This is a genomic window from Rhizobacter sp. (genome assembly GCF_046595475.1).
Classification (GTDB): domain Bacteria; phylum Pseudomonadota; class Gammaproteobacteria; order Burkholderiales; family Burkholderiaceae_C; genus Rhizobacter.
Map to the genome: position 1 here is coordinate 1 of NZ_JBKJOQ010000006.1, position 57,355 is coordinate 57,355.

The following is a 57,355-nucleotide window of genomic DNA, read 5'->3' on the forward strand; positions in this document are numbered from 1 at the left end:
TCACTGCAAACGCAGCCGCCCCGGCGGGCAGCAGCATCGCGAGGGTGGAGTTCTACCAGGGTGCCACGCTCATCGGCACGGCCACCGCGCCGCCCTACAGCGTGACCTTCAGCAGCCTGAGCGACGGCGCTTTCATCTTCAGGGCCAGGGGCTACACCGCCACCGCAGCGGCAGTGGTGTCTGCCCCCATCCAGGTGCTGGTGCAAACACCGGCCAGCCCGGGCGTGCCCAACGACAGCGTGATCTACCTGCACACCGACATGGCCGGTAGCCCCATCGCCGCCACGGACCAGAGTGGCGCGGTCGTTTGGCGAGAGAGCTACAAGCCGTTTGGGGAGCGCCATGTGAGCCCCGCGGCCGACGTGGGCACGCGGCAGTATTTCCATGGCAAACCGGCGGATGCGGAGTCAGGGCTGTCGTACTTCGGGGCGCGGTACTTTGATCCGGTGGCGGGGCGGTTCATGGGGGCCGATGCGGTTGGATTCAACGAGAAAAACATTCACTCGTTCAATCGGTATGCGTATGGCAACAACAATCCGTTTCGGTACATTGACCCTGACGGCAATAGCCCACTGCCACTCGATGAATCAGCAGTCAGAGACTTGTATGGAACGAAGGACGGAGGGGGCCATCATGATGTTCTTCCTCGGGCGGTAGCGATAAGAAATAGAACGATGCTGTCTCCTGACGCAATCGCTCAAGCCAGCAAAGACAAGATCGGCGCTGGTTTTACTAACAGAGGATTGGAGAGCGATCCTCACAAAGGTTGGTCTACCCCGCATCGATTGGCCGATGCCGCAACGGAGAAAAGTTTAAAGAATGAATTCAAACTAAATGGAAATACACCGGAGAAACCAATGAGTGTGAAAGAGTATTTCAAGTGGCGAGAAAAGGTTTTGAAAATCCCTGCTGTTGCTGAATATAGAAAATCCGTAATTGATTGGCAACAGGAGCAGCTAAAAAACGGTGTCAAGCCGAATTTCAATAAAATAGTGAGGGAAGGCGGAAAAGGAGGAGGACGAAGTGAAGAATAGCGAACCGGCTTGGAAAAAGGAAATTGTTAAACTCGAAGAGCGTGGGGAGCACGAGAGGGTTGTTGCCGTCCTTACGAGCGCAGCTCTTGAAGGAAATGTTCTTGCCAAGATCGCCTTGGCAAAAAAGCTTTGGGAGCTTCAAGAATATTCAGAAGCGCATCTGGAAATAGAAGCCGCTGAAAATTCAGTAGATGATAACGACTTTGAATCGAATTGGCAGCTTCACCTTGCATATACCTATGGGGTTGGTGAACTAGACACCATTGAGAGATGGCGTAGAGCGTTTGCTCATCTTAAGAAGGCAGCAGAAATGAGCGATGACTCGCGCGTTCTTCTCGCAGTTGCTTTTCATTATCGAGATGGCTTGAACGGAGTTGGGGTCGACATTCTAAAGGCGGCGATGTGGTTTGAAAAAGCCGCGGCAACAGGAGATCCGCATGCCACATCTCTGCATCGGGCTTTTGTGAAGAAAAATAATTAAAACCAAAGCTGGCAGGCACGAATATTTAGTTTTGTAAGTGGTCGATGGACTATGAATTGCATTTAATATTAGCATTAGAAGTGATTGTGCATATTGTTAGGGTGAGTATATGAATTTTTCTATATGGCAAAGTCTTGCCGCGCAGGTAATTGTCGAAATCACGTTATCTCGTGTACTCAGGCAAACAATTGCAGCGTCCTCGCTGCTTTTCTGCGTCAGTGCAATCGCCCAAACCCCCAACCTCGACCCCATCCCCAGCTACTACCAAGACCCAGGGATTTCCAAGAACCGCAGCTACATCAACCAAGGCTCCGGCGAGCACATAGACCCGTTCACCGGCAAGCTCCAGTTCCACACGGTTGACCTCTTTCTGCCCGGAAACGGTGGCCTGGACATCAAGGTTCAGCGCTCCTACTCCAGCGGCGATGGCTTCTTGCGCGATCAAACACCCGCCGGTGTGGGCTGGACGGTGGGCTTTGGCCGCGTGATCCGCAAGGCCACGCTGGGCATCTGCGACGACAACGCCAACCCGGGCCTGAACCCGGTGCTGGAGCTGCCCGACGGCTCGCGCCAGCTGTTCTTCCGGGGCGACGACGTTTTGTTCGACAACCAGACGCTTTCCAGCGGCACGGTGTGGGTGACCAAGGGCCTGTGGAAAGCCCGCTGCGACACCAGCTCACCCACACTCGGCTTGGTCGTGTATTCGCCAGACGGCACCCAGTACCAAATGAACACCATGGGGCCGGTTGTCGGGCCTGCGGCGGGCAACCAGCAGAAGTCTTGGTACGTCTCTCGCATCACCGACCTCAACGGCAACCGCCTCGATTTCACCTACCGCAGCTTTGCCAGATACCTCGCGGTGGCCACCGTCAGCGCGAGCGATGGCCGCGTGGTGAGCTTCAACTACACGAGTGACGGCGCGCTTTTGTCCGTGACCGATGGCACGCGCACCGTGGGCTACGGCGTGCGGCCCGTGCCCACCGCCACCAGCTACTTCTTTCTGGACACGGTCACGCGGCCCGATGGCACGCAGTGGCGCTATGCCTACAACGAGGCTTTTGATGATTCGCCAGGAGCCGGTTCTATCCGACAGGTGAGGTACCCCACGGGAGGCATCTACGACTACGCCTATCGCAAAGTTCAGTTCAACGCGGTGCTGCCCGCCACACACGCCGTGACCAGCAAAACCGGAGACACCAACAGCTGGACGTTCAACTACACCCCCGCCACCGCCACGCTGGAAGACGGTACGCTGAACCGGTGTGGCGTGCCGCAGTTCGACATGACGACGGTCACGTCGGCGGTCGATGGCACGCGGCGCTACTGCCACATTGGCTACAACAGCGTCACAGTGCCAACGGCCACGGGCGCTGTGTTTGTCTACGCCATTGGCACCTTGATCTCCAGCGACGTGGGTGATGGCACAGACAACGGGGCGATTGAAGCGACCTCGGTGTCGGTGGCCTCTCTCAACGTGAGCCACGCGCAATACGACGCTCGTAGCAACGACCCGCTCGCTGCGCTGTATGCGTACGTCTCGATGCCTCTTTTCACCGCTCGCGGCGTGACCCTAGACGGCCTGCAGTACCGCACCACGTACGATTCATTCGACCCCTATGGCAACCCAGGCGAGTCCACCGAGTTGGGGACGCCCAACGCCTCTGCGCCGAACGGGAGCGACACGCGGGTGACGGCGCACTCCTATCTGATCGACACAGCCAAGTGGGTTCTGCATGAAAAGCAGAGCGACTCGGTCACGGTCAACGACCAGCCGGTGGGTGAGATCAGCCGAGTGTTTGACCCCGCCAATTTCAATGTGCTGTCGGAAACACGCTTTGGCGTGACGACGAACTGGACGTACCACCCGAGTGGCGACATCCTCACCAAGACCGATGCACGCCAGAACACGGTGACCTACTCCAACTACAAGCGCGGCATTGCTCAAGGTGAGAGCCACCCCGAATCGGTGAGCATCGCCCGCGTGGTTGACGATGCTGGCAATGTGGCATCGCAAACCGACGGAGAAAGCGCGACCACATCGTACTCATACGATGGGCTGAGCCGGCTCACCGGCATCACGCAGCCTCGCGGCAACCCGGTGACCGTGGTTTGGGGCGCCAACACGCGCAGCGTGACGCGCGGTGGCTTCACCGAGCTGACCACCTACGACGCCTTCGGCCGCGAGAGCCGGGTAGACGCGAGCGCTGATGGCGCCACCATCAACCAGACCTTCCAGCACGACGCTGCGGGTCGGCGCGTCTACGCCACCGACCCGGCCTATGGGGCTTCCACCCTTGGCAGCAAGACCGAGTACGACGTGCTGGGTCGGCCCTTGCGCAACTACATCGCTTGCCCGAACGCCACGGCATCGGGTTCTGCGTGCGCGGCCAGCAAGACAACCGGTTACTACCCGCTCGGAATTCAGGTCAACGACGAACGGGGCTATGCCTACGGATACCGCTACCGCGGGTTCGGCGACCCCGATCACCGGGAACTCATGGGCATCGAAGCGCCGGATCAAAACGCCAACGTCACCATCACGCGCAATGGCGTCGGGCAGATGCTGAGCGTCTCTCAAAGCGGGGTCACACGCAGTTTTCACTACAACGCAAACTACTTCATGGACTCGAGCACCGAGCCTGAAACCGGTACGACGGTGTTCGGCCGAGACGAGGTGGGCAACATGAGCTCGCGGCAAGTGGGCAACTCGGCGGCCACGGGGTTCGGCTACGACGGGCTGAACCGGCTCAAGACGACGACGTACCCCTCGGGCACCTCCAGCGTCACGCGCAACTACTACAAAGACGACAAGCTGCAATGGGTTGACAACACGGTGAGCCGCCGCGCATTCGAGTACGACGGCAACAAGAACCTGACCCAGGAGACGCTAACCATTGCTGGGGTCAACCAGCCATTCGTGACGCATTACGGCTACAGCGCAAACGATGCGCTGGCCAGCATCGGCTACGGCTCTGGCATGACGGTGGGTTACGCGCCGGACGGCTTCAACCGCCCGACCCAGGCCAGCCCTTACGTGAGCGCAGTGACCCATCACGCCAATGGCATGGTCAACGCGATGACCTACGCCAACGGGGTGGTCTCTCAAACCAGCTTGAACGCGCGCCAGTGGCCAGCGGCCGCCCAGGTGAGATCGAGTGGTTTCTCGATTCTGGATTCGCAGTTCCGCTATGACCCGGCGGGCAACTTGACCTCCGTCACCGACACGATTGACGCAACGCAGAACCGCTCGATGCTGTACGACCCCTTGAGCCGCCTCTCGACGGTGCAAGGCCCGTGGGGCTTCGGTTCTCTTGCTTACGACGGCACGGGCAACCTGATGCTGCAACAGATGGGCAGCACGGCCCTCAACTACGCCTATGACTCCGGCAACCGGCGTTTGGCAACGGTCAGCGGCTCGAAGTCATTCGCGTATGGATATGACCCTCGGGGCAATGTCACCAGCAACGGCGCGACCACTTTTGCGTACAACGATGCACAGAACATGACTTGCGCCAACTGCGGGCAAGTGAATGAGGTCTTGTATCAATACGATGGCGAAGGCATGCGCCTGAGTGCCACGCCGAGGAGCGGCGCGCCAACCTATTTCGTCTACGGCCATGCCGGCAGTCTGCTGTGGGAGTCTGCACCCAACAACAGCCTCAAGGAGTATGTCTATCTGGCGGGCAAACAGGTGGCTGTGCGCACGCTCTCGGCCACCCCTGTGGTCGCCAACAGTGCTGCCTTGACGACGAGAATCACGGCCTTGCCCACGGCTGCACCTGGCAGTGCGGTGACGTATGCGGTTTCGGTGACGAACACATCGCCGACGGCAGCGGGCTCGGTTGTGCTGTCGCTTGCTTTGCCAACCGGCACCACGGGTATCGAGGTTCCGGCGGGCTGTACGGTGGCTGGGGTCAACGTGCAGTGCTCCATCGGAACGGTGGCGGCGCTCAGCAGTTTTGCGACCACGATTACGGGCAGATTGAATCAAATCGGCAATGACGTGACAACGGCAAGCGCGGCGGGCTCTACCTTCAACCCCACGCCGCAAAAGAGCGCTGCCAGCGCGGTAACGGTGGTCAGCGCGGAACCAGGAGAGGGGGATGTACCGATCCCGCCTTGGGCTTTGCTGCTGTTGGCCGCCGGGCTGCTTGGCTCGGCTTCGCTCTCGCATCGGCGGTCGCGCCCTTCGGCTGATTTGACCGGCGCCGTGGTTGCGTAGGAAGTCTGCCCTCGACAAGCTTCGACCGGTAGACCCGCAGGCGAAGCGGCGCGCTCAGCCGCCTGAGAGGCTCTTTGCGTCGTGCTGGGTGTGTTCGTCGAGATGGCGGGTGCAGTCGAGCAGGTGGACTGCGTGCGGTGGCAGCGCCGCGATCACGCTCACCGAGGTGTTGCCCACGCGCAGCGGCAGCTCGCCGCCGGCCGGCATCTGCACGTGGTGGGCCAGCAGTGCGCGCATCACCAGGCCATGCGTCACCACCGCCAGGTTGCCTTCGAGCGTGGCGCGCAGCTGCACGATGTGGGCGAAGGCCTGCGCCACGCGCGCCAGAAACGTAGCGGTCGACTCGCCACCGGGCGGCGCGCCGTCCATCGTGAGCGGGTTGTAGCCCAGCGTGTCGTAGGGCTGGCCGCGCAGGTCGCCGAAGTTGCGCTCGTGCAGCAGGGCGGTGGTGGTGAGGGGCAGGCCGGTGGCGGCTGCAATGGCCTGCGCGGTGCTCAAGGCACGCGGCAGGTCGCTGCTCACGATGCCGGCGAGCTGCATGCCGGCCATGCGCCGCGCCACGGCTTGTGCCTGCGCCAGGCCGTTTGCGCTGAGTGGCGTGTCGGCCGGCTGCAGCGTGCGGGCCACGTTGAGCGGTGTCTCGCCGTGGCGAATGAGGATGATCGACATGCGGGTTCCGTTTTTTAGGGCTGTGCCGGGTGCATCTTCGGTGGCTGCCGACGACCCCGCAGCCACCTTGGCGACGCGGGAATGCCAGACTTGCAGCCCTTGCCAGATTCGCCAAAGTGGGCCCTATGAACGCCAACGACACTGCCCCGCTAGACCTCACCGCCGCAGCCCGCCCGCCGCGACCGGCCGCCACGCTGATGGTGGTGCGCGATGCCCCCGGCGGCATGCAGGTGCTGGTGCTGTGCCGCGCCGAGCGCGGTGGCCACAACAGCGGCGCCTGGGTCTTCCCTGGCGGTCTGGTCGACGCCAGCGACCGGCAAGGCCATGCGCTGTGTGTCGGCAGCAGTGACGAAACCGTGAGTGCGGGCATGAGCCTGGCCGAAGGCGGGCTCGACTACTGCGTGGCCGGCATACGCGAATGCTTTGAAGAGTGCGGTTTGCTATTTGCCACGCGTGGTGAGGCGGCGCTGGTCGATCTGCAAGGCGACACCGGTGTGCGGCTTGGTGCCCAGCGCGGCCCCTTGCACCGCGGCGAGCTGAGCCTGGCCTCGCTGTGCGAGGCTGAGGGCCTGAAGCTGGCGGTCGACGAGCTGGTGTACTTCAGCCATTGGCTTACGCCGATGGGCCGCGCCAAGCGCTTTGACACGCGCTTCTTCGTGGCGCTGGCGCCACCTTTGCAAACGGCGCTGCACGATGGCGTCGAGATGGTGGGCATGCAATGGCTGCGGCCGTCAGAGGCCCTGGCACGCAGCGATTCACTCAAGCTGATGGGCCCGACCCGGGCCACGCTGAGTGCCATCGCGCGCTTCGAGAGCGCAGCGGCGCTGATGGCCTGGGCACGCACGCCACGCGAGGTCAGCCTCATTCACCCGCGCATCGGCTCGGGCAGCCAGGGCCTGCGGCCAGTGATGCCCACCGAGTACGCCTGGGCCGAGATGGGCCGCATCGACCCGCTGGGCCATGGCACGGCCTCGTACGAGATCGTGCCCGGCCGGGCGGTGAAGCTGTCGGCCCATGTGATCCGCGTGACGGCGCCCAACCCCAGCGTGATGACCGGCCCCGGCACCAACACCTACCTGGTGGGCGGCGGCGAGCGCAACGAGTGGGCCGTGATTGACCCAGGCCCTGCGCTGCCCGAGCATGTGGAAGCCATCCTGGCTGCGGCACCCGGCGCCATCCGTTGGGTCCTGGCCACCCACACCCACATGGATCACTCACCGGCCAGCGTGATGCTCAAGCAGCACACCCACGCCGAGGTGCTCGGCCGCTTGCCCGACCATCCGCATAAACAAGATGGCAGTTTTGTGCCGGATCGGGTGTTGAGCGATGGTGAGCGCATTGCGGTGTGCCCGCAGGCCAGGCTGCGCGTGGTGCACACGCCGGGCCATGCGTCTAACCACCTGTGCTACTTGCTGGAAGAAGAGAAAACACTCTTCACCGGCGACCACCTGATGCAAGCGTCCACGGTGGTGATCAACCCGCCCGATGGCGACATGGCGGCTTACATCACGTCACTGCGGGCGCTGCTGCATGAAGACATCGAGTGGCTTGCACCCGGTCATGGCTTCTTGATGGCGCAGCCGCGCAAGGCCATGCAGGCGGTGATTGACCACCGCTTGAAACGAGAGGCCAAGGTGATGGGCGTCTTGCGCGAGCACGGGCCCGCCACCTTGGAGCAGCTGCTCCCTTTCGTCTACGACGACGTCGACCCGCGCATGCTGCCCGTGGCGGTGCGCTCGCTGCTGGCGCACTTGGGCAAGCTGGCGAGCGACGGTGTGGCGGGCGAAGTGGCGGGGCGGTGGGCTGTTTCGCTCAGCGCTTGCGCGCCAGCGTGAGCCCGTCGCTGAAAGGCAGCAGCGACAGGTCGACCCGCTCGTCGCCATGCAGCTTGTTGTTGAGCGCCTGCAGCGCCAGCGTGTCGGCGTCTTGCGATGGGCTGGCCACGGCGCCGCTCCACAGCGTGTTGTCGATGGCGATCAGGCCACCGGTGCGCACCAGCTTCAGGCAGCGCTCGTAGTAGGCGTCGTAGCTGGTCTTGTCGGCGTCGATGAAGGCGAAGTCGTACTGGCCGGCTTCGCCCGCGGCCACGCGCGCGTCTAGCGTTTGAAGTGCAGGCGCAAGCTTCAGGTCAATCTTGTGTGCCACCTGCGCTTGCTCCCAGAAGGGCTTGCCGATGCGGGTGTACTCATCGCTGATGTCGCAGGCGAGCAGCTTGCCGTCGGCCGGCAGGGCCAGCGCCACGCTGAGCGCGCTGTAGCCGGTAAAAACACCGATCTCGATCGTGCGGCGCGCGCCCAACAGTTTCACCAGCAGCGCCATGAACTGGCCCTGCTCGGGCGCGATCTGCATGCCGGCGTAGGGGTGCTTGCGCGTGGCGTCGCGCAGGGCCGTTTGCGCCGGGTGCTCACGCAGCGAGTGATCGAGCACGTACTGGTACAGCGTGTCGGTGAGGTTCAGCGTGCGGTGGCTCATGGCGTCGGGTTCTCGGGGAAGGCTTGTCGCTCAGGCGATGTAGAGGTCTACGCGCGGTTGGCGGCGGCGCTCGGCGTTGGCCGCGGGCATCACGCTTGACGGCTGCATGCCCTTCAGCAAATCGGCGGCCACCGCTTCGCCACTGGCGAAGTGCAGGCCCCGCAACGGTCGCGCGGCTGGCTCGGCGGAGGCTTTGAACGGTGCGGCGGGGGCGAACAGTTCGCGGGGTAGAAACAGGGCGTTGCTCATGGCGGCTCCAGGCTGGCTTGCGTTGCTTTGCACTGTGGTCGCGCCGTGTTTCCCCTGGGTTTCACCGCGTGCCCCGCTTTGTTTCATTGGTTGCGCCGCCGGGCCAAACTTCCGCCGAGCAGGGCTGCGGGCACGATGGTCAGGTAGCCCACGGCGTCGTACCAGCCTGGTGTGTCGCTGGCCAGCACCAGGCCCAGCGCCATGCCCAGCAGCGCGATGGCCAGGGCGTTGAAGTAGGGGTAGGCGCGGGCCAGGCGGGCGGCGATGTAGCCACCGAGCGCGGTGGTCGCCGTGCCGTAGAGCAGCGAGGCCAACAGAAAACCGTTGTCTTGCAGCACGACCTGGGTGGCGGCGCTCACTTGCTCGGGCGACATGCCTTCGGTGAGGCCGGTGGCAAACAAGGTCATCAGCACCGCCCCGCCGACCACGTCGAGCAGCAGTGACAGCAGCATGGCGATGATGATCGCCTTGGGGTCGAATCTCGTCATGACGCGGCGCGCTCGAAGGGGGCCGCAAGCATAGCCGCACGGAGTGCGCGGCTCAGACGCCAGGCTATGCCGCTGCGCGCGCGTTCTCTTTTTCCTGCAGCTCGCGCCACATCACCTTGCCGCTGCCCGACTTGGGCAGGGCCTCGACGAACTCGACGATGCGCGGGATCTTGTAGGCCGCCATGTTGGCGTGCGACCAGTCGATGATCTCTTGCTCGCTGACGGGCTGTGCGAGGCCTTTTCTCAGCACGACGAAAGCCTTGACCGTCTCGCCGCGGCGCGCGTCTTTGGCCGCGATGATGCAGGCCTCTTGAACGGCGGGGTGTTGGTACAGCAGCGCTTCCACCTCGGCTGGCCAGACCTTGAAGCCAGCGGCATTGATCATGCGTTTCAGCCGGTCGACGAAGAAGAAGTAGCCCTCGTCGTCGGTCTGCCCCAGGTCACCGGTGCGCAGGAAGCGCTTGCCGTCGATCTCGACGAAGTTGTCGCGCGTGGCCTCGGCGTTTTTCCAGTAACCCGTCATCACCTGCGGGCCGCTGACGATGATCTCGCCCGTCTGCCCCGGCGGCAGCTCTTGCAGTGTGATGGGGTCGACCACGCGCGCGTCAACGTCGAACGCCGGCACGCCCAGGCACTGCTTTTTCGAGCGGTCGGGCGGGTTCATGTGGGTGGCGGCATTGGTCTCAGACATGCCATAGCCTTCGCCGTACTTCAAGCCCAGCTTGTTTTCCAGAATGTCGGACACGGCCTTGGGCATGGCCGCGCCGCCGCCGCCGATGCGGCGCAGGCTGGTGAGGTCGTAGCTGTCGAGCTCGGGGTTGGACACGAAGTCGACCACCATCGCGGTGATGAGCCCGAGGCCGGTGATGCGGTAGCGCTGTATGCATTCGGCTGCGGCGTCGCGGTCCCAGCGCGGCAGCAACACGACCGTAGAGCCGCCGAAGATCACGGCGTTCATGCTGCCCTGCATGCCGGTCACGTGGAACATGGGCAGCACCGCCAGGCTCACGGTGCCCTGGTTGCCGTGGCCCCACACGCCGCCTGACACCGCGTTGTACATGGTGGTGCGGTGGGTGTGCATGCAACCCTTGGGGTGGCCGGTGGTGCCCGAGGTGTAGGGCATCACGCACAAATCATCGGGGCCGGCGGTGAGCGGGCCGGGTGTGAGATTGCGCGCGAGTGCGTCTGACCAGAGCGAGACGCCCTTGTCGTTGAGGGGCACGCGCGGTGCCGCGATGAAGTCGGGCACCTTGAGCGTGGTGGGGGCAACGAGGCAGTCGCTGTAGGCCGCGACCACGAGGTGCTTCAGGCCCGCTCCCTGGCCATTTTCCAAGAGCGGTTTCATGCGCGGGTAAAGCTCTTGCGACACCAGCGCCACGGTGGCGTCGCTGTCGCTCACGTAGTGCTTGAGCTCTCCGGTGAGGTTCATCGGGTTGACTGGCACCACCACGGCATTGGCCCGCAAGATGGCGTAGTAGCCGATCATGAATTGCGGGCTGTTCTGCATGTAGAGCAGCACGCGGTCACCCTTCTTCACGCCACACACCTGCTCCAGGTAGCCGGCCAGCTTCTCGGTTTCTTGCTTGAACTGCAGAAAGGTGATGACCGTGTCGTAGAAGATCACGAACGGCTTGTGGGGGAAGCGCGCGGCCGAGACTTCGACGTTGAAGTACAGGTTGGTCTCGGGAACGTGCAGGTGGCGCGGGGCGTGCTCGGGCCAGAAGGCCAGGTGTCTGTCGGACATGGTATGGGCGCCTTGTGTGGGATGTGCCGTTCGGGCTGAGCGTGTCGAAGCCTTGCCGAGATGCTCGCCAGCCCTTCGACAGGCTCAGGGCGAACGCAGAGTAGATCAAGCTTTTACTTTGGGTGCCATGTACTTGGCAAGCTCGGTCTTGCCGATGGCGTTAAGGTGAACCTCATCGGGCCCGTCGGCAAAGCGGATGGTGCGCGCGCTGGTGTAGGCGGCGGCCAGCGGTGTGTCTTGTGACACGCCGGCGCCACCGTGAATCTGGATCGCCCAGTCGATCACCTGGCAGGCCATTTGCGGTGCGGCCACCTTGATCATGGCGATCTCGTTGCGTGCGCCCTTGTTGCCCTTGGTGTCCATGGCGTAGGCGGCGTTCATGGTGAGCAAACGAGACTGGTCGATCAGGATGCGTGAGTGCGCAATGCGCTCGCGCCACACGCCTTGGTCAGACAGCAGCTTGCCAAAGGGCTTGCGCACCAGGGCGCGTTTGCACATCAGCTCGAGCGCGCGCTCGGCGCCACCGATCAAACGCATGCAGTGGTGGATGCGGCCCGGGCCGAGGCGGCCTTGCGCGATCTCGAAGCCACGGCCTTCGCCCAGCAACAGGTGGTCGGCCGGCACGCGCACGTCGGTGAAGCTGATTTCGGCGTGGCCGTGTGGTGCGTGGTCGTAGCCGTACACCGACAGCCAGCGCTCCACCTTCACGCCCGGGGTGTCCATGGGCACGATGATCATCGACTGCTGCTTGTGTGGGCTGGGGTCGTCGACCGTGCCGGTCTTGCCCATGAAGATCAGCACCTTGCAGCGCGGGTCGGGCGCACCCGACGTCCACCACTTGCGGCCGTTGATCACGTAGTGGTCGCCGTCACGCACGATGCGCGACTGGATGTTGGTGGCGTCGCTCGACGCCACATCGGGCTCGGTCATTGCAAAGCCCGAGCGGATCTCGCCAGACAACAGAGGCTTGAGCCACCGCGCCTTGTGCGCTTCGGTGCCGTAGCGCTCCAGCAGCTCCATGTTGCCGGTGTCCGGCGCCGAGCAGTTCATCGACTCGCTGGTCAGTGGGTAGCGGCCCATGATCTCGCACAAAGGGGCGTATTCGACGTTGCTCAAGCCCGCGCCAAGCTGTGACTCGGGCAGGAACATGTTCCACAAACCCGCGGCCTTCGCCTTCGCCTTCAGGCCGTCCATCACCTCGTGCGTTGGGTTCCATTGCTTGCCCTGGGCGCGGTTGACTTCCATCTCCTTGCGAAACAGCGGCTCGGCCGGTACCACGTGTTGCGTGACGAACTCCATCAGACGCGCCTGCCACTCAAGCATCTTGGGTGTGAAACCGAAATTCATGTTTGTCGTCTCCTGCTTGGGGTTGTTCAGCAGCCCTGAAACTGGGGCGTGCGTTTCTCCATGAAGGCTCGGCGGCCTTCTTTGGCGTCTTCACTGTTGGCACAGCGTGCGGCAATGGCGCGTATGGCGCCCATGTCGCGGTCGACCGGGTCTTTGAGGATCTGGTCGACGGTGATCTTGGTGGCGTAGACCGAGAGCGGCGCGTTGGCCGCAATGCTGTGCGCCAGGGCCAGTGTGTGCGGCCACAGCTGGTCGTCGCTCACTTGGCGGGTGATGAGGCCGATGCGCTCGGCCTCGGCGGCGTCTATGCGCATGGCGCTGTACAGCAGCAGCCGCGCCCACGACGGGCCCACGAGCGCGTTGAGTACCTGCAGGCCGCTGAAGGGGTAGGCGATGCTGAGCTTGGCCGCGGGGATGCTGAACTGGCTGCCGCTGCTGGCAATGCGAATGTCGGTGCCCAGCGCGAGCCCCAGGCCGCCGCCTATGCAATAGCCCTGTATGCACGAGATGGTGGGCTTGGGAAAGTTGGTCAGCAGGCTGCGGTAGGCGCCCGCGCGCTGGCCAAATTCGGCGCGCGCTTCGGGCGTGGCCTGGTTGCGTTCGAACTGGCTGATGTCTGCACCCGACACGAAAGACTTGCCGCCTTCACCGGTGAGGATGAGTACGCGCGTTTCGGGGTTGTCACGCGCCGAGGTGAGGGCAAAGGCCAGGCCTTCCCACATCTCCACCGACATGGCGTTGTGCTTCTCGGGGTGGTTGAAGCGGATGACCGCCACACCCTGCTCCACGGACAGCAAAATTTTTCCGTCAGCGTAGGCGGTACGGGTGGATGCGGGGGGCGCGCTGGGCTGGTTCATGGCGGTGTGCGTAGGACGGTTGCGAAGGCGCAAACACCCCGCGGCTCACCTGCCGTATGGCAAGTGAAGACCATCCTACGAACATACCGACTTTTCTGCAAGCTGAGTTTCCCTTGGGATTCCCCTAGCAAAACCGCTTGCGTGATGTCATACCGATTTAGCGACCCAGCGTCACGCCCCCGTCTACCGCCAGGGTCTGGCCGACCACGTAGTCGCCCGCCCGCGACGCCAGGAAAATCGCCGTGCCAGCCATGTCTTCATCGACGCCGATGCGCCCGGCGGGAATGCGTGCCGACACCTCTTCGGCATGGTCGCGCGCCGCGCGGTTCATCTCCGAGGCGAAGGCGCCCGGCGCGATGGCTGTGGCCACGATGTTGTGCTTGATGAGGTGGGTGGCCATGCGCTTGGTCAGGTGAATCAGCCCGGCCTTGCTGGCGGCGTACGAATACGTTTCCATCGGGTTGACGGCGATGCCGTCGATCGAGGCGATGTTGATCACCTTGGCCAGTTGCTTCTGGCCCGCCTTGGCGAGCAGCGGCTTGAGTGCTTGCGTGAGGAAGAATGGCGCCTTCATGTTGAGGTCGACCACTTTGTCCCAGCCGCTTTCGGGGAACTCGTCGAAGTCGGCACCCCAGGCGGCACCGGCGTTGTTGACGAGGATGTCGAGCTGGCTCTCGTGCTTGGCGTAGGCGGCGGCGAGCCCTTGTGCGCCGGTGACGGTAGACACGTCGGCTGGCAGCGAGATGCACGGGCCGATGGCTGACAGCTCTTTCGCCGCCTGGTCACAGGCCTCGGCCTTGCGTGCCGAGATGTAGACCTTGGCGCCTTGCGCCAGGAAGCCCGCCGCGATCATGCGGCCGATGCCGCGCGAGCCGCCGGTCACGAGAGCGGTGCGGCCTTTCAGAGAGAAGAGTTGACTGGTGTCCATGGCGCGGCCTCTTGATGGTGATGAAGCCGGGAGGCTAGCGCGCGGGCGCGGTGACGGCAGTCGCTTGGGCGTCAGTCGCTGGTGGGGGTAGACATCAGATGTGGGGACAGCTCGGCGTCTGACCATGTGAGTGGCAGCGCCTGCGCGCGCCACAGGCCGGATTCGACGGTGTAGTGGATCTCGCGCTGGCCCTCGGCCTGGCCCCACACCACCTCGGTGTGGCCCGTGAGCTGCAGCAGGTCGCCGCTTTGGTAGTCGATGAACAGCAGCCCGGCGCGCGGGTTCGCCGCCAGGTTACCCAGCGTGTTGAAGAAGTTGTTGCCGCGGTAGTCGGGAATGCGCAGCACGGTGGCGCCGTCACGCTCACTCAGCTGCACGAAGCCTGGCCGGCCGCCGCGGTGTGACACGTCGACGCCTTCTGCGTCGGCGTGCCCGCGCGCCTGCGGCGTGGCCGTGGCGATGAAGAGCGTGTCTGCCGTGTTCACCAGCCGGAGTGCCGCATCGCTGAGCTGTGCGCCTTCGGTCACTGCCGGTGGCTGCGGGCCGCGCTTGACCCAACGCGGTATACGTGCCTGGATGTACTTGGGGCAGTTGCCGAAGCTCTGGTCCACCTGCAGCGTGTAGCCGTGTGAGTCGAGCGCGACGATGCTGCCGTTCAGGCGGTTGCGTCGCCGCGTGTGGGGCTCCAGGCCCAGCAGGCCGAGTGGCATGTCGAGCTGCAGCGTCAGGGGGTCAGCAGCCGTTGGCAAGGCTTCGATGCGCAAGTGCCTTGCATCGGGCGCGTGCATGAAGCCTGGCCATCCGGTGAGCACCGTGGCCCAAGGACGGCGCTGCGCATCAAGCCCACCCACCATCAGCGTGGGCAGCTTCTCGAACAGCTCGATGTGCTGCTCGGGCATGGCATTGCGCACCACCTGGCCCATGACCGCGGCCATGCGCTCGTGCACACCGGCGCGCAGCTGCACCTCGCGTTCACCTGCGTGCACGGTGCCCATGGTCAAGCCAGCGCCGGGTGGCGCACCATGCCGACGAAGCGGGGCAGGGCTTCGATGCGTTGCAGCCACTCGCGCAGCTTCGCATAGGGTTGCAGCGACACGCCGCCTTCGGGCGCATGCGCGGTGTAGGTGTAGAGCGCGATGTCGGCAATGGTCGGCTGCGTGCCGGCCAGGAAGGGCTGCGACGCAAGCTGGTCGTCCATGCGCTGGAACAAGGTGCTGGCGATCTCGCCGCAGCGCGGGTCTTGCGGCCGCTGGAACAGCACGTTGACACGCGCGTTGCCCGGCCCGTTGAGCAGCGGCCCGGCCGCCATCGACAGCCAGCGCTGCACGCGTGCCGCACCCACCGGGTCGCGCGGCAGCCACTGGCCGCTCGCGTCGTAGCGCAGCGCCAGGTAGGTGAGGATGGCGTTGCTGTCGGCGAGTATTACCTCGCCGTCTTCGATCACCGGCACCTGGCCGAAGGGGTTGAGCGCAAGGAACTCGGGCTTCTTCTGATCGCCCTTGGTGATGTCGACTTCGATGGCCTCGAAGGGCACGTTCAGCAGCGACAGGAACAGCCGCACGCGGTGCGCGTGGCCGGAAACGGGGTGGTGGTAGACGCGAAGGCTGGGCATGGTGGAATGTCTCGGGTGGGTGTGGTGGTTGCGGGTGGGTGTAGGGCATGACGATAGCCAGCGCGGCTGAAAAGCAGAATGCCCGCCGGGTGCACTTGATAATTCCGCGCAGAGGAATGACGGTCGATGGACAAGCTCGAAGGCATGCGTATTTTTGTGGCGGTGGCCAACGCGGGCGGCTTTGCGCCAGCGGCACGTGAGCTTGGCCTGTCGCCGCCAGCCGTCACACGCGCCATTGCCGCACTGGAGGCACGCGTGGGCGTGCAGCTCTTGCGCCGCAGCACGCGCAGCGTGGCGCTCACCGAGGCGGGCGCGCGTTTCCACGCCGACTGCAAGCGCATCCTGGCCGAGATCGACGACGCCGAAGCCTCGGCCAGCGGTGCGCACGAGGTGCCGCAGGGCGTGCTGTCGATCACCGCGTCGCAGATGTTCGGGCGCCTGCATGTGGCGCCCGTGCTGCTCGATTTCATGGCGCAGCAGCCGCAGCTCAAGGCGCGCACCTTCTTCAGTGACCAGATCGTGCACCTGCTCGACGAAGGCTTCGATGTGGCGGTGCGCATCGCCCATCTGCCCGACTCGGGCCTCACTGCCGTGCGTGCCGGCCACGTGCGCCGTGTGGTGGTGGCGTCGCCCGCGTACCTGGGCGAGCACGGTGTGCCGCGCTCGCCAGCTGATCTGGCGCAGCACCGCGGCATGGGTTTCTCGCAGCATGGCTCCGTGAGCGCGCCCTGGGTGCTCTACCCGCCGCGGGCCAAGACGCGCGCCGAGGGGGAAGCCGCGGGCGAGACCGCTCACCCGCAGATGCAGATGGTCACCAACGCGGGTGAGGTGGCGATTGCCGCAGCGCTGGCCGGCCACGGCCTGGCGCGGGCGCTGTCGTACCAAGTGGCGGCCGACGTGCTGGCCGGTCGCTTGCAGGTGGTGATGGCCGACCACGAGCCACCACCCATTCCGGTTCAGCTCGTGTATGTGGAAGGGCGAAAGGCTGCCGCCAAGGTGCGGGCCTTTGTCGAGTTCGCGCTGGAGCGGCTGCGCGCGCAGCCCGTGCTCAACGGGCGCATCAGCTGGCCCGACCCACTTTGATTGCGCCAAGAAAAAACGCCCCGGGCTTGCACCCGGGCGCTCTGAAGAGACGGTGTTTCGAAGATCAGCTCGTCACGCTGCTTTGACTCACGACCCATAGATACGCACAGTGGGATGGACTAATAAGACAGTCGTTCTAAAAGAACGCACTGACACGCAGACGTTGGCCGATGCATGCTTGCGCTCCTGCGCGTTTCTGGAGCCCTACATGCCCATGACCCAAACTCTGATCGCCACGCTGTGTTGTGCAGCCTTGTCCTGCGCCTCCTATGCCGCCGAGCCTTCTTCCCATTTGGGCGAGGTGTCGGCCGCGGTGAGTGCCGACCAACTTCAAGCCACCGTCACCCAGCTCGTGGGTTTCGGCACGCGGCACACGCTGTCGGACACCAAGTCGGACACCCGCGGCATCGGCGCTGCGAGACGCTGGGTGCAGTCGCGCTTGGTGGCGGTATCGAAAGAGTGCGGCGGCTGCCTGGAGGTGGTGTTGCCCTCGCAGACCGTGACGGGCGCGCGCGTGCCGCAGCCGACCGAAGTGGTCGACGTGGTGGCCATTCAGCGCGGCAGCAGCGACCCGAACCGCGTGATCGTGATCACCGGCCACCTCGACTCCCGCGTGACCGATGTGATGGACGCCACCAGCGACGCCCCCGGCGCCAACGACGACGCCTCGGGCGTGGCCGCGCTGATGGAAGCGGCACGCGTGCTGTCTAAGCACCAGTTCCGCGCGACGCTGGTGTACGCCGCGTTGTCGGGCGAAGAGCAGGGCCTGTACGGCGGCAAGATACTGGCCGAGTACGCGCGCCGGCAAGGCTGGCAAGTGCAGGCCAACCTCAACAACGACATCGTGGGCAACAGCCACGGCCAGAACGGTGTGCATGACAACAGCACGGTGCGGGTGTTTTCCGAAGGCACCAAGGCGCTGGAGACTCCGGCCCAGGCCGACCGCCGCCGCTACAACGGCGGCGAGCTCGACTCGCCCTCGCGCAACATCGCCCGCTATGTCGCAGCCCTGGCCGAGCGCCACCTCACCAACCTGCGCGTGCAAATGGTCTACCGCACCGATCGCTATGGTCGCGGCGGCGACCAGGTGGCGTTTCTCGAAGCCGGCTTCCCCGCAGTTCGCATCACCGAAGCGAACGAGGACTACACGCGCCAGCACCAAGACCTGCGGGTGGAAAACGGCGTGCACTACGGCGACACCATCGACGGCGTCGACTTCGCCTACTTGGCCCAGGTGACGCGGCTCAACGTCATCACCATGGCCGCCATGGCGAACGCGCCCATGCCGCCCAAGGGCGTGTCGGTAGCCGGCGCGGTCACGCCCCACACCACGGTGAAGTGGCAAGCCGTGCGGGGTGCTGCGCGCTACCGCGTGTGGTGGCGTGGCACCACCGAGCCGCAGTGGCGCCACCATCGCGAGGTGGCGGGCGATGTGACCCAACTGGAGCTGAAGAACGTGGTCATCGACGACTGGTTCTTCGGTGTCTCGGCCGTGTCGGCCGAAGGCTATGAGTCGCCGGTGGTCTTCCCGGGAGACGCGGGTTCGTTCTAAGTCGCTGCCTCAAGCGCGCTCGAACTCGGCGGTCGGCGCATCCGTCCACAGCACTCGGTTGCGCCCGCCGCGCTTGGCTTCTAGCAGGCGGTCGTCGGCCGATTTGAGCAGCTGCTCCATCGCCTGCGGCTCGGACAAGGAGTCGGCAATGCCGGCCGAGAAGGTGTTGTGGGCGAGCGAGCCGGTCTCGAAGTGGAAGGCCCGCGCGCGCCAGGCCTGCAGCAGGCCCAGCACCTTGCGCTGTGCGGTGCGCGCGTCGCAGCTCGGCATCAGCAAGCAGAACTCTTCGCCGCCGAAGCGAAAGGCGATGTCGCTCTGGCGGGTGTTGTCGTTGAGCAGCGAGCCGAAGGCGGCCAGCAGAGTGTCGCCTGCCACGTGGCCATGGCGGTCGTTCACGGTCTTGAAGTGGTCGAGGTCGATGATGGCCACTGCCAGCGCCTGCTTCTCGCGCTGCGCTTGTGCCAGCACCTGGGGCAGCACGTCGTTGAGGTGGCGACGGTTGAACAGCCCGGTGAGAAAGTCACGTGTGGCCTGCTGCTCCAGCTCGGTCTGCAAGGCCTGCACCTCGTCGATCTTTTGCGACAACTGCTGGTTGATGGCCTCCAGCTCTGCGCGCGCCAGCTCGGTGGTGCGCCGTCGTGCCTCGATCTCGTCTAGGTTTTGCTGCATGCGGCGCAGCTCGACCTGTAGCGACGCCGCCTGGTAGCGCGCCCGCGACGCTTGGTGGCCGCGCTCGACGTGGCAGCGCTGCCAGGCGCGCAGGGCCGCCAGGGCCTGAGGCGCGTTGCCCAGGCGCTCGTGGGTGTCGGCCAACGCGTGTTGAAACAGGCAGCTCACGCGCAGGCTTAAGCCTTCGTGCTCGGCATTCAGCAGCAGGGGCTCGGCTTGCGTGAGCAGCGTCGCGGCCTCAGGCAGGCGCTGATCGGCGGCCAGGGCTTCGGCCATGGCCACCACCAGGGTGATGCGCTCATCGGGCACCTTCACGCCGTGGTACTCCTGCTGTGCCCGCTGCACCAGCGCGCGGCCGAGGGCGGTGTCGCCGGCGCGCAGGGCGGCCAACCCCATGGTCTCGAAGTTGGCGTTGGTGCGGCCGCGGCCGCTCTCGTCCGGCGGTGATTGCAAAAGCCGCTGAATGTCGACCATGGCTTCTTGCGGGCGGCCCAGGTCGGTCAGGCAGATCACGCGGTTGATCAGCAGCACGCTCATCAGGCGTGCATTGCTGAGGTTCGCCCCGCGGGCGACACCTTCTTCGATGTAGCTCAGCGCCTGCTGGTGCTCGCCCAGTTGAATGAGCTCGTGCGCCAGGTTGCAGTACAGCACGACCTCGAAACCGTTGCCGCGCGTGGGCCGCGCTTCATGCAGTGCCTGGTACATGTAGGCGAAAGCTTGCTCCGACTCACCCAGCGATGAGTAGCATCCCGCGATCACATTGAGCAGCATGCCCAGCTCGTCGCGCTTGAGTACGCTCAGGCCTTCGGCTCGCAGCGGCAGCACACGCTCCAGTGACTCGCGGTACTTGGCTTCGCGCCACAGGCAGCGCGCCATGCCCACTTCGGCCAGCAGGTGGCCGGCGCGGTCTTGGGTGGTGGCGAAGCAGGCCTGCGCAGCGGCCAGTTCGCTGGCTGCTTCTGGCGGCGTGGCGTACCACATCAGATGGAAACCGCGCACCAGTCGAGCCCAGCCAACGGCTGCGGTGTCGCCGCTTTCTTGGGCGCGCAGCAGCGCGAGGTCTGCGGTGGTGATGCAGCGCTTGGAGTCACGGTAAAGCAGCTTCCAGGCACGGCGCGCCAGGCTTAAAGCGGGCGAGGGCGTTGAAGTGTCGGTCAGCGGCTTCATCGCAGGGGATTCTCCGCGCTTTCGGGAAGGTGCCAGGATCATCTGGCGTCAGAGCATTACATGCTGCGCCGGTACTGCCCGCCCACCTCGAACAGCGCCGTGGTGATCTGCCCCAGCGAGCACACGCGCACGGCCTCCATCAGCACGTCGAACACGTTGCGGTTGTCGATGACGGCCTGCTGCAGGCGCTTGAGCATGGCCGGGGCTTCGCTCGCGTGTGCGGCGTGGAAGGTGTTGAGACGTTGAAGCTGCGACTGTTTTTCTTCGTCGGTGGAGCGCGCCAGCTCTATTTGCTCGGGCACGGGGTCGCCATGGGGGTTGCGGAAGGTGTTCACGCCGACGATGGGCAACTCGCCGGTGTGCTTGAGCATCTCGTAGTTCATGCTCTCTTCCTGGATCTGGCCGCGCTGGTAGCCGGTCTCCATGGCACCCAGCACGCCGCCGCGTTCGGCGATGCGCTCGAACTCCTTCAGCACCGCCTCTTCGACCAACTCGGTCAGCTCGTCGATGATGAAGGCGCCCTGGTTGGGGTTCTCGTTTTTCGCCAGCCCCCACTCGCGGTTGATGATGAGCTGGATGGCCATGGCGCGGCGCACGCTGTCTTCGGTGGGCGTGGTGATGGCCTCGTCGAAGGCATTGGTGTGCAGCGAGTTGCAGTTGTCGTAGATCGCGATCAGCGCCTGTAGCGTGGTGCGGATGTCGTTGAACTGAATCTCTTGCGCGTGCAGCGAGCGGCCGCTGGTTTGCACGTGGTATTTGAGCTTTTGTGATCGGTCGTTGGCGCCGTAGCGCTCGCGCAAGGCCACGGCCCAGATGCGGCGTGCCACGCGGCCCAGCACGGTGTACTCGGGGTCCATGCCATTGCTGAAGAAGAAGCTCAGGTTGGGCGCGAAGTCGTCTATGTGCATGCCGCGCGCGAGGTAGGCCTCCACGAAGGTCAAGCCGTTGCTGAGCGTGAAGGCGAGCTGGCTGATCGGGTTGGCACCCGCCTCTGCGATGTGATAACCGCTGATGCTCACCGAGTAGAAGTTGCGCACCTGGTGATGCACGAAGTACTCGGCCACATCGCCCATCACCTTGAGTGAAAACTCGGTGCTGAAGATGCAGGTGTTTTGGCCCTGGTCTTCCTTCAGGATGTCGGCCTGCACCGTGCCGCGCACGTTCTGCTTCACCCAGGCGACGATCTTCTGCGCTTCGTCATCGCTCGGCTTGCGCTGGTTGTCAACGCAGAACTTCTCCATTTGCTGGTCGATGGCGGTGTTCATGAACATCGCGAGGATGGTCGGTGCCGGGCCGTTGATGGTCATGCTGACGCTGGTGCTGGGGCTGCACAGGTCGAAGCCGCCGTAGAGCACCTTCATGTCGTCGAGCGTGGCGATGCTCACGCCGGCGTTGCCCACCTTGCCGTAGATGTCGGGGCGCAGCGCCGGGTCGTTGCCGTAGAGCGTGACGCTGTCGAAGGCGGTGGACAGGCGCTTGGCTGCCATCCCCTCGCTCAAGAGCTTGAAGCGCGTGTTGGTGCGAAAGGCATCGCCCTCGCCGGCAAACATTCGCGTCGGGTCTTCACCTTCTCGTTTGAAGGCGAAGGTGCCGGCGGTGTACGGGAAGCTGCCGGGCACGTTGTCGAGCAGCAGCCACTTGAGGATCTCGCCATGGTCTTCGTAGCCGGGCAACGCCACCTTGCGGATCTTGGTGCCGCTGAGTGAGGTGGTGGTGAGCGCGGTGCGGATTTCTTTGTCGCGAATCTTCACCACGTACTCGTCGCCGGCGTAAGCCTTTTGCATCTCGGGCCACTGCGCCAGCAGCTTCTTGACGTGCTCGTCGAGGGCCGCTTCGCGCTGCGTGGCCAAGGCGGTGACGGCGCCAACGGCATTGCTCTTGTCGGGGTTGTCTTGCCTGAGCATGCGCGCAGATTCACGCAGCTGCTGAATCTCGCGAGCCAGGCGGGCCTGCTGCACGGCGTGACGTTTGTAGCCGCGCACGGTGTCGCTGATCTCGGCCAGGTAGCGCACGCGGGCGCCAGGCACGATGGGCACTTGGTGGGTGCTGTGGCGCGTGCTTGCCGCGGGCAAGATGCCGCGCTGCGTGTTGAGGCCAAGGGCGGTCAGGCGCGGCAACAGCGCTTGGTAGAGCGCCGTCACGCCGTCGTCGTTGAAGCGACTGGCCATGGTGCCGAAGACGGGCATGGTCTCGGGCGATTCGCCCCAGGCTTCTTTGTTGCGCTGCACCTGCTTGGCTACATCGCGCAGCGCATCGGCGGCGCCCTTGCGGTCAAACTTGTTGATGGCCACGAACTCGGCGAAGTCGAGCATGTCGATCTTCTCCAGCTGGCTGGCGGCACCGAACTCGGGTGTCATCACGTACAGGGGCACATTGACCAGGGGCACGATGGCGGCGTCGCCCTGGCCGATGCCTGAGGTTTCGACGATCACCAGGTCGAAGCCGGCCACCTTGCAGGCGGCCAGCACGTCGGGCAGGGCCTGGCTGATCTCGCTGCCGAAATCGCGTGTGGCGAGGCTGCGCATGAACACACGCTGACCCGAATCCGTACCGTCTGAACCGGCAGGCTCAGTGCGAACAGACGTGTTCCAAGGCCCGATGGCATTCATGCGAATGCGGTCACCGAGCAACGCGCCACCGCTCTTGCGGCGCGACGGGTCGATGCTGATGACGGCCAGGCGAAGGTTGTCGCCCTGGTCCAGGCGCAGGCGGCGTATGAGCTCGTCGGTCAGCGAAGATTTGCCCGCGCCGCCGGTGCCGGTGATGCCGAGCACGGGAATGTGGATGTTCGCTGCGGCGCTGGTCAAAGCAGCCTTGAGAGCATCAGGTGTTTTGTTGTTTTCCAGCGCTGTGATCAGCTGCGCAAGCGCACGCCAGTTCGCTTCAGCGTGGCCTTGCACGGCGGCGAGTTCAGCAGGGGCATGCGACGACAGGTCGTGATCGCAGCGCATGACCATCTCGCCGATCATGCCGGCCAGGCCCATGCGCTGGCCATCTTCGGGGCTGTAGATGCGTGTGACGCCATAGGCCTGCAGCTCGGCGATCTCGGCCGGCACGATCACCCCGCCGCCGCCGAACACCTGGATGTGCCCACCCCCGCGCTCGCGCAGCAAGTCAACCATGTACTTGAAGTATTCGACGTGGCCACCCTGGTACGAGCTGATGGCGATGCCCTGCACGTCTTCTTGCAGCGCGGCCGTGACCACTTCATCGACCGAGCGGTTGTGGCCCAGGTGTATCACCTCGGCGCCCATGCTCTGCAAGATGCGCCGCATGATGTTGATGGCGGCGTCGTGACCATCGAAGAGGCTGGCGGCCGTCACGAAACGCACCTTGTTCGTCGGCCGGTAAGCGGCCAGGGCCTTGAATTCGGCTGAGAGGTCGGTCATGCGCTTGTCTCCAGCGTCACGTTATTTCACGTCGCTTCAGGTCAGGTGATCTTCAGCTTGGCCAGCGCGGGGTCGTCGGGTGGGTAGCGCAGCTTGAGTGAGGTGAAAACCTGCTTCATCACCGTGGCGATCATCAGATTGCGATGGGTCTTGGAATCGGCTGGCACGATGGTCCACGGTGCCCAGGGCGTGCCGGTGGCCGAGATGGCGGCGGCATAGGCCTCTTGGTATTCGACCCACTGCTTGCGCGCTTCGACGTCACCGATGCTGAATTTCCAGCGCTTGGCCGGGTCGTCTAGCCGCTCTTGCAGGCGGGCGCGTTGCTCGTCTTTCGAGATGTGCAGCATGAACTTGCAGACGACGGTGCCGGTCTCGGTGAGCATGCGCTCGAAGTCGTTGATGTGGGCGTAGCGCTGCAGTGTTTGCTCCGGCGTGATCCATTTGTTGACCACCGGCACCAGCACGTCTTCGTAGTGGCTGCGGTTGAACACCATCACTTCGCCGTTGCCTGGCACCCGCTGGTGTATGCGCCACAGGTAGTCGTGGGCGCGCTCGGGCTCGGTGGGGGCCTTCCAGCCTATGGTTTGCACGCCCAGCGCACTCATCTGGCCGAACACGCCGCGCAGCGTGCCGTCTTTGCCGCTGGTGTCGGTGCCTTGCAACACCACCAGCAGCTTGAAGCGGTGGTCGGCGTAGAAGAGGTTTTGCAACTCGTCCAACTCGCGGGCCAGCACCTCGACTGCCGCCTTGTCGGCCTGCTTGTCACCGCTGGAGTAAGGCTTGGCTTGCGGCGAGATGCCCGCCAGATCAAAGGCTGCGAGCTTGGCGCCGGTCTCGGCGTGCTGGAAAGCCTTCAGCGTCGGGGTGTTGGTGGGCATTGGGACTCCGTAAAACGTAGTTGACGTATACGTCAACTTGGGAGTGTATCGCCCCTGGCTCCAGCACCCATGTACGGGGCGCGCAAGAGGGTGTTTCTGGCTCTCGAAAACCGGGTTTGGCGGCACAATCACGTTCCATAAGGCGCTTGCTTCTGCGAGCCCGCCCAGAAAGTCAGAGGAGCAAGCTGCGTGGCCACGATCAACGTCCCCGTCAAGACACCTGAAGCGGTGGCTGAGCTGAGCAGCCGCCAGCGCAAGCTGAGCCAGCGCCATCGCACGGTGCTGCTGTTGGTGGACGGCCGGCGGGCCGAAAAAGAGGTACGCCAGCTCGCCATTGCTGCAGGCTCACCCGACACTGCCTTCGACGAGCTGCTCGACCTGGGCATGATCTCGCGCCCCATGCCACTGGAGCTTGAGCCGCGCGCGGCCACCCCATCTGCCACGGCTGCGGTCGACAGCAAGCCCATTCCCTTGGCCGCTGAGCCCGAGTCTTTGACGGTGTCTCCCGCCCCACCCGATTCGGTGGTGAGCCTCTTGCCTGCCTCACTGAGCCTGCAGCCTGAGTCGCATCTAGACTCGTCGCAGAATGATTTGCTGCCCGGTGCAGTCGCCATGGATGCGCTCGACTCCGAGCCTTTCAATGTGCAAGACGCCGCGCTCGAAGAAGCACGCGCCATCTTGCTGCGCGCCGTGCGTGCCGAAGCGCCGGTGGCCGGCTCGTTGACCATGCTGCGCCTGCGGCGTGCGCGCACGCGTGAAGACCTGGAGAGCCTGCTCGAAGAGGTCGAGTCGCGCATCTTCAAGCCCTTCAAGGGCTTGTGGGCCTCGCAAACCATGGCACGCGTGCGCGAGCTGCTGTCAACCCATCCGCCGCTGTCCTTGCCGTCTTCCTGACATACTTCGTCGATGAGTTTTCTGGCCATCGACATAGGCAACACCCGCCTGAAGTGGGCCCTCTACGCCTCACCGCAGCCCGGCGCTGCCGTGATGGCGCATGGTGCGGTCTTCCTCGAAACCATCGACCAGCTCGCTGAAGCCGAGTGGAAAAACATCCCTGCGCCCGCGAGCATGCTGGGTTGCGTGGTGGCCGGTGACGGCATCAAACGCCGCGTCGAAGAGCAGCTGGAGCTGTGGGACATCGACCCGCGCTGGGTTGTGTCTTCAACCCATGCCGCCGGAGTAACGAATGGCTATGAGCACCCTGCGCGTTTGGGTGCCGACCGCTGGGTGGCGCTGATCGGTGCGTGGCACCACGTGTGCTCGCGTGGCGCACCTCGGCCTGCGCTGGTGGTAATGGTCGGCACGGCCGTGACGGTCGATGCGCTCGATGAAACGGGCCTCTTCCTGGGCGGGCTCATCCTGCCGGGTTTCGGCGTGATGCAGCGTGCACTTGAGATGGGCACGGCGGGCCTCAAGGTGCCTACCGGCGAAGTCGTCGAATTCCCCACCAACACCAGTGACGCGCTGATGAGCGGCGGCGTCAACGCCATGGCCGGTGCGGTCGAGCGCATGTACCGCAAGCTGCGTGCGCGCACGGGTCAGGAGCCGGTGCTGCTCATGTCGGGCGGCGCATCGCCGAAGCTCGCGCCGATCACCGATCTCAAGTTTGAGACCGTGGATCGTTTGATTTTTGACGGGTTGCTTGCGATGCAGTCGCATCGCCTGGCGCTCTGATCAATTAAAGAATGTAGCGCGACAGGTCTTCGTTCTTCGCCAGCTCGCCGAGCTTGGCGTCGACTTCACTTGCGCCTATGGCCACGGTCTGCCCGGCGCGGTTCGGCGCATCGAAGCTGACCTCGTCGAGCAGCCTCTCCATCACTGTCGACAAGCGACGCGCGCCTATGTTTTCGGTGCGCTCGTTCACGTCGTAGGCGATCTGCGCCAGGCGGTGTATGCCGTCGGGCGCGATCTGCAGCGTCACGCCTTCTGTGGCCAGCAGCGCCTGGTACTGCTTGAGCAGGCTGGCATGCGTCTGGGTGAGGATGGCCTCGAAGTCGTCAACGCTCAGCGAGCCCAGCTCCACGCGAATCGGGAAGCGCCCTTGCAGTTCGGGTATCAGATCGCTCGGCTTGCTCACGTGGAACGCGCCCGAGGCAATGAAGAGAATGTGGTCGGTCTTCACCATGCCGTACTTGGTGTTCACCGTGGTGCCCTCGACCAAGGGCAACAGGTCGCGCTGCACGCCTTGACGCGACACGTCTGCGCCGTGGCTGTCGGAACGCGTGGCCACCTTGTCGATCTCGTCGAGGAAGACGATGCCGTTTTGCTCGGTGTTGGCAAGGGCCTGAGCCTTGATCTCGTCTTCGTTCACGAGTTTGGCTGCTTCTTCTTCAGTCAACAGCTTGAGCGCCTCGGCGATTTTCACCAAGCGCTGCTTGCGCTTGCCGCCGCCCATGTTGGCAAACATGCCCTTGAGTTGCTCGGCCATGTCGTCCATGCCGGGCGGGCCCATGATTTCGAGCGTGGGCTTGGTGTCGGCCACCTCGATTTCGATTTCCTTGTCGGCCAGAGTGCCTTCGCGCAGGCGTTTGCGCATCACCTGGCGCGCGGTGTTGTCGGGGCTGGGGGTAGGGGTCAGACCGAAGTCGCTTCGCGCCGGTGGCACGAGGATGTCGAGCACCCGGTCTTCGGCGGCGTCTTCGGCGCGCGTGCGGTGGCGGCGCATGGCTTGCTCGCGCTCTTGCTTCACCGCCAAGTCGACCAGGTCGCGAATGATGGAGTCGACATCTTTGCCGACGTAGCCCACCTCGGTGAACTTGGTTGCCTCGACCTTGATGAAGGGTGCATCGGCCAGCTTGGCCAGGCGGCGCGCAATCTCGGTCTTGCCCACGCCTGTCGGGCCAATCATCAAAATGTTTTTGGGCGTGATCTCGCCGCGCATGGCCTCGTCGACTTGTTGGCGGCGCCAGCGGTTGCGCAGTGCGATGGCCACTGCGCGCTTGGCAGCGGCTTGGCCGACGATGTGGCGGTCTAGCTCGGAGACGATCTCTTGCGGTGTCATCGAGCTCATGCAGCATCTCCACCGAGGGACTCGATGATGTGATTCTGGTTGGTGTAGATGCACAGGTCACCGGCGATTTCGAGCGAGCGCTTGACGATGTCTTGTGGCGCCATGTCGGTGTGTTGCAGCAGGGCTCGCGCGGCGGCCTGCGCAAACGCGCCACCAGAGCCGATGGCGACGATGCCCAACTCGGGCTCCAGCACATCGCCGTTGCCGGTGATGATGAGCGAGGCTTCCTTGTCGGCCACCGCGAGCATGGCTTCAAGCCGGCGCAGCACGCGGTCGGTGCGCCAGTCTTTGGTCAGCTCGATGGCTGCGCGAACCAAGTGGCCTTGGTGCTTTTCCAGTTTGGCTTCGAAGCGCTCGAAGAGCGTGAAGGCATCGGCTGTGGCGCCGGCAAAGCCTGCGAGTACCTGGTCGCGGTAGAGCTTGCGCACCTTGCGCGCGGTGGCCTTGACGACCACATTGCCCAGTGTCACCTGGCCGTCGCCACCGATGGCAACGACATTGCCGCGGCGCACGCTCAGGATGGTCGTGCCGTGATAGTTTTCCATGGGGATCAGATTCGGGTGATGCCCGAGGGTTCAAGGCAGTAGCGCAGAAAAGACTTCAGCGCTCAGACGATGCGAACCTTGACCTTGGCGTGCTCGTTGATGCCCATGGCGCCGAAAAACAGCGCCACCAAACGATGCGATTCCGAGAACGTCACGGCGCGGTTTTCGCTGCGTCGCGCGAGCACCCAATTGAGCAGGTCGCCGGCGGCGATGAAGTCGACTCGGATCAGGCGCGCGCACGACACGTTGACGATCGTCGCCGTGCCCAGCTCTTCATTCATCTTGGTCAGGGTGGCGCTGATATCGCCCACCAACTGGCCCGATAACTCCACGCGTGCCACTTGCACCATGCCGGGCTCGTCGACGATTTGCGACTCTTGGAAGGAGGTGGACACATCGCTCACCACCGACATCGGCGGAGACTGCGTGCTCACACTCGCGCCGCTGATGCGGGCCTGGCAGTTGGCCGGCTCCCATGACGGCGGCGAGACCTCGTAGGTCACGCAGTAGTCAATGGCGGCTTCGTCGAACTGGTCGGCCCGGTTCGCCATGCGCAGCACGTCAAGGCGCAGCTGCCAGAACACTGGGTCTGCGTCGCGCACGCCGGTGGGGGCGGCGTCTTGCAGCACCTCAATCAGGCGCTCGCCGCTCAGCCAGCGCATGTCGAGCGTCTGCGGAATCCAGCCGCGAAACAGCTCACTCATGCGGGCGCTGCCTTCGGCGTCGATGCTCTTGAGCGCGCTCCAGTCGAACACCCATGGCAGCGGCATCTGCAGGGTTTGCGAGCGCAGCTTGGCCACGGTTTCGACATCGACGATGGGCGGGCAGACCCAGCCCACTTGGCCGTCGATCCGCGCTCGCGGCTGGCGCTCTTCGCTGGCGGCTTCGGCCACCATCTTGGGCATTGAGAACCACTGAGGCGCCGACCAGCCGAACGCTTGCGCGTAGTCGATTGCAAGGCTTTCGAACTTGTGGTGCTGGCCAATGGCACGGTACAGGTCGAACAGTGCAAGCCAGGTCTCGGCGTGGTGGGCGCGGCCGCCGCCGGCGCCGGTGAGACCGGCCAGCGCCTGCTCGCATAGCTCGAAATCGGCGTTGGCAAAGGCAATCACGGCTTCATCGAGGTCGGGGTCGTGGGCTACTTCGCTCAACTCGGCGAACTGGCTGCTCAGTGCAGCAGGCCCTGTGTCCAGGTCTAGCGGCGCCAGCCCAGCACCTGCCGCAACCCTGGCCGGCGCAGCAGCCGGCGAGCCGGGCGCCACCGAATTCAGCGTGGGAATGGACCGGGGGGCGGTGCTCGTCTTGGGCCCTTCATCGGCTTGGGTGCGTGCGTAGCCCATGGCAGCCGGCTGCGTAGGCGCTTCATAGAAGGCAGGTGTGCGGCGCGGCGAAGGCGAAGCCAGGCCGTCGCCCACCATCTGCTGCTCGATTTCGTCGATCTTGGCCTTGACGCCGCTGTCGGGCTTGGCACCGCTGTCTTGCATGCGGGCCTCGGAATCGTCGAGCCGCGACGATCCACCCAGGGCGGCCAGCTGCTCGCCGGTGAGGCCTTCACGGCGCACCTTGCGCAGCATGTCGAACTCGCGCTTGCGCACGAAGTCGTTGCGCCGCTTGCGCTCGATCATCGCCTTCAGCTCGGACTTGGCGTATTCGCTCTCGCGCGCATCTTCTGTGGGCACGCCAAGTTGCGCCCAGTCGGTGGCCGGGTTGGCCACGAACTTGACAACTTTACGGAAGAAGCTGCTGCTGTCTTTCGGATCCGCCATGTCGGGAGGGTGTGTGCCCAGGCAATCAGTCGCCGAACATCTTTTGTTTCAGCTCGCGCCTTTGTTGGGCTTCGAGGGACAGTGTAGCGGTCGGGCGGGCGATGAGGCGCCCAAGGCCTATGGGTTCGCCGGTTTCGTCGCAAAAGCCGTAGTCACCCGCATCGATGCGGCCCAATGACTGCGAGATCTTTTTCAGCAGCTTGCGCTCACGATCGCGGGTGCGCAGCTCCAGGGCGTGCTCTTCCTCGATGGTGGCGCGGTCGGCCGGGTCGGGCACGATGGAGGTGTCTTCACGCAGGTGCTCGGTGGTTTCGCCAGCATTGCTCAGCAGGTCGTCTTTCAGCGTTTGCAGCTTGATGCGGAAGAATTCGAGCTGCTTCTCGTTCATGTACTCACCATCGGGCATGGCCAGCACTTCGGCTTCGCTCAGTTCGCGGCCGGTCTTTGTTTTCCAGGCGTTGGCCAGCTTCGGGTCCGCCTTGTGCGCCGTCTTGGTGATGTCGATCAACATCGAGTTCATCTGGCGGGTGGGTGGCCGCGGCGGGGCGAAGCGATCGGCGAAGCGCGAGGTGGCGGGTGGATTGGGCGCAGGTGAAGAGGCCGCAGCCGATGCACGGGCGGCTGCAGAAAGCTTGGGTTGCGGCACTTTCACGGGCTTTGTGGCCACAGGTGCGGGGGCAGGTACGACAGGTTTGGTCACGGCAGGATGCTGGGCTTGAACGAGTACTGGCGCCGCTTTGGCCACGGGCTTGGCGGGGGCAGATTTGACAGGAGCTGCCTTGGCTGCCGTTTTGGTGACAGGCTTCGGGGCGGGTTTGGGAGCGGGTTTTGCGGTCTTGGCGGGGGCTTTGGCAGTGGGCTTCGGGGCTGGCTTGGCGATAGGTTTGGCGACGGGTTTGGGCTTTGCAGCCTTGGCTGCTGGCTTTGGGGCAGGCTTCTTGGCTGCCGGCACCGGCTTCTTGGCCGCTGGCTTGGTGGGAGTGGGTCGCTTAACCGGGGTCTTGCTCACTGAAGTCTCCTCGCAACGGCGGTTATATCCGCTCTGTGGAGCGTCTAGTCGCCCCGCAGCCCCTGTTGGGCGCCGCGGATTGTAGCCACGTTGTTTGCGCAGCCGCAGGCATATTCAAACCAGGCACTGCTCCAGGCCCTGTTCAAGGATTTCACGCGGCAAATCGAGGCCGATGAAGACCATCTTGCTGCCTTTTTTCTCACCTTTGGCCCAAGCGGGGCCGAGATCGCTGCCCATCAACTGGTGCACGCCCTGGAAAATGACCTTCTTCTCAGAGCCCTTCATATAGAGCACGCCCTTGTAGCGCAGCATCTTGGGGCCGTACACCTGCACGATGGCTCCCAGGAAGTCTTCGAGCTTGGCTGGGTTGAAGGCCTTGTCGGACTTGAAGACGAAGGATTTCACGTCATCGTCGTGCGCATGGTGGTGCGGGTGGTCGCAGTGCTCGCCGTGTTCGTGGTCATGATGGTCATGGCCATGGTCGTCGGCCTTGAGGAAATCGGGGTCGATGTCGAGCTTGGCGTTGAGGTTGAAGCCCTTCAGGTCGAATACCTCGGAAATCGGCACCTCACCGAAATGCACCTTGCGCTGGGGCGCACGCGGGTTCATGTGCTTGATGCGGTGGCTCAGGGCTTCCACTGAAGCCGCGTCGACCAGGTCCGTCTTGCTGATGAAGATCTGGTCGGCAAAGCCGATCTGGCGGCGCGCTTCCTGGCGGCTGTCCAATTGATCGTTGCCGTGCTTGGCGTCCACCAGCGTCAAGATGGAGTCGAGCAGGTAGCTTTCGGCGATTTCGTCGTCCATGAAGAAGGTTTGTGCCACCGGGCCTGGGTCGGCCAGTCCGGTGGTCTCGATCACCACGCGGTCAAACTTGAGCTCGCCTTTGCGGCGCTTCTCGGCCAAATCGCTCAAGGTGGTGCGCAGGTCTTCGCGGATAGAGCAGCACACGCAGCCGTTGTTGAGCTGGATGATCTGCTCGGTGCTGTCTTGCACCAAGATCTCGTTGTCGATGTTTTCGCTGCCAAACTCGTTTTCCACCACTGCAATCTTTTGGCCGTGTGCCTCAGTGAGCACCCGCTTGAGCAAGGTGGTTTTGCCTGAACCCAGAAAGCCGGTGAGGATGGTGGCGGGGATGAGACTCATGGTGAAACCTGTGTGTGCGAGAAGAAGGCCCAAATGGGGCCGGAAGAATTTCGTTCAAGGTATCAGATGTGTCAAGCCATCTGCTTCAGTTAAGCTTTTGGGGTGAAAACTCTCTCTGCAGCCTGATGGCTGACCCTCACCCGAGTCGATACCCCAAAGGCGCTGACAAGCATGCGCCCCACGTCGACAAGCGCAGCTTGTTCGAGCGGCTGATCGAGTTTGTGTCGCCCGGCCTCGATTCCAAAGACGAACTGATCGAGACCCTGGCCGACGCCGAGCAGCGTGAGCTGATCGCGCCCGAGTCTCGCATGATGCTCGAAGGCGTAATCCGCATGGCCGACCTCACGGCCGGTGACGCCATGGTGGCTGCGCCCCGCATGGACGTGCTCGACATCGACTCGCCCTACGACCAGCTGCTGTGGGCAGTGATCGACACGGCCCACTCGCGCTTCCCCGTCTTCGAGGGCAAGCGCGAGAACATCATCGGCACGCTGATGGCCAAAGACCTGCTCAAGCTGCAGCGCGCCCCTGAGCTCAACTTGCGCACCCTCCTGCGCCCGGCCGTGTTCGTGCCCGAGTCCAAGGGACTGAATGATCTGCTGCGCGACTTCCGGGCCAACCGCAACCACCTGGCGATGGTGATCGACGAGTTTGGCAACACCGCCGGGCTGATCACCATCGAAGACGTGCTCGAAGAGATCGTCGGCGAGATCGAAGACGAGTTCGACGAGAAGAAAGGTGAAACCGGCATCTACACCCTGGCCGATGGCAGCCACCGCGTGGCCGGTGATGCCGACATTGCCGCCGTGAACGAAGCCTTCGTGGTCAAGCTGCCGGTGGATGAGTTCGACACCATCGGCGGCCTGGTCGCGCAGGCGCTGGGCCGGGTGCCACGTCGCGGTGAATCCGTGCCCATGGGCAGCCTCATCTTCAACGTGATGCTGACCCGCGGCGGTGCCGTGCGCTGGTTCAAGGTGACGCGCGCCCCAGAAGTGGCGGTGGGCACCGATGGCGCGTGACCGCAGCGCGGCCGGGCCCGCTCCGTCTTCTGCCCGGCGCCGCCCCACGCGCCGCCGCAGCAGCAGCACGTCTGACAGCCTGTTGCTGACGCTCGAAATCGTGCTTGCCCTGGTGCTCGGGGCAATACACAGCCTGCCCATGTCTTACCCGGTCATTTGGTGGCTGCAGATCGGCTGCGTGGCGGGCCTGGCTTGGCAGGTCAGCCGGGCCACACCTTGGCGCGCCGCGCTGGTAGGCCTGAGCTTCGGTACCGCTTGGCTGGCCGCCGGGGTGTGGTGGCTCTACATCAGCATGCACCGCTACGGTGGTCTGTCGGCCACGCTGGCGGTGCTGGCGGTGCTGGCGCTCAGCCTGTTCCTGTCGTTGTACCTGGCTGCGGTGATGGCCTTGTTTGCGCGTTTGCGGCGTCACCGGCCGCTGATCGACGCGCTGCTGTTCGGCGCCTGCTGGCTGGTGGCCGAGCTGGCACGCGGCGTGATCTTCACTGGCTTCCCGTGGGCAGCGTCGGGCTATGCCCACGTTGACGGCCCACTGGCCAACCTGGCACCGTGGATCGGCGTCTATGGCATCGGGTTCGTCAGCGCGGCGCTGGGCGCCGGCCTGGTGCTGGGCATGCGTGACGTGGGTCAGCGCAGCGCAGGCGCGGTGCTGGGGTTCGGGGCGAGCGCCACGGTGCTGGTCGGGCTGGCGCTCATCAAGCCTGTGCCCTTCACTCAGCCCACCGGCAAACTGACGCTCACGCTCTTGCAGTCCAACGTGCCGCAAGACCAGAAGTTTGCCGAGGCCTACCTGCCGCAAACGCTGGTCTGGGCGCAGACGCAGCTGCTGGCCGCCAAGGGCGAGCTGGTGCTCGGGCCTGAGACCATCGTGCCTCTGCTGCCCGAGCAGCTGCCCACCGACTACTGGAAGCCGCTGGCCTTGCACTTCCAGCGCGACCAGGCCGCACTCATCGGGCGGCCGCTGGGCAGTTTCGAGGCGGGATACACCAACTCGGTGGTCGGCATTTCGCGAGACACCATCAAGTGGCCCGAGGGCTACTACCGCTACGACAAGCATCACCTGGTGCCGTTCGGCGAGTTCATCCCGGTGGGCTTTCGCTGGTTCACCGATTTAATGAGTATCCCGCTGGGTGACTTCAGCCGCGGCGTGCGCGTGGCGCCGTCGTTCCAGGTCAAGACCGAGCGTGTGGCGCCCAACATTTGCTACGAAGACTTGTTCGGCGAAGAGCTGGCCGGGCGTTTTGTCGACATGAACGAGGCGCCCACCATCCTCGCCAACATCAGCAACATCGGCTGGTTCGGCGACACCATCGCCGTCAAGCAGCACCTGATCATTTCGCGCATGCGCGCCATCGAGTTCCAGCGCCCCATGCTGCGCGCCACCAACACGGGCGCCACCGTCGTGATCGACCACCAGGGCGCCGTCACGCACCAGCTTGAGCCCTTCACCCAGGGCGTGCTCGACGCCGAAGTCGAAGGCCGGAAAGGGCTCACGCCCTATACCTGGTGGGTCTCTCGCTTCAGCCTGTGGCCGCTGCTGGCGATGGCCTTGTTCGTCATGCTGGTGACCTTGGTGCTGCGCAGAAGAGATTGACGCTGTCTCGACGCGAGCCCCGTAAAATCGCGCGTTTCCGCTGACTGCCCCCCCCATGCTGACCTTCCAGCAAATCATCCTGCGCCTGCAAGACTACTGGGACCGCCAAGGCTGCGCCTTGCTGCAGCCCTATGACATGGAGGTCGGCGCCGGCACCAGCCACACCGCCACCTTCTTGCGCGCCCTCGGCCCCGAGCCCTGGAAGGCCGCCTACGTGCAACCCAGCCGCCGCCCCAAAGACGGCCGCTACGGGCAGAACCCCAACCGCCTGCAGCACTACTACCAGTACCAGGTGGTCTTGAAGCCCGCACCGGCCAACATCCTTGAGCTGTACCTCGGCTCGCTCGAAGCGCTGGGCTTCGACCTCAAGGTCAACGACATCCGCTTCGTCGAAGACGATTGGGAGAACCCCACCCTTGGCTGCTGGGGTCTGGGCTGGGAAGTCTGGCTGAACGGCATGGAGGTCACGCAGTTCACCTACTTCCAGCAGGTGGGCGGCATCGAGTGCAAGCCCATCACAGGCGAGATCACCTATGGCCTGGAGCGTCTGGCCATGTACCTGCAAGGCAAGGAAAGCATCTTTGACTTGCAGTGGACCGACAAGATCACCTATGGCGATGTCTACCATCAGAACGAAGTTGAGCAGAGCACCTACAACTTCGAGCACAGCGACGTCGATTTTTTGCTGCAGGCTTTCGGCGCACACGAGAAGCAGGCCAAGTACCTGATGGAACAGCAACTCGCGCTTCCAGCCTACGAGCAAGTGCTCAAGGCTGGCCACACCTTCAACCTGCTCGACGCGCGCGGCGCCATCAGCGTAACCGAGCGGGCGGCCTACATCGGCCGTATCCGCAACATCTCGCGCAGCGTGGCGCAGAGTTATTTCGACAGTCGTGCGCGACTGGGCTTCCCGATGGCACCCAAGGCCTGGGCTGATGAAGTCGTGGCCCGACTCGACAAAGACAACGACAAGAAGGCCGCCCTATGACAATCAAAAACCTGCTCGTCGAGCTGTTTGTCGAAGAGCTGCCGCCGAAAGACCTGAAGAAGTTTGGCGAGGCCTTCGCCAGCACCCTGGCCGACAGCCTGAAGGCTCAGGGGCTGAGCACCGATCATTCGGTGACCACCTCATTTGCGTCACCGCGCCGCCTGGCCATGCACCTCAGTGCCGTGCGCGTGCAAGCCGACACGAAAGCGGTGTCGCTGAAGCTGGTGCCCGTGAGTGTGGGCCTGAATGCCGAAGGCCAGCCCACGCCTGCACTGTTGAAAAAGCTGGCCAGCGTGGGCGCAGACGCGTCGGTCGTGCCGCAGCTCGCGCGCAAGCAAGACGGCAAGGCCGAGGCGCTGTTCTACGACAGCATGGTCGAAGGCGTGAGCCTGAGCGTGGGCCTGCAAAAAGCGCTCGACGACGCGCTGGCCGCGCTGCCGATACGCAAGGTCATGCAATACCAGCTGGCAGACGGCTGGAGTAGCGTGAAGTTCGTGCGCCCCGCGCACGGGCTGGTGGCGTTGCACGGTGCCGATGTGGTGCCGGTGGCAGTCTTGGGGCTCACGGCTGGTCGCGAAACGCACGGCCACCGCTTCGAGGCGAAAGTCGACCCCGTGGTGTTGCAAGACGCAGACCATTACACCCGCCAACTGGAAGAGCAGGGCGCGGTGATCGCGAGCTTCTCGCACCGTCACGCCGAGATCGTGCGCCAGCTGCAGCATGCAGCCCACCAGCAAGGCCTCACGCCCATCGACGACGACGCCTTGCTCGACGAAGTGACGGCCCTGGTCGAGCGGCCCAACGTGCTGCTGTGCCAGTTCGAGCAAGAGTTTCTCGATGTGCCGCAAGAGTGCCTCATCCTCACGATGAAGGCCAACCAGAAGTACTTCCCGCTGCTCGATGCCCACGGCAAGCTCACCCACAAGTTCCTCATCGTCAGCAACATCCGCCCCGCGGACCCGAGCCGCGTGATCGAAGGCAACGAGCGTGTGGTCAGGCCGCGCCTGGCCGACGCGAAGTTTTTCTTCGATCAAGATCGCAAGAAGACGCTGGCCTCGCGGGTTGCCGGACTCGACAAGGTTGTGTACCACGGCAAGCTGGGCACTCAGGGTGCGCGGGCCCAGCGTGTGGGCGCCATCGGTCATGCCATCGTCAACCAGCTGCGCCTGGCGACGGTGCCCTTCACCGTCGACGCCAAAGATCACTTCGATGTGCTCGAAAGCAAGGTGCAAGAGGCTGCGCGCCTCGCCAAGACCGATCTGCTGACCGCCATGGTCGGTGAGTTTCCCGAGCTGCAAGGCATCATGGGCGGCTACTACGCGCGCCACGAAGGCCTGCGTGACGGCGTGGCAATCGCCATCGAAGATCACTACAAGCCGCGCTTCGCCGGCGACGCGCTGCCGGCCAACCATTCCGGCACCGTGCTCGCGCTGGCCGACAAGCTCGAAACCCTGGTGGGCCTCTTCGGCATTGGCCAGTTACCCACCGGCGACAAAGACCCGTTCGCCCTGCGTCGCCATGCGCTGGGCGTGGTGCGCATTCTGGTCGAGAAGAACATGGCGCTCGACTTGGCCGAGCTGGTGCAAGGCGCGCTGCCGGCATTCGGCGAGCTGATCAGTGACCCGACCCAACCACTCTTGACGTTCATCTACGACCGCCTGGCGGGCATGCTGCGCGACCAGGGGTACAGCGTGCAGGAAATTGATGCCGTGCTTGAGCTGCGGCCCGTGCTCGGTGACGTGCCTCGCCGCCTCGCCGCGGTGCGCAGCTTTGCGGCGCTGGCCGAAGCGCCCTCGCTGGCGGCGGCCAACAAGCGCGTGGGCAACATCCTGAAGAAGAGCGAAGCTGCCGTTGAAGCCAAGGTGGTGACTGAGCTTCTGCAAGAGCCTGCCGAAGTGGCGCTGCACGATGCGCTGACCCAGATCGCGCCGCAGGCTGAGCAGGCATTTGCACGCGGCGACTACACCGCTTCGCTGCAGGCCCTGGCGGCATTGAAAGATCCGGTGGACGCGTTCTTCGACAAGGTCATGGTCAACGCCGAAGACCCGACCCTGCGCGCCAACCGCTTGGGCCTGCTCGCCATACTGCACAGCGCCATGAACCGAGTGGCCGATCTCTCCAAACTGGTGGCCTGAGCATGAAAGAGCCCGCCATGAACCTCGTCATTCTCGACCGTGATGGCACCATCAACGAAGACCGCGATGACTTCGTCAAATCGGCCGACGAGTGGGTGCCGCTGCCGGGGGCGCTGGAAGCGATTGCGCGGCTCAACCACGCGGGCTGGCATACGGTGATCGCCACCAACCAGTCTGGCCTCGGGCGTGGCTTGTTCGACATGGCCTCGCTCTCGGCCATGCACGCCAAGATGAACACCGCGCTGGCCCGCGTGGGGGGGCGCATCGGTGCCGTATTTTTCTGCCCGCATGCGCCCGAAGACCAGTGCAGCTGCCGCAAGCCTCTGCCGGGCTTGTATGAGCAGATCGGCGACCGCTATGACGTGAAGCTCGCGACCGTGCCCGCGGTGGGTGATTCCATCCGCGACCTGGAAGCGGCCGTGGCCGCCGGCTGCCCGCCCCACATGGTGCGCACCGGCAAAGGAGCTTTGATGACCGACGCGCAGCTCGCTCAGTTGCTACAGCGGATCCCCCAGGTGCAGGTGCATGCCGATCTGGCCGCGTTTGCCGAAAGCCTGATCCAGCGCGAGCGCTCGGTGCGTGACGCCTCGGGCAAGACCGACTCCGGTTTCGGGAGGCTCGATTGATGCGCACAGCGTTCTATGCCCTGCGCTCCCTGTTGTTTGTGTTGTGGATGTCGGTAACCGTGGTGCCTTGGGCCATCGCGGTGCTGGTGTATTCGATCTTCGTGCGCGGTGACAAGGTCTATTGGTTGTGCACCGGCTGGCTGCGCGTGGCCATGTGGGGCTGCCGCGTGATCTGTGGGGTGAAGGCGCGTGTGACGGGCATGGACAACCTGCCCGACGCCGCGGTCATCTTGCTGCCCAAGCACCAGTCGACCTGGGAGACCTTTGCCTTTCCCACGCTGATGCCGCGGCCGCTGGCTTATGTGTTCAAACGCGAGCTGCTGTTCATCCCCTTCTTCGGCTGGGCCATGTCGCGCATGGACATGATCCACATCGATCGCAGCAAGCGCGCGCTGGCCTGGGCCAAGGTGGCTGAGCAGGGCCGCCGGCTGATGGGCCACGGCAACTGGGTCATCATGTTTCCAGAAGGCACGCGGGCGGCGCGTGGCCGCAAGGGCACCTACAAGTCGGGTGGCACGCGCCTGGCCGTCGACACTGGCCGCCCGGTGGTGCCCATTGCCGTGACGTCGGCCGTGTGTTGGCCGCGCAAATCGTTTCTCGTGCGACCGGGCGTGGTCGACGTGTCCATCGGCAAGCCCATCGCCTCGGTGGGCCGCCAGCCTGACGAGCTGATGCTAGAGGTCGAGACCTGGATCGAAGGCGAAATGCGCCGCCTCGATCCCCAGTCCTATAAAACTTAGAATCGCGGCTCATGACTCTAGGCGCGCCGGTTTCTTCCACATCGCAGCTCTCGCTGTTCGATGAGCCGGTGTCGGTGCCAGCCCCGGCACCGCAGGTGCTGGTGGGGTTACCGCAGGTGCTGGTGGGGCTACCGCAGGTGCTGGTCGCGCCGCCGGTGGCGCCCGTTGCCGCGCCTCCCGCAACGCCCGCTGTTCCCATTTCCTCTGTGCTCGCCCCCGCCGTCTTTCGCCACCCACAGGCACAACGCGAAATTCGCCTCAACGATCACCTGGTCGGCTACGCCTTGCGCCGCGCGCGCCGCAAGAGCATTGGTTTCGTGGTCGGCCTCGAAGGTCTGAGCGTGGCCGCGCCCAAGTGGGTGGGCGTCGGCGAGATCGAATCGGCACTGCGCGAAAAGGCCGACTGGATCCTGCGCAAGCTCGCCGAGCAACAAGAGCGCGCGCAGCGCCTGCAGGCCGCCAAGGTCGATTGGCGCGACGGCACCGGCATCCCCTTCCTCGGTGAGACGGTGATCATCGTGCTCGACGCGCGCGCCGGCACCACCAAGGCGGGTGCGGTGCTCAACGCCGAAGCCGAAGCCTTGCCCGGCGTGCCGCGGCTCACACTGCACATCGGCTTGCCGCACACCGCCACACCCGAGCAGATACGTGATGTGGTGCAGAGCTGGCTGCAGCGCCAGGCCCGCCGCATCTTCGAAGAGCGCTGCAAACACTTTGCAGAAGCGCTCGGCGTGCGCTACACCAAGCTCAGCCTTTCGTCGGCGCAGACGCGCTGGGGCAGCGCGGGGGCCGATGGCGCCATTCGCCTCAACTGGCGGCTGATCCATTTCGCCATGGCCAGCATCGACTACGTGGTGGCGCACGAGCTGGCCCACTTGCGTGAGATGAACCACAGCCCGCGCTTCTGGGATGTGGTGCGCTCGGTGATGCCCGATTTCGAGCAAGTGCGTGGCACTTTGAAAGACGACGCGCTGCCGGTGTTTGACTGACACCGTTCGGGCTGAGCTTGGTGCGCAGCTCGGCGCAGGCACTCCCCTCGACAAGCTCAAGGCGAACGGAAATCGGAACTCTGGAACGTGCATCGCTACTCTTTCCGCCAGCTCTTGCTGGTCGCCTTCTTGCTCATCGCCTCGCTGCTCAGCGCCGCCTCGCTGCGTGGCCTCTACTCGCTGGAGGCTCTGCTGCGCCAGAGCGGCGACGGCGCGCGCCAGGCGGTCGCACACACCGCTGATGCCCAAGTGCTGGCCGAGCGCACAGTGGCCATGGAGCGCGCCGCACGGCAGTTTCTGGTGCTAGACGACCCAGTGCTGCGCCAGCGTTTCGAAGAGGCCACGCGCGACGCGAGCGCTGCACTGGCCCGCCTGGCTGACAAGCGCGTGCCGTCCAACCTGGCGACCGAGTGGCGCAGCACCCAGGCCACCATCGAACAGCAGCTGCGCGGCTCGCTCGCCGAGATGCGCCCGCGCGAAGAAGCGGTGACCGCCGCATTCCGCGAGCTGGAGGGCATCAACGCAGCCATAGCCGAGCAGGTGCGCCTGGCCACCGAGCAGCGCAACCAGGTGCTGATGGACGAGCTGGAAGCCGGCCGCGCGCAGCTGGGCCGGCAGGTTCTCGCGTCCATCGTCGTGGCCATCGTGATGGCACTGGGCTTTGGCGTGTGGCTTGCGCGGCCGCTCAAGCGGCTGGAGCAGGCCGTGGTGGGCCTGGGCGAGAACCGGCTCGACCAGCCCATCGACATTCGCGGCCCGGCCGACGTGCGCTTGCTCGGGCGGCGGCTGGAGTGGTTGCGTCTGCGCCTGGCCGAGCTCGACTCCGACAAGTCGCGCTTCCTGCGCCATGTGTCGCACGAGCTGAAGACGCCGCTGGCGGCGCTGCGCGAAGGGGTGGCGCTGCTGGAAGACGGCGTGACCGGCACGCTCAATGACAACCAGCGCGAGGTGGCGCGCATCCTGCGCCAGAACACGGCTGTGCTGCAAAGCCAGATCGAAGACCTGCTGCGCTTCAACGCCGCGGCTTTCGAGGCGCGGCGCCTGGTGCGCCGCGCCACCGACGTCACCGCGCTCGTCAAAGAGCTGGTGTCGCAGCAACGCCTGCAGTGGCAAGCGCGGCAACTGGAGGTGCATGTCGAGGGCGGGCCCGTGGCGGCCGAGATCGATGCCGACAAGCTGGGAACTGCACTCGGCAACCTGCTGTCCAACGCCATTCGCTTCAGCCCACTGGGCGCTACCATCCGCTTTTTTGTGACCCGCGTGCCGGGGCGCGCCTGCATAGACATCGTGGACCAAGGCCCCGGGGTCGCAGCAGCCGACCGGGCCCGCATCTTCGAACCCTTTTACCGTGGTGAGCGGCAACCGACCGATGCAGTGCGCGGCAGCGGCATCGGCTTGTCGATCGTGCACGAGTACATCACCGCCCACGGCGGCCAGATCGAACTCATGGACGATGGCCAAGGCGCTCACTTTCACATCGAGCTTCCGCATGTTGGCTAGACACATTCTTCGCTGGGCATCGGCACTTACCGGCGCGCTGGCGCTCACGACCCTTGCGGCTTGCCAGCTGCTGCAGCCTGCTGCGCCGCCGCCTGCACCGCCACCGCCTGCACCGCTGCCCACCGTGGTGATGGTGCAGGCCCCGGTGCCCCTGCCCGACCCCGGCGATGTGGCAGCCAGGCGCTTGCTCGCCTACCACGACCAGCTGCGGCAGATGTCGGCTGGCGACCTGGGTGCTGAGGTCACGCGCCTCAGCGCCGTGGTGTCGGCCACCGCGACCGCAGCGCCGGCCGACGCAGTGTTGGAGCTGTCGCTGGCGCTTGCCCAGCAGCACAACCCCGGCGACCTGGCGCGTGCCGTCGCGCTGCTGGAGCCCCTCACCAAATCGAGCGTGCCTGAGCTTGCGCCGTGGCAAGCGCTCGCGCGCCTGCTGCTGAGCCGTGTGACCGAGCAGCGCCGGCTCGAAGACCAATTGGCGCGCGAAGTGGCGCAGCGCCGCGACCAGCAGCGCAGCCTGCAGCAGCTCAACGAAAAGCTCGAAGCGCTCAAGGCCATCGAGCGCAGCATGACCACGCGCCCCCCCAGCGCGGCCGGCGGTGCGCCTGTGGTGTCGCTGCCGGGCGCCCCGGCCGCGCCGCCTGCCGCGCCCAAAGCACCTTAGGGCCAGGGCCGCGACATGGCCAATGTGCTGCTGGTCGACGATGACCCCGATCTGCTGAAGCTGCTGTCCATGCGGCTCACGGCCGCGGGCCACCGCGTCACCTCGGTCGAGTCGGCAGAGGCAGCGCTCACACAACTGGCTGTGGCGAGGCCGCAGCTGGTGGTGAGCGACGTGCGGCTGCCGGGGCGCGACGGCCTCGCGCTGTTTGACGAAATCCGCAAGCGCCACCCGGCGCTGCCGGTGATCCTGCTCACGGCGCACGGCACCATCCCTGACGCGGTAGACGCCACCGCGCGCGGCGTCTTCAGCTATCTCACCAAGCCCTTTGACGGCAAGGCTTTGCTCGACAAGGTACACGAAGCCCTGGCACTCGCAGCGCCGGCCCAGCCCGCGCAGACGGGTGATGACGCATGGCGCGTGGCCATCGTGAGCCGCTCCAACTGCATGGCCGAGCTGCTCACCGAGGCCAAGATGGTGGCGGCATCAGACGCGAGCGTGCTCATACGCGGCGAGAGCGGCAGCGGCAAGGAGCTGCTGGCCCAGGCCATACACCGCGCCAGCCCGCGCGCGGCCAAGCCGTTTGTGGCGGTAAATTGCAGCGCCATTCCCGAGGCGCTGCTTGAGTCAGAGCTGTTCGGCCACGTGAAGGGCTCGTTCACCGGCGCCGTGGCCAACCACCGCGGGCTCTTCGTCACCGCCGATGGCGGCACGCTGTTTCTCGATGAGATCGGTGACATGCCGCCCGCCTTGCAGGTGAAGCTGCTGCGGGTGTTGCAAGAGCGCTCGGTGCGGCCGGTGGGTGCGAGCCAGGCGGTGCCGGTAGACGTGCGCATCTTGTCGGCCACCCACCGCGATCTCGATGCCGCCATGGCTGAGGGCCAGTTCCGCGAAGACCTGTACTACCGGCTCAATGTGGTCTCGCTGCATTTGCCCACGCTGGCCGAGCGGCGCGAAGACATTCCATTGCTGGCCAATCATTTCCTCGCGCGGCTGGCCGAGAAGTACGGCAAGCGCTTCAACGGCTTTGCCCCCGACGCGCTGAAGGCCCTGGCCACCGCCAGCTGGCCTGGCAATGTGCGCCAGCTGCACAACGTGGTCGAGCAGGTTTGTGCACTCACCACCACGCCGCTGATTTCGCTCACGCTGGTGCAGCGCGCCCTGCGCGTGCCAAGCGTAGAGGTGCTCACCTATGCCCAGGCACGCGAACGCTTCGAGCGCGACTATCTGGTGGGCCTGCTCAAGCTCACCGACGGCAACGCCGCCGATGCCGCGCGCCTGGCCGACCGCAACCGCACCGAGTTTTACCGGCTGCTCCAGCGCAACGGCTTGACGCCGGGGCAGTTTCGCGCCGAGCCACCTGTCGCTGAGTAGAGACAGCGGCACAAACGGGCTGCACACCCAGGCCACGGCTGTGTTTCGTCTCTCTTGCCGAGGGACTTGTCGCTGAGTGGCGACAAAAAAGCGGTGTTGAGCCCACGGCGATGCCGGCTCCGCACGCCGTGATTGCCGCGAAAGTGGAAGTCCGGCATCTGTGCACGGCGTGAAGCAGTGTTTTCGCGGGAATGACGCACACGCGTGGCATGCGCTTTGCGCTGATGAAGTACCGCGGCTCTTTTGAGCCGCTTTCCACTTCATCAGGCCCCGCGTTTTGCCCATTGCACTGCTGTTTTCCCCGTTGCTCCACAAGCCCGTTCGCCGATTGGCGACAGGGCTGGCGTTCGCGCTCATGTTGGCATCGCAGGCGCACGCCGCTTTTGGCTTCGATACCGTGGCCGAGCGCGCCCGCCAGCTCGCAGCCCAGCCCCATGTGGCCGCCAAAGTTGCGCTGCCGGCCGAGCTGAAGGCGCTGAACTACGACCAGTACCGCGACATCCGCTTCAAGCCCGAGAAAGCCTTGTGGCGCAAGGAGGGGCTGCCTTTCGAGCTGATGTTCTTCCACCTGGGCAAGTTTCAGACGCAACCCGTGTCGATCAACGAGATCGTGGGCGGCGAGGTGCACCACGTCGCCTTCGACCGCCAAGACTTCAACTACGGCAAGAACGAGCTCTCGCCACAAGGTTGGGGCGACCTGGGCTTCGCGGGCTTTCGCGTGCACTACGCACTCAACAACCCCGCCTACAAAGACGAGCTGGTGGTGTTTCTCGGCGCCAGCTACTTCCGCGCACTGGGCAAGGGCCAGCACTATGGCTTGTCGGCCCGCGGTCTCGGCATCGACACCGTGGGCGGTCAGGGCGAAGAGTTCCCGCGCTTCACCGAGTTCTGGATCGAGCGGCCTGCGGCGAACGCCAGCGTGCTCGTGATCCATGCGCTGCTCGACTCGCCCCGCGCGACCGGGGCCTATCGCTTCACCCTGCACCCCGCGGATGACAAAACCGCGGAAACCGCGGTCGACGTGCAGGCCCGCCTGTTCCTGCGTGCCGGCGTGGCCACGCTGGGCCTGGCGCCACTGACCAGCATGTTCCACCACGGTGAGAACCAGCCGCACCGCGACGACTTCCGCCCCGAGGTGCATGACTCCGACGGCCTGATGGTCGCCGCCGACGGCGAGTGGCTGTGGCGTCCGCTGATCAACCCCAAGCAGACGACGGTCAACTCGTTCACTGCGCGCGAGCTCAAGGGCTTCGGCCTGATGCAACGTGACCGTGCCTACGCCAGCTACGAAGACACCGAAGCGCAGTACGAGCAACGCCCGAGCGCCTGGGTCGAGCCGCAGGGCAGCTGGGGCCCGGGGCGCGTCGAGCTGATGCAACTGCACACCCCCGACGAGACCGACGACAACGTGGTCGCGTACTGGGTGCCTGAGCGCGTGCCGTCAGCCGGCCAGCCCTTGGATTTTTCCTACCGCCTGCACCTGCAGGGCGAGCGCCAACAGCGCCCGCCCGCGGGCTGGACGGTGCAGACACGCCGCGGCCATGGCTTCGTGGCGCGAGAGCACCAGCGCGACCCCAACGAAGTGCAGTACGTCGTCGATTTCGACGGCCCCGCGCTGCGCGCCCTGCCGGGTGATGCGCCGGTGAAGGCCGTGGTCAGCGCCGGCGCCAATGCCCGCGTCGTCGAACGCAACGCTTACCGAAATGCCGCCACCGGCACCTGGCGCATGACCGTGCGCGCAACCCGCCTCCAGCCCGCGCTACCCGCCGAGCTGCGAGCCTTTCTCCAAAACGGCGATCACGCCCTCACCGAAACATGGACCACCATCATTCAACCCGAGTGAGCCCTGATGCTTTCATGCCCGGCCCCAGCACACCGCCCCTGAACCGTGGCTCGATGATCGCCGTGCCGTGGCGGGGTTTCCTGCGCAGCCTGGGCGATGTGATGCTCGGCCGGCGCAAGCCCTGGCGCGCTGAAGTGCAGGGCGAGCCGCAAGCGTGGGAGCGCGCCGCGACCACACGCCGCCGCGTGCTGCTTGCGCTGGTGGCGCTGTCGGCCGCCGGGGCCACGGCCTTGCTGGCCAAGCTGCTGCCGGCCTTTGAAGCCGGCTGGCTGCGCACGGTGCAAATTGCGCTCTACGGACTGCTTTTCGCCTGGGTCTCGGCCGGGTTTTTCACCGCCATGATGGGCTTTTGGGTGCTGTGGCGCGGTGACCCGCACGCCATGTCGGCCGCGAGCGTGGGCCACGAGCCCATACACGTCGGTGCCCGCACCGCGATCATCATGCCCATCTGCAACGAGCAGGTGTCCACGGTTTTTGCCGGCTTGCGTGCAACGTGCGAGTCGCTTGCCGCCACCGGTGCCTCGCGTTTGTTTGACGTCTACGTGCTGTCGGACACCAGCGACCCCGAAATCCGCGCCGCCGAGCTGGCAGCATGGGCCGAGCTGCGCCACGAGTGCGGCTCGGCGGGGCGCATCTACTACCGTTGGCGCCAGCGCCGCACCAAACGCAAGGCCGGCAACGTGGCCGACTTTTGCCGCCGCTTCGGCCGCAACTACCGCTACATGATCGTGCTCGATGCCGACAGCGTGATGAGCGGCGACTGCATGGTCAAGCTCGTGCGCCTGATGGAAGTCAACCCCACGGCGGGCATCTTGCAAACCGCGCCACAGGCCTGCGGGCTCGACACCGTGCACGCCCGCTCGCAGCAGTTTGCCGGGCGCGTGGCCGGGCGGTTGTTTACCGCCGGCATGCAGTACTGGCAACTCGGCGAGTCGCACTACTGGGGCCACAACGCCATCATTCGCGTCGAGCCTTTCATGAAGCATTGCGCATTGGCGCCGCTGCGCGGCCACGGCGGCCTGAGCGGCGTGCTGCTCTCGCACGACTTCGTCGAAGCCGCGCTGATGCGCCGTGCCGGCTATCACGTGTGGCTGGTGCACGACCTGCACGGCAGCTACGAGCAGCAGCCGCCCAATTTGCTCGAAGAGCTGCAGCGCGACCGCCGCTGGTGCCAGGGCAACTTGCAAAACGCGCGCCTCATGGCCGAGCCCGGCCTGCACGGCGTGCACCGCGCCATGCTGTTCACTGGCGCACTGGCCTACCTGTCGGCGCCGCTGTGGCTGCTGTCGGTGCTGCTGGGTGCCGCCTTGTGGATGCTGGGCAGCCCGGCGATGGCCGGTGGCCACCAAGCCGTGCCGCTTGAGATTGCCGGCCTGTGGGCGGCCACGGTGCTCATGCTCGCCATGCCGCGCGTGATGGGCGTGGCCGCCATCGTGATGACCGGCCAGCAGCGCCGATACGGTGGCACGTCGGCGCTGGTCCGTGGGGCCTTGCTCGAAGGTGGCCTGTCGGTGCTTCAGGCACCGGTGCGCATGATGGCGCACACGCTCTTCGTGGTGGTGGCGCTCACCGGCCTGAAGCTCGACTGGAAGTCGCCCCCGCGTGAAGCGAGCGACATCGGCTGGGGACACGCCGTCAGCCACTTCGGGTTGACGAGCGCAGCGGTGGCCAGCATTGCCGTGCTGATGTTGTGGCTGCACCCCCAGGCCGTGCTGTGGCTGATGCCCATGGGCATGCCACTCTTGCTGGCCGTGCCGCTCGCCGTGCTCACCAGCCGCTCGGCCCTGGGCCAGCGGCTGCTCGCCAACCGCCTGCTGCTCACGCCCGAGGAGCAAAGCGCACCCCCGGTGCTGCGCCGTGCCTGGGCGCATGCGCGCCGCGCCAAGCCGGCTCTGGAATGGCGAGATGCGCTCACAGACCCTTGGCTGTTCGAGGTGGTGCGCGCCGCCATGGGCCCACGCAACACAAGCTGGGGCAGCCGCGGCAAGGCGCGCCGGCTGATGGTGCGTGGTTTGCTGGTCCACCAGGACACCGAGCGCCTGAGCGCGGTCGACCGCATGCGGCTCTTGAGTGAGCCGCAAAGCATCGTGCGCGTGCGCGATCAGCTGGCGGCGAATGTAAATCTGGTGCGGGGCAGTTGGTTGGGTAGCGTGCGCGAGAACCGCAAGAGCGCCTGATCGGGTCAGGCTTGGCCACTGCGCGCACTGCGCGGTGTGCCGCTGAGATGCCGCCCCCATGCCCGCCTCAGCTGCAGGTCTGACGCAAACCCCGCCGCCTCCGCCGCTCGTGTGACGCTGGCGCCGTGCGTCAGCGCTTGGCGCGCACGCTCCAGCCGAATCTTCTCCACATACGTCATTGGTGACACCGCCGCATGGTCGGCAAACAAGCGCAACAGGTGGCGGCTCGTGACGTGTGCGGCGGCCGCCAGTGTTTCCAGCGTCCAGGCTTCGCCAGGCTGCTCGCACACCGCGTCTTGCGCACGGTGCAGCGCCGGGTGCAGGTGGTGGCGGTGCGCCAGCATGGGCGACAGCTCGGGGTCGTTGGGTGTGCGGCGCAGGTAGACCACCATGGTCTTGGCGGTGGCCGCGGCCAGCGCGTCGCCACACACCTGGCCGATGAGGTGCAGCGTCAGGTCGATGCCGGCGGTGACGCCCGCGCTTGACGCCACAGCACCGTCGACCACGAACACGCGGTTGTCTACCACCTGGGCCTGCGGCGCCAGCTGACGCAAGTGATCGAGGTAGTCGTGGTGCGTGGTGCAGCGCCGGGTGCCAAGCAGGCCCGCCCGCGCGGCCATCAGCGTGCCGGAACACACGGTGACCAGGCGGTGCTGCAGGTCGGCCTTCAGCGCCGGCTGCATGTCGCGGCGCAGCCAGGCGAGCGTCTCGCGCGTGGCGGCATCGGGCTGCTTCAGCGTGTCGCTGTGCTGGCCCACCAGCAGCAGCCAGGTGGGCCGCGAAAGCGCGCTGGGCAAAGGCTCCAGGCCCGCAAGGTGCAGGCCCACCGAGCTTTCCACCTCGGCTCTTGGGCTGGTAAAGCGCAGGTGGAAGCGAGGTGCTGCGCCGGTGCGCTCCAGTTGCTGGTTGGCCAGGCGAAAAGCTTCGGCGGGGCCGGCCACGTCGAGCAGCAAGGTGCGCGGCGGCACGACGATCAGCACATCGATCGTCGTCGGGGCGATCTCAGCGGCTTTGCGCGCGCTCAAGCGCTTGCTCCACGCTGCAGATGGTGGCGAAGCGGCCGCTCAGCACGGCGGCGGTGCGGGCCACGATGTCGCGGCTTGCCAGCGTCGAGCCATCCAGGTGCAACATGTCGAAGGTGAGCGTGGCCTCTGGCACGTAGTCGACCTCAAAGCCTTCATCGCTTGCGTGACGCGTGGTCGTCTCGCAGCACTGCTCGGTGCGTATGCCCGCGACGATGAGGCGGCTGATGCGGTTCTGGTGCAGCCACACCGTGAGCCCGGTGCCCACCAGTGCGCTGTGGCGGTGCTTGTGAAACTCGGCGGTGGCGTGGAAGTCGGCCAGACCGTCAAGTGGCCGCACATGGCCCGAGGCCAGCGAGAAGGCCTTGTCGCCGTCCACATGCAAGATGCGCACGATGGGCACGCCGCGGCTCACGCAGCCGTCGACCAAGGCGCTTGTTTGCGAGAGAAAAGCCGGCAGCTCGCGGTCGCTCCAGTAAGGGCTGTGGCGAAACGATTGCTGCACGTCGATGAGGATGAGGGCGGTGTTCATGTCAACGGCTTTCTGGCGCGGTGTTGCGAATGGTGGCGGCAAAAGCGGCATGCGCCTGGGCATCGACCGGGCGGTGCTTGGGCTCTGCGCGCGCCGGGTATTTGCCGAGCCAGTTGTCGCCCTTCCAGTTGTGTGCCGGGCGTACCGGCCGCGCGCTGAACCCGCCGCCGCAGTTGGGGCACACGTTGCCGAGCAGGCTGCTCACGCAGCCGCTGCAGAAGGTGCATTCGAAGCTGCAGATCATCGCGTCGGGGGCCTCGGGTGGAAGCAGCCGCTGGCAGTGTTCGCAGCTGGGGCGCAGTTCGAGCATGTCGTTCCTCGGGTGTGGTGTAGGCCTGAACGATAGGTGCAAGGAGCAGCACCGTCGCGACAATACACGACGAGAAACGATCAGTTTCAGACAGATTTTGAGCTGAGCCCGGCTACACCCTGAAGGGCGGCTTCGCGTGCCTGGGCCACCACTCGCAGCTTCCAGTCTTCGGTGTCGGTGTAGAAGGCATCGCGCAGCTGCAGCTTGATCAGCGCGCCGCGTGTGGCCAGGTGCTCGGGGTGGTTTTCCAACCACTGGTCGGCGCGCAATGCGTGCAGCGTCTTGTGGAGCGGCTGTGTGCCGTACTCGAGCGCGATGCCGGTGTACTCGGCCTGCGGGCATTCATCGTGGACGGCGCTCCACATCATGCCGGTGATCGGTGCCGAGCTGGAGCTGCCGTCGTAGATCGAGGTGATCTTCGGCCCCCACCACGCGCGTGCGCGGGCCACGGCTTGTGCATCCTTGCGGCCGGCAAAGATGCGCTCGCCTTGGCCGCTGGGGCCGAGGCCGGTGTGCAGGTCTATCCAGGCCAGGCGCTCGGCGCGGCCGCCGTGCTCGCGCAGCGCCTGGCGCAGCGCGACCTGGCTCCAGCTCGGGCCGTGCCCCCCGAAGAACAGGCCTTGCGGGTGCGCGTACTGCCCCCCCGACACCGCCGCCTGCAGGGCGCGCACGCCTCGCCGCAGCACGAAAGACAGAATGCCCCAGCGGTCACGCCAGCGCGGTGGCCAGGTGGGCGGCACCACCAGCGGGGCGATCTCGTCGTATCCCGGGTTGGCGGGCAGTGGCTGGTGAAAGTCTTGAAAGTTGCGATTCAGGTCGACGTTCTCATGTGTGGTGCGGCGCCACCACGAGAAGCCATAGGGGTTCAACGCATGCAGGTAGACGACAGCGACGCCCGCTTCGCTCGCCTGGGCCCGCCAGGCCGCATCGTTCAGAAGCGCGACCTGAATGCCCGAGCCGCAAAAGCCTTCGACGCCGTGGCAGCCGCTGCTGATCAGCAGCACGCGCTTGACGTCGGCCGGGCCGTCGCGCACCACGTCGAGGGCCAGCACTTCGCCATCGCGGCCACGCATCGGGTGCACCTGGCTTTGCACGTCGAGGTGCGCCGATTCGGCGGCAGTGAGAAACTTTTCGCGCGCTGCGGCGTAGGTCTGCGCGAAGCAGGCGCTGGTCTCATCGCCCAAGCCGAGCATGGGGCGCTTCAGCGGCGCGGCTCAGCCAGCCACTTCTGCGCCAGCTGCACCCACAGCGTGGCGCCCAGCGGAATCAGCTCGTCGTTGAAGTCGTAGCTTGGGTTGTGCAGCATGCACGGCCCCATGCCGTGGCCGCCCACGCGGTGGCTGCCGTCGCCGTTGCCGATCAAGAAGTAGCAGCCGGGCTTTTCGAGCAGGAAGTAGCTGAAATCTTCGGCGCCCATGGTGGGCTCGAACTCTTGCACGTTTTCAGCGCCCACCACGTCGGCCATCACCCTGCGCGTGAACTCGGTCTCGGCGGGGTGGTTGATGGTGGGCGGGTAGTTGCGCACGAACTCAAACTCGCAAGCCGCACCGAAGGCGGCGCAGGTGTGCTCGGCCATTTCTTTCATGCGCGCCTCGAAGAGGTCTAGCAGCTCCAGCGTGAAAGTGCGCACCGTGCCTTCGATCACGCAGCTGTCAGGAACGACGTTGGTCGCCTCGCCGGCGTGCACCATGGTGACCGAAATCACACCGGGGTCTATGGGTTTCTTGTTGCGCGACACGATGGTCTGGAAGCCGAGGATCATCTGCGCCGCAATCGGCACGGGGTCGGTGCCCAGGTCGGGCATGGCAGCGTGCGAGCCCTTGCCGCGAATGACGACCTTGAACTCGTTGCTCGATGCGAAGCAGGGTCCGTTTTTCAGCGCGAACTGGCCCACCTGCATGCCGGGCCAGTTGTGCGCACCGAACACCGCTTCCATGGGGAAGAGTTTGAAGATGCCGTCTTTGATCATCTCGCGTGCGCCTCCGCCGCCCTCTTCGGCGGGCTGGAAGATCAGGTAGACGGTGCCGTCGAAATCGCGATTTTTCGCGTTGGAGAAATGCTTGGCTGCGGCCAGCAGCATGGCGGTGTGGCCGTCGTGCCCGCACGCATGCATGCGGCCCGCGTGCTGGCTGGCGTGGGCGAAGGTGTTGTGCTCGGTGATGGGCAGGGCATCGATGTCGGCACGCAGGCCGACGGCGCGAGGGGAGTTGCCGCGCGTGCCCTTGACGATGCCCACTACGCCAGTGGTACCCAGGCCGCGGTGTATGGGTATGCCCCAGTCGGTGAGCGCCTTGGCGATCACATCAGAGGTGCGCTTCTCTTCAAAGCACAACTCGGGGTGGGCATGGATGTCGCGGCGGATCGCCGTGACGGCGGCGGTATCGGCCAGGATGGATTCGATCAACTGCATGGCATGGCTCCGGCGGGGTGGCCGCTGCTTGCTTGGCGCAGCGCGGCCCGATGAGGCCGAGGCAGTTTACTCGCGGGCGTCAATCAGCAGCTACTTCACGTGCCTCAATGGCGCACGTGTCCGTCGGCGGTCAGGATGGTGAGGTCAACGAATTTGGAGCCGGTGTGCTTCTGTGCCTTGAAGTCGATAAAGAAGCCGCCCAGGTTGAAGTCGTGCATTGATTCGAGCGCGACGATCAGTTGCTCAGGCGTAGAGTTGCCGCCGGCGCGGCGCAGGCCTTCGGCGAGGGCGCGCGCGGCCACGTAGCCTTCGATGCCGCCGTAGTTGGGTTCGAATTTTCCGCCCGAGGCCTTGCCCGCCGCGAGGTAGTCGCCGGCCAGTGCCGTGGTGGCGCTGAACGGCAAGGGCATTACCTGGCTCACGACCACGCCGCGGGCGTCGGCGCCGAGCTCGGCCGCCAGGGCCTGGGTGCCGACAAACGAAACGTTGTAGAAGGTGCCGGTGAAGCCGCCCTTGCGCGCCGCGCGCACGAAGGCGGCGCAGGACTTATAGGCACTGATCTGCACGATCGCATCGGGCTTTTCGGCCAGGATGGCCTGCACGGCCGCGTCCACTGTCACGGTGTTGCGCTCGACCGTGCCCAGGCCCACCGGCTTCAGGCTCAGCGCCGTCAAGGCCCGGGTGACGCCGTCGAGGCCGGCCTTGCCGTAGCTGTCATTCTGGTAGAAAACGCCGATGCGCTTGATGCCCACGGAGGTGAGTTGCTTGACGATTTCTGCCGTCTCATCGAAGTACGAAGCGCGCACATGGAACACGTTGCGATTGAACGGCGTGCGCAGTGCTTCAGCGCCGGTGAACGGTGCGAAAAAGGGCACCTTGGCTGCCGTGATCAGCGGCAATGCCGCCAGGCTGGTGGGTGTGCCGATGTAGCCAAACAGGGCAAAGACGTCGGCGCTCAGCAGCTTGCGAGTGTTCTCGGCGCAACGCTCGGGCTCGTAGCCATCGTCGATGCTTTGCAGCTCAATCGTTCGCCCGTTCACCCCACCGCGTGCGTTGAGCTGATCGAATACGAGCAGCGCGCCCTCTTTGAAGCGCTCACCGATCGCACTGGCTGGCCCAGAGAACGCGGCCGATTGACCCAGCACGATCTTGCGGTTGGACTGCCCGAAGCTGGGCCTTGCGAGAAAGGCGGGCGCGAGGGCGGTACCGAGTCGAAGTAGTTTGCGTCGATTCACGAGAGCCCCGGTGGTGGATGCTCCATGGTATTCGCTCAGCGGCGAACTTTGCCGTCTTCGGTGCGGTCGGGCGCGTAGCCGTCGTCCAGCGTGCGCAGATCAAGAGTGCTGCCATTCACGCCGCCCGCGGCGTTCAGCGCGTCGAAATACACCTCTGCACCCTTGTTCATCTGGATGCTCAACTGGGCGGCCGGGCCACTCAAAGCTGCCGATTGGCCGATGACAATGCGGCGCTCCGATTGAGCGAAAGAAGGCAGGGCGAGTGCGGCGCTTGTGGCGGTCAGGTGCTGAATCAGTTGGCGGCGTTTCACAGGGGAAAAAGGTAAGAAAAGAGGTGCATGGCGGGGAGCGCTCAGGATGAAACTAAGCGTAAACCCTAGGTGTCTGGATCGAAGCCCTGCAGCCTATCAAATCGGGCCCCTGTGCAATAGTTCTGCATGACCAGCATCACCGTCCGCGCGGCCTGCCCGCACGACTGCCCCGACACCTGCGCCATGCGCGTCACCGTGGAAGACGGCCGCGCGATTCGGGTGCAGGGCGACCCGAATCACCCGCCGACCCACGGTGCGCTGTGCACCAAGGTTTCGCGCTACACCGAACGCACGTACCACGCCGAGCGTGTGCTGCACCCGATGAAGCGCAGCGGCCCCAAAGGCAGCGGACAGTTCGTTCGCGTGAGCTGGGGTGAAGCGCTGGCCGACATCGCTGCGCGCCTGGCCGAGATCGCGTCGCGCGACCCCGAGGCGGTCGTGCCTTACAGCTACGCCGGCACCATGGGCTTGCTGCAGGGCGAGAGCATGGACCGACGCTTTTTTCACAAACTGGGCGCGTCGCTGCTCGACCGCACCATCTGCTCGTCGGCCGGCGCCGAGGCGCTGGCCGCCACTTACGGCGGCAAGGTGGGCATGCACCTGGAACACTACGCCCAGAGCAAGCTGATCGTCATCTGGGGCAGCAACTCGATTGCCTCGAATCTGCATTTCTGGACCTTTGCGCAAAAGGCCAAGCGCGAAGGCGCCAAGCTGATCTGCATAGACCCGCGCAAGACCGAGACAGCCGACAAATGCCACCAGCACATTGCGCTGCTGCCGGGCACCGATGGCGCGCTGGCGCTGGGCCTGATGCGCGAGCTGATCAACAACGACTGGCTGGACCACGACTACATCGAGCGGCACACCCACGGCTGGCCCCAGCTGCGCGAACGCGCGTTGGCGTGGACGGCCGAGCGCACCGCCGAGACCTGCGGCATCACCGCCGACGAAGTGCGCCAACTCGCACGCGACTACGCGCTCACCAAGCCCGCGGCCATACGCCTCAACTACGGCATGCAGCGTGTGCGTGGCGGCGGCAATGCGGTGCGGCTGATCGCCATCCTGCCCTGCCTCATCGGCGCTTGGCGCCACCCGGCGGGCGGGCTGTTGTTGTCGGCTTCGGGGTGGTTCCCGAGAGACGCCGTGGCCTTGCAGCGACCCGAGCTGCTGGCGGGTCGCCAGCCGCGCACCATCAACATGGTGACCATAGGCGATGACCTGCTGCGCGAAAGCTCGGCTGCCTTCGGCCCGAAGATCGAGGCGCTGGTGGTCTACAACAGCAACCCGGTGGCGGTGGCGCCTGAGTCGCCCAAGGTGGTGAAGGGTTTCGCCAGAGAAGACCTCTTCACCGTGGTGCTCGAACACTTCATGACCGACACCGCCGACCTGGCTGACTACGTGCTGCCCGCCACCACGCAGCTGGAGCACCTGGACGTGCACACCAGCTACGGCCACACCTACGCCATGCTCAATGAGCAGGCCATTGCGCCCGTGGGCGAGGCCAAGCCCAACACCCAGATCTTTCGCGAGCTGGCGGCGCGCATGGGTTACACCGAGCCTTGCTTCAGCGAGAGCGACGAAACCATGGCGCGCGCCGCTTTCACCAAGAGCGTGAGCTTCGACGCGCTGCGCGAGCACGGCTGGGTGAAGCTGCCGCTGCCGGAAGCGCCGTTTGCGGACGGTGGATTTCCCACGCCCAACGGCCAATGCATGATCGATGCGCCCGGCCTGGGCGTGCCCGACCATGTGCCCAACTACGAGTCGGGGCAATCGTCGCCCGAGCTCGCGCGTACTTACCCGCTGGCCATGATCTCCCCGCCGGCGCGCAACTTCTTGAACTCCACCTTCGTCAACGTGAAGAGCCTGCGCGACATCGAAGGCGAGCCCTTGATCGAGATGCACGAGAGCGACGCCGCGCCACGCGGCCTGCACGGCGGCGAGATGGTGCGCGTGTTCAACCAGCGCGGCGAATACCGCTGCAAGCTCTCTGTGAGTCCGCGCGCGCGGCCCGGCGTGGTCAACGGCCTGGGCGTGTGGTGGCGCAAGCTCGGCGTGGGCGGCAGCAACGTCAACGAAGTCACCCACCAGCAGCTGACCGACATCGGCCGCGGGCCGTCGTTCTACGACTGCCTGGTCGACGTGCGCGCGGTTTGAAGCGCTGGCTGCTGATGTCGTTTGCCAGCGTGATGGGGGTGGTGGCGCTGGCCCTGGGCACGGTGTGCTTCACCAGCGGTTGCAGCAGCTTGGGCTACTACGCGCAGGCGGCCGGCGGCCACTTCTCCTTGCTCAACAAGGCCAAGCCCGTGCCTGAGTGGCTGGCCGACGACACCACACCGCAAGCCCTGCGCGAGCGCCTGGCGCTGAGCCAGCGCATGCGCGACTACGCCGTGAGCGAGCTGAAGCTGCCCGACAACGCCAGCTACCGCCGCTACGCCGACCTGGGCCGCAACGCCGCGGTGTGGAATGTGGTGGCCGCGCCCGAGCTGAGCCTCACGCTCAAGACCTGGTGCTTCCCGGTGGTGGGTTGCGTCGGCTACCGCGGCTACTACGACCGCGCTGACGCCGAGGCCTTGGCGGCTGAAGTGCGGGGCCAGGGCTTCGAGGCCACGGTGCAAGCCATTCCGGCCTATTCGACGCTGGGCAAACTACCGGGCGACTACTTCAGCGACCCGCTGCTCAACACCTTCGTGCGCTGGTCCGAGGGCGAGTTGGCGCGCTTGATCTTCCACGAGCTGGCGCACCAGGTGGCCTATGCCAATGGCGACACCACATTCAACGAATCGTTTGCCACCGCGGTCGAGCGCATCGGCGGGCAGCGTTGGCTGGCGCAGCACGCGGGCGCCGAGGCGCGGGCCGAGTACGAGGCGCTTGAATCGCGACGGCAAGATTTCCGCCGCATTACCTTGTCGGCCCGCGCCGATCTCGACGCGCTCTACCGCAACACCACGCTCAGCGACGACGCCAAACGTGCCGCCAAGGTCGCCCGCTTTGCCCGCTTGCGGGCCGAGCACGCAGCGCTGAAAGCCGGGCCGTGGCAGGGCTATGCGGGCTACGACCTGTGGTTTGCACACGCCAACAACGCATCGATGGGCGTGCTGGCCGCGTACAACGAGTGGGTGCCGCAGTTCCAGCGATTGTTTGAACGCGAGGGCAGCGACTTTGCGCGCTTCTATGCCGAGGTCAAACGCATCGCCGCCTTGCCGCCAGCAGAGCGCCGCGCGACACTCGGCCCCTGATCACGAAAGACAAGAACATGCCTGACATTCACATCCACCGTGAGCATCACCTCGGCCTCGAGAAAGCGCGTAAGGTCGCCTGGGAATGGGCCGAGCACGCCGAGAAGAAGTTCGACATGGAATGCACGGTGGTCGAGGGCAAGACCACCGACACGGTGGAGTTCACCCGCAGCGGGGTGAGCGGCACCTTGGTGGTGGCTGCCGATCATTTCGACCTGAACGCCAAGCTCGGCTTTTTGCTGGGCGCCTTCAGCAAGACCATCGAGAGCGAGATCGAGAAGAACCTCGATGCGCTGCTGGCCAAGAGCGGCAAGGCGGCCAAGAAGGTCGCGCCGAAAAAGA

The 57,355-nt window shown here is 65.2% G+C and carries 48 protein-coding genes (1 of these 48 cut by a window edge); 23 read left to right on the top strand and 25 right to left on the bottom strand.

The window, feature by feature from the left end:
• The 3 genes from AC30QB_RS01010 to AC30QB_RS01020 all read left to right on the top strand — a co-directional run.
• Positions 1-1,034, top strand: a 1,034-nt coding sequence (locus AC30QB_RS01010; RefSeq protein ID WP_489544318.1) for an RHS repeat-associated core domain-containing protein, incomplete at its 5' end; no start/stop codon positions are given.
• Positions 1,024-1,515, top strand: a complete 492-nt coding sequence (locus AC30QB_RS01015) for a hypothetical protein (RefSeq protein ID WP_489544319.1) — start codon at positions 1,024-1,026, stop codon at positions 1,513-1,515. The genes AC30QB_RS01010 and AC30QB_RS01015, both read left to right, overlap by 11 nt.
• 109 nt (positions 1,516-1,624) lie before the next feature.
• Entirely contained in the window at positions 1,625-5,737 is a 4,113-nt protein-coding gene (locus AC30QB_RS01020) for a hypothetical protein (protein ID WP_489544320.1), read from the top strand.
• A gap of 54 nt (positions 5,738-5,791) precedes the next feature.
• On the opposite strand, the gene AC30QB_RS01025 is transcribed toward AC30QB_RS01020, so the two are convergent.
• Positions 5,792-6,406 carry a histidine phosphatase family protein gene (locus AC30QB_RS01025; RefSeq protein ID WP_489544321.1) on the bottom strand — a complete coding sequence of 205 codons (615 nt, stop codon included), beginning with the start codon at positions 6,404-6,406 and terminating at the stop codon, positions 5,792-5,794.
• Between the two features lie 125 nt (positions 6,407-6,531).
• Here AC30QB_RS01025 and AC30QB_RS01030 point away from each other — a divergent pair, with 125 nt between their 5' ends.
• On the top strand, positions 6,532-8,241 hold the full coding sequence (locus tag AC30QB_RS01030) for an MBL fold metallo-hydrolase (RefSeq protein ID WP_489544322.1): 1,710 nt from the start codon (positions 6,532-6,534) through the stop codon (positions 8,239-8,241).
• On the opposite strand, the gene AC30QB_RS01035 is transcribed toward AC30QB_RS01030, so the two are convergent.
• The 9 genes from AC30QB_RS01035 to AC30QB_RS01075 form a co-directional block, all read right to left on the bottom strand.
• A complete protein-coding gene (locus tag AC30QB_RS01035; RefSeq protein WP_489544323.1) occupies positions 8,219-8,878 on the bottom strand; it encodes a class I SAM-dependent methyltransferase in 660 nt (219 codons plus the stop codon). The genes AC30QB_RS01030 and AC30QB_RS01035 overlap by 23 nt on opposite strands.
• 30 nt (positions 8,879-8,908) lie before the next feature.
• Positions 8,909-9,127 (bottom strand): hypothetical protein, encoded by a 219-nt coding sequence (locus AC30QB_RS01040; RefSeq protein WP_489544324.1) that lies wholly within the window; start codon positions 9,125-9,127, stop codon positions 8,909-8,911.
• 83 nt (positions 9,128-9,210) lie between these two features.
• A complete protein-coding gene (locus tag AC30QB_RS01045; protein WP_489544325.1) occupies positions 9,211-9,615 on the bottom strand; it encodes a hypothetical protein in 405 nt (134 codons plus the stop codon).
• A 64-nt stretch (positions 9,616-9,679) separates the two neighbouring features.
• Positions 9,680-11,359, bottom strand: a complete 1,680-nt coding sequence (locus AC30QB_RS01050; RefSeq protein ID WP_489544326.1) for a long-chain fatty acid--CoA ligase — start codon at positions 11,357-11,359, stop codon at positions 9,680-9,682.
• Positions 11,360-11,464: 105 nt separating this feature from the next.
• Positions 11,465-12,706 carry an acyl-CoA dehydrogenase family protein gene (locus AC30QB_RS01055; RefSeq protein ID WP_489544327.1) on the bottom strand — a complete coding sequence of 414 codons (1,242 nt, stop codon included), beginning with the start codon at positions 12,704-12,706 and terminating at the stop codon, positions 11,465-11,467.
• A 26-nt stretch (positions 12,707-12,732) separates the two neighbouring features.
• Positions 12,733-13,563: an enoyl-CoA hydratase gene (locus tag AC30QB_RS01060; RefSeq protein ID WP_489544328.1), complete on the bottom strand. Its 831-nt coding sequence runs from the start codon at positions 13,561-13,563 to the stop codon at positions 12,733-12,735.
• Positions 13,564-13,720: 157 nt separating this feature from the next.
• Positions 13,721-14,491, bottom strand: coding sequence for an SDR family oxidoreductase (locus AC30QB_RS01065; protein ID WP_489544329.1), 771 nt, complete (start codon positions 14,489-14,491; stop codon positions 13,721-13,723).
• 71 nt (positions 14,492-14,562) lie between these two features.
• Positions 14,563-15,486 (bottom strand): flavin-nucleotide-binding protein, encoded by a 924-nt coding sequence (locus AC30QB_RS01070; RefSeq protein ID WP_489544330.1) that lies wholly within the window; start codon positions 15,484-15,486, stop codon positions 14,563-14,565.
• Between the two features lie 2 nt (positions 15,487-15,488).
• Positions 15,489-16,103 carry a glutathione S-transferase family protein gene (locus AC30QB_RS01075; RefSeq protein ID WP_489544331.1) on the bottom strand — a complete coding sequence of 205 codons (615 nt, stop codon included), beginning with the start codon at positions 16,101-16,103 and terminating at the stop codon, positions 15,489-15,491.
• Between the two features lie 126 nt (positions 16,104-16,229).
• On the opposite strand from AC30QB_RS01075, the gene AC30QB_RS01080 reads away from it, so the two are divergent.
• Together AC30QB_RS01080 and AC30QB_RS01085 are read left to right on the top strand one after the other, a co-directional pair.
• A complete protein-coding gene (locus tag AC30QB_RS01080) occupies positions 16,230-17,186 on the top strand; it encodes a LysR family transcriptional regulator (RefSeq protein WP_489544332.1) in 957 nt (318 codons plus the stop codon).
• Positions 17,187-17,394: 208 nt separating this feature from the next.
• Positions 17,395-18,738 (top strand): M28 family metallopeptidase, encoded by a 1,344-nt coding sequence (locus AC30QB_RS01085; protein WP_489544333.1) that lies wholly within the window; start codon positions 17,395-17,397, stop codon positions 18,736-18,738.
• A 9-nt stretch (positions 18,739-18,747) separates the two neighbouring features.
• Here the strand turns inward: AC30QB_RS01085 and AC30QB_RS01090 are convergent, their stop codons facing one another.
• The 3 genes from AC30QB_RS01090 to AC30QB_RS01100 are packed head-to-tail and all read right to left on the bottom strand — an operon-like array spanning position 18,748 to position 24,841.
• Positions 18,748-20,574: a tetratricopeptide repeat-containing diguanylate cyclase gene (locus AC30QB_RS01090; protein WP_489544334.1), complete on the bottom strand. Its 1,827-nt coding sequence runs from the start codon at positions 20,572-20,574 to the stop codon at positions 18,748-18,750.
• Between the two features lie 56 nt (positions 20,575-20,630).
• Positions 20,631-23,963: a fused isobutyryl-CoA mutase/GTPase IcmF gene (icmF, locus tag AC30QB_RS01095; RefSeq protein WP_489544335.1), complete on the bottom strand. Its 3,333-nt coding sequence runs from the start codon at positions 23,961-23,963 to the stop codon at positions 20,631-20,633.
• A 41-nt stretch (positions 23,964-24,004) separates the two neighbouring features.
• Positions 24,005-24,841, bottom strand: coding sequence for a PPK2 family polyphosphate kinase (locus AC30QB_RS01100; protein ID WP_489544336.1), 837 nt, complete (start codon positions 24,839-24,841; stop codon positions 24,005-24,007).
• A 189-nt stretch (positions 24,842-25,030) separates the two neighbouring features.
• Here AC30QB_RS01100 and AC30QB_RS01105 point away from each other — a divergent pair, with 189 nt between their 5' ends.
• Positions 25,031-25,735 (top strand): hypothetical protein, encoded by a 705-nt coding sequence (locus AC30QB_RS01105; protein WP_489544337.1) that lies wholly within the window; start codon positions 25,031-25,033, stop codon positions 25,733-25,735.
• 12 nt (positions 25,736-25,747) lie between these two features.
• On the top strand, positions 25,748-26,515 hold the full coding sequence (locus AC30QB_RS01110; RefSeq protein WP_489544338.1) for a type III pantothenate kinase: 768 nt from the start codon (positions 25,748-25,750) through the stop codon (positions 26,513-26,515).
• 4 nt (positions 26,516-26,519) lie between these two features.
• Here AC30QB_RS01110 and hslU read toward each other — a convergent pair whose 3' ends face one another.
• The 5 genes from hslU to AC30QB_RS01135 form a co-directional block, all read right to left on the bottom strand.
• A complete protein-coding gene (hslU, locus tag AC30QB_RS01115; RefSeq protein WP_489544339.1) occupies positions 26,520-27,851 on the bottom strand; it encodes an ATP-dependent protease ATPase subunit HslU in 1,332 nt (443 codons plus the stop codon).
• On the bottom strand, positions 27,848-28,396 hold the full coding sequence (gene hslV, locus AC30QB_RS01120; protein WP_489544340.1) for an ATP-dependent protease subunit HslV: 549 nt from the start codon (positions 28,394-28,396) through the stop codon (positions 27,848-27,850). Before hslV ends, hslU begins: the two co-directional genes overlap by 4 nt.
• 62 nt (positions 28,397-28,458) lie before the next feature.
• Positions 28,459-30,162 carry a hypothetical protein gene (locus tag AC30QB_RS01125; RefSeq protein WP_489544341.1) on the bottom strand — a complete coding sequence of 568 codons (1,704 nt, stop codon included), beginning with the start codon at positions 30,160-30,162 and terminating at the stop codon, positions 28,459-28,461.
• A gap of 25 nt (positions 30,163-30,187) precedes the next feature.
• A complete protein-coding gene (dksA, locus tag AC30QB_RS01130; RefSeq protein WP_489544372.1) occupies positions 30,188-31,114 on the bottom strand; it encodes an RNA polymerase-binding protein DksA in 927 nt (308 codons plus the stop codon).
• A gap of 171 nt (positions 31,115-31,285) precedes the next feature.
• Positions 31,286-32,314 (bottom strand): CobW family GTP-binding protein, encoded by a 1,029-nt coding sequence (locus tag AC30QB_RS01135; RefSeq protein WP_489544342.1) that lies wholly within the window; start codon positions 32,312-32,314, stop codon positions 31,286-31,288.
• A gap of 125 nt (positions 32,315-32,439) precedes the next feature.
• Here AC30QB_RS01135 and AC30QB_RS01140 point away from each other — a divergent pair, with 125 nt between their 5' ends.
• From AC30QB_RS01140 to mdoH, 12 genes are all read left to right on the top strand, one after another.
• Positions 32,440-33,333, top strand: a complete 894-nt coding sequence (locus AC30QB_RS01140) for a CorC family transporter (RefSeq protein WP_489544343.1) — start codon at positions 32,440-32,442, stop codon at positions 33,331-33,333.
• Complete coding sequence (gene lnt / locus AC30QB_RS01145; RefSeq protein WP_489544344.1) at positions 33,323-34,927, top strand: apolipoprotein N-acyltransferase; 1,605 nt, start codon at positions 33,323-33,325, stop codon at positions 34,925-34,927. Before AC30QB_RS01140 ends, lnt begins: the two co-directional genes overlap by 11 nt.
• Before the next feature lie 55 nt (positions 34,928-34,982).
• Complete coding sequence (gene glyQ / locus AC30QB_RS01150; RefSeq protein WP_489544345.1) at positions 34,983-35,915, top strand: glycine--tRNA ligase subunit alpha; 933 nt, start codon at positions 34,983-34,985, stop codon at positions 35,913-35,915.
• Positions 35,912-38,050, top strand: a complete 2,139-nt coding sequence (gene glyS, locus AC30QB_RS01155) for a glycine--tRNA ligase subunit beta (protein WP_489544346.1) — start codon at positions 35,912-35,914, stop codon at positions 38,048-38,050. Before glyQ ends, glyS begins: the two co-directional genes overlap by 4 nt.
• Before the next feature lie 17 nt (positions 38,051-38,067).
• Positions 38,068-38,676, top strand: coding sequence for a D-glycero-beta-D-manno-heptose 1,7-bisphosphate 7-phosphatase (gene gmhB / locus AC30QB_RS01160; protein WP_489544347.1), 609 nt, complete (start codon positions 38,068-38,070; stop codon positions 38,674-38,676).
• On the top strand, positions 38,676-39,416 hold the full coding sequence (locus AC30QB_RS01165; RefSeq protein WP_489544348.1) for a lysophospholipid acyltransferase family protein: 741 nt from the start codon (positions 38,676-38,678) through the stop codon (positions 39,414-39,416). Before gmhB ends, AC30QB_RS01165 begins: the two co-directional genes overlap by 1 nt.
• An 11-nt stretch (positions 39,417-39,427) precedes the next feature.
• Positions 39,428-40,405, top strand: a complete 978-nt coding sequence (locus tag AC30QB_RS01170; protein ID WP_489544349.1) for a M48 family metallopeptidase — start codon at positions 39,428-39,430, stop codon at positions 40,403-40,405.
• Positions 40,406-40,492: 87 nt separating this feature from the next.
• A complete protein-coding gene (locus tag AC30QB_RS01175) occupies positions 40,493-41,905 on the top strand; it encodes a sensor histidine kinase (RefSeq protein WP_489544350.1) in 1,413 nt (470 codons plus the stop codon).
• A complete protein-coding gene (locus AC30QB_RS01180) occupies positions 41,895-42,566 on the top strand; it encodes a hypothetical protein (RefSeq protein WP_489544351.1) in 672 nt (223 codons plus the stop codon). Before AC30QB_RS01175 ends, AC30QB_RS01180 begins: the two co-directional genes overlap by 11 nt.
• Before the next feature lie 15 nt (positions 42,567-42,581).
• On the top strand, positions 42,582-43,937 hold the full coding sequence (locus AC30QB_RS01185; protein ID WP_489544352.1) for a sigma 54-interacting transcriptional regulator: 1,356 nt from the start codon (positions 42,582-42,584) through the stop codon (positions 43,935-43,937).
• Between the two features lie 355 nt (positions 43,938-44,292).
• Positions 44,293-45,780: a glucan biosynthesis protein G gene (locus AC30QB_RS01190; protein WP_489544353.1), complete on the top strand. Its 1,488-nt coding sequence runs from the start codon at positions 44,293-44,295 to the stop codon at positions 45,778-45,780.
• 14 nt (positions 45,781-45,794) lie between these two features.
• Positions 45,795-47,957 carry a glucans biosynthesis glucosyltransferase MdoH gene (gene mdoH, locus AC30QB_RS01195; protein WP_489544354.1) on the top strand — a complete coding sequence of 721 codons (2,163 nt, stop codon included), beginning with the start codon at positions 45,795-45,797 and terminating at the stop codon, positions 47,955-47,957.
• A gap of 5 nt (positions 47,958-47,962) precedes the next feature.
• Here the strand turns inward: mdoH and AC30QB_RS01200 are convergent, their stop codons facing one another.
• The 7 genes from AC30QB_RS01200 to AC30QB_RS01230 form a co-directional block, all read right to left on the bottom strand.
• The gene (locus AC30QB_RS01200) at positions 47,963-48,982 is read right to left on the bottom strand and encodes a GlxA family transcriptional regulator (RefSeq protein ID WP_489544355.1); all 1,020 of its coding nucleotides are present in this window, start codon (positions 48,980-48,982) and stop codon (positions 47,963-47,965) included.
• Positions 48,960-49,511: a cysteine hydrolase family protein gene (locus AC30QB_RS01205; protein ID WP_489544356.1), complete on the bottom strand. Its 552-nt coding sequence runs from the start codon at positions 49,509-49,511 to the stop codon at positions 48,960-48,962. The genes AC30QB_RS01200 and AC30QB_RS01205 overlap by 23 nt, the downstream gene beginning before the upstream one ends.
• Position 49,512: 1 nt before the next feature.
• Entirely contained in the window at positions 49,513-49,821 is a 309-nt protein-coding gene (locus AC30QB_RS01210; protein WP_489544357.1) for a DUF1272 domain-containing protein, read from the bottom strand.
• Between the two features lie 86 nt (positions 49,822-49,907).
• Positions 49,908-51,014, bottom strand: coding sequence for a M14 family metallopeptidase (locus AC30QB_RS01215; RefSeq protein WP_489544358.1), 1,107 nt, complete (start codon positions 51,012-51,014; stop codon positions 49,908-49,910).
• An 8-nt stretch (positions 51,015-51,022) separates the two neighbouring features.
• On the bottom strand, positions 51,023-52,231 hold the full coding sequence (locus tag AC30QB_RS01220; protein WP_489544359.1) for a M20 aminoacylase family protein: 1,209 nt from the start codon (positions 52,229-52,231) through the stop codon (positions 51,023-51,025).
• Positions 52,232-52,335: 104 nt separating this feature from the next.
• Positions 52,336-53,466, bottom strand: coding sequence for an ABC transporter substrate-binding protein (locus tag AC30QB_RS01225; protein WP_489544360.1), 1,131 nt, complete (start codon positions 53,464-53,466; stop codon positions 52,336-52,338).
• Positions 53,467-53,501: 35 nt separating this feature from the next.
• Positions 53,502-53,777 carry an ABC transporter substrate-binding protein gene (locus AC30QB_RS01230; RefSeq protein WP_489544361.1) on the bottom strand — a complete coding sequence of 92 codons (276 nt, stop codon included), beginning with the start codon at positions 53,775-53,777 and terminating at the stop codon, positions 53,502-53,504.
• A 126-nt stretch (positions 53,778-53,903) separates the two neighbouring features.
• Here AC30QB_RS01230 and AC30QB_RS01235 point away from each other — a divergent pair, with 126 nt between their 5' ends.
• The 3 genes in view from AC30QB_RS01235 to AC30QB_RS01245 are tightly spaced (at most 32 nt apart) and all read left to right on the top strand, a layout consistent with a single transcriptional unit that may run on beyond the window.
• On the top strand, positions 53,904-55,931 hold the full coding sequence (locus AC30QB_RS01235; protein ID WP_489544362.1) for a molybdopterin-containing oxidoreductase family protein: 2,028 nt from the start codon (positions 53,904-53,906) through the stop codon (positions 55,929-55,931).
• A 32-nt stretch (positions 55,932-55,963) separates the two neighbouring features.
• On the top strand, positions 55,964-57,013 hold the full coding sequence (locus tag AC30QB_RS01240; RefSeq protein WP_489544373.1) for an aminopeptidase: 1,050 nt from the start codon (positions 55,964-55,966) through the stop codon (positions 57,011-57,013).
• Between the two features lie 17 nt (positions 57,014-57,030).
• Positions 57,031-57,355, top strand: partial view of a polyhydroxyalkanoic acid system family protein gene (locus AC30QB_RS01245; protein WP_489544363.1) — the 5' portion only. The gene runs 5 nt beyond the window's last position; only the first 325 of its 330 coding nucleotides appear in the window; its start codon is at positions 57,031-57,033; the stop codon falls past the right edge of the window.

Excerpts from the sequence above, each read along its gene's own strand:
- AC30QB_RS01020 (WP_489544320.1), top strand. The coding sequence starts at position 1,625 with ATGAATTTTTCTATATGGCAAAGTCTTGCCGCGCAGGTAATTGTCGAA.
- AC30QB_RS01025 (WP_489544321.1), bottom strand. The coding sequence starts at position 6,406 with ATGTCGATCATCCTCATTCGCCACGGCGAGACACCGCTCAACGTGGCC.
- AC30QB_RS01030 (WP_489544322.1), top strand. The coding sequence starts at position 6,532 with ATGAACGCCAACGACACTGCCCCGCTAGACCTCACCGCCGCAGCCCGC.
- AC30QB_RS01035 (WP_489544323.1), bottom strand. The coding sequence starts at position 8,878 with ATGAGCCACCGCACGCTGAACCTCACCGACACGCTGTACCAGTACGTG.
- AC30QB_RS01040 (WP_489544324.1), bottom strand. The coding sequence starts at position 9,127 with ATGAGCAACGCCCTGTTTCTACCCCGCGAACTGTTCGCCCCCGCCGCA.
- AC30QB_RS01045 (WP_489544325.1), bottom strand. The coding sequence starts at position 9,615 with ATGACGAGATTCGACCCCAAGGCGATCATCATCGCCATGCTGCTGTCA.
- AC30QB_RS01050 (WP_489544326.1), bottom strand. The coding sequence starts at position 11,359 with ATGTCCGACAGACACCTGGCCTTCTGGCCCGAGCACGCCCCGCGCCAC.
- AC30QB_RS01055 (WP_489544327.1), bottom strand. The coding sequence starts at position 12,706 with ATGAATTTCGGTTTCACACCCAAGATGCTTGAGTGGCAGGCGCGTCTG.
- AC30QB_RS01060 (WP_489544328.1), bottom strand. The coding sequence starts at position 13,563 with ATGAACCAGCCCAGCGCGCCCCCCGCATCCACCCGTACCGCCTACGCT.
- AC30QB_RS01065 (WP_489544329.1), bottom strand. The coding sequence starts at position 14,491 with ATGGACACCAGTCAACTCTTCTCTCTGAAAGGCCGCACCGCTCTCGTG.
- AC30QB_RS01070 (WP_489544330.1), bottom strand. The coding sequence starts at position 15,486 with ATGGGCACCGTGCACGCAGGTGAACGCGAGGTGCAGCTGCGCGCCGGT.
- AC30QB_RS01075 (WP_489544331.1), bottom strand. The coding sequence starts at position 16,103 with ATGCCCAGCCTTCGCGTCTACCACCACCCCGTTTCCGGCCACGCGCAC.
- AC30QB_RS01080 (WP_489544332.1), top strand. The coding sequence starts at position 16,230 with ATGGACAAGCTCGAAGGCATGCGTATTTTTGTGGCGGTGGCCAACGCG.
- AC30QB_RS01085 (WP_489544333.1), top strand. The coding sequence starts at position 17,395 with ATGCCCATGACCCAAACTCTGATCGCCACGCTGTGTTGTGCAGCCTTG.
- AC30QB_RS01090 (WP_489544334.1), bottom strand. The coding sequence starts at position 20,574 with ATGAAGCCGCTGACCGACACTTCAACGCCCTCGCCCGCTTTAAGCCTG.
- icmF (WP_489544335.1), bottom strand. The coding sequence starts at position 23,963 with ATGACCGACCTCTCAGCCGAATTCAAGGCCCTGGCCGCTTACCGGCCG.
- AC30QB_RS01100 (WP_489544336.1), bottom strand. The coding sequence starts at position 24,841 with ATGCCCACCAACACCCCGACGCTGAAGGCTTTCCAGCACGCCGAGACC.
- AC30QB_RS01110 (WP_489544338.1), top strand. The coding sequence starts at position 25,748 with ATGAGTTTTCTGGCCATCGACATAGGCAACACCCGCCTGAAGTGGGCC.
- hslU (WP_489544339.1), bottom strand. The coding sequence starts at position 27,851 with ATGAGCTCGATGACACCGCAAGAGATCGTCTCCGAGCTAGACCGCCAC.
- hslV (WP_489544340.1), bottom strand. The coding sequence starts at position 28,396 with ATGGAAAACTATCACGGCACGACCATCCTGAGCGTGCGCCGCGGCAAT.
- AC30QB_RS01125 (WP_489544341.1), bottom strand. The coding sequence starts at position 30,162 with ATGGCGGATCCGAAAGACAGCAGCAGCTTCTTCCGTAAAGTTGTCAAG.
- AC30QB_RS01135 (WP_489544342.1), bottom strand. The coding sequence starts at position 32,314 with ATGAGTCTCATCCCCGCCACCATCCTCACCGGCTTTCTGGGTTCAGGC.
- AC30QB_RS01140 (WP_489544343.1), top strand. The coding sequence starts at position 32,440 with ATGGCTGACCCTCACCCGAGTCGATACCCCAAAGGCGCTGACAAGCAT.
- lnt (WP_489544344.1), top strand. The coding sequence starts at position 33,323 with ATGGCGCGTGACCGCAGCGCGGCCGGGCCCGCTCCGTCTTCTGCCCGG.
- glyQ (WP_489544345.1), top strand. The coding sequence starts at position 34,983 with ATGCTGACCTTCCAGCAAATCATCCTGCGCCTGCAAGACTACTGGGAC.
- glyS (WP_489544346.1), top strand. The coding sequence starts at position 35,912 with ATGACAATCAAAAACCTGCTCGTCGAGCTGTTTGTCGAAGAGCTGCCG.
- gmhB (WP_489544347.1), top strand. The coding sequence starts at position 38,068 with ATGAACCTCGTCATTCTCGACCGTGATGGCACCATCAACGAAGACCGC.
- AC30QB_RS01165 (WP_489544348.1), top strand. The coding sequence starts at position 38,676 with ATGCGCACAGCGTTCTATGCCCTGCGCTCCCTGTTGTTTGTGTTGTGG.
- AC30QB_RS01170 (WP_489544349.1), top strand. The coding sequence starts at position 39,428 with ATGACTCTAGGCGCGCCGGTTTCTTCCACATCGCAGCTCTCGCTGTTC.
- AC30QB_RS01180 (WP_489544351.1), top strand. The coding sequence starts at position 41,895 with ATGTTGGCTAGACACATTCTTCGCTGGGCATCGGCACTTACCGGCGCG.
- AC30QB_RS01185 (WP_489544352.1), top strand. The coding sequence starts at position 42,582 with ATGGCCAATGTGCTGCTGGTCGACGATGACCCCGATCTGCTGAAGCTG.
- AC30QB_RS01190 (WP_489544353.1), top strand. The coding sequence starts at position 44,293 with ATGTTGGCATCGCAGGCGCACGCCGCTTTTGGCTTCGATACCGTGGCC.
- mdoH (WP_489544354.1), top strand. The coding sequence starts at position 45,795 with ATGCCCGGCCCCAGCACACCGCCCCTGAACCGTGGCTCGATGATCGCC.
- AC30QB_RS01205 (WP_489544356.1), bottom strand. The coding sequence starts at position 49,511 with ATGAACACCGCCCTCATCCTCATCGACGTGCAGCAATCGTTTCGCCAC.
- AC30QB_RS01210 (WP_489544357.1), bottom strand. The coding sequence starts at position 49,821 with ATGCTCGAACTGCGCCCCAGCTGCGAACACTGCCAGCGGCTGCTTCCA.
- AC30QB_RS01215 (WP_489544358.1), bottom strand. The coding sequence starts at position 51,014 with ATGCTCGGCTTGGGCGATGAGACCAGCGCCTGCTTCGCGCAGACCTAC.
- AC30QB_RS01220 (WP_489544359.1), bottom strand. The coding sequence starts at position 52,231 with ATGCAGTTGATCGAATCCATCCTGGCCGATACCGCCGCCGTCACGGCG.
- AC30QB_RS01235 (WP_489544362.1), top strand. The coding sequence starts at position 53,904 with ATGACCAGCATCACCGTCCGCGCGGCCTGCCCGCACGACTGCCCCGAC.
- AC30QB_RS01240 (WP_489544373.1), top strand. The coding sequence starts at position 55,964 with ATGGGGGTGGTGGCGCTGGCCCTGGGCACGGTGTGCTTCACCAGCGGT.